The 57,671-nt window shown below is 71.0% G+C and carries 42 protein-coding genes and 1 riboswitch (1 of these 43 cut by a window edge); of the genes, 14 read left to right on the forward strand and 28 right to left on the reverse strand.

Translation table 11 applies throughout. From position 1 onward, the window contains the following. From ABZ953_RS04265 to ABZ953_RS04290, 6 genes are all read right to left on the reverse strand, one after another. Window positions 1-420: the 5' portion of a MerR family transcriptional regulator gene (locus tag ABZ953_RS04265; protein ID WP_361716432.1), read on the reverse strand. It extends 519 nt beyond the left edge of the window; the window shows 420 of its 939 coding nt (coding positions 1-420); its start codon is at window positions 418-420; the stop codon falls past the left edge of the window. 361 nt (window positions 421-781) lie between these two features. Next, window positions 782-1,666 carry a succinate--CoA ligase subunit alpha gene (gene sucD / locus ABZ953_RS04270; protein ID WP_030779547.1) on the reverse strand — a complete coding sequence of 295 codons (885 nt, stop codon included), beginning with the start codon at window positions 1,664-1,666 and terminating at the stop codon, window positions 782-784. Between the two features lie 20 nt (window positions 1,667-1,686). After that, window positions 1,687-2,865 carry an ADP-forming succinate--CoA ligase subunit beta gene (gene sucC, locus ABZ953_RS04275; RefSeq protein WP_361716435.1) on the reverse strand — a complete coding sequence of 393 codons (1,179 nt, stop codon included), beginning with the start codon at window positions 2,863-2,865 and terminating at the stop codon, window positions 1,687-1,689. A 325-nt stretch (window positions 2,866-3,190) separates the two neighbouring features. Beyond that, complete coding sequence (locus ABZ953_RS04280) at window positions 3,191-4,357, reverse strand: VWA domain-containing protein (RefSeq protein WP_361716438.1); 1,167 nt, start codon at window positions 4,355-4,357, stop codon at window positions 3,191-3,193. Continuing rightward, complete coding sequence (locus ABZ953_RS04285; protein ID WP_361716441.1) at window positions 4,354-6,945, reverse strand: DUF5682 family protein; 2,592 nt, start codon at window positions 6,943-6,945, stop codon at window positions 4,354-4,356. Before ABZ953_RS04285 ends, ABZ953_RS04280 begins: the two co-directional genes overlap by 4 nt. After that, the gene (locus tag ABZ953_RS04290) at window positions 6,942-8,096 is read right to left on the reverse strand and encodes an AAA family ATPase (RefSeq protein ID WP_361716444.1); all 1,155 of its coding nucleotides are present in this window, start codon (window positions 8,094-8,096) and stop codon (window positions 6,942-6,944) included. The genes ABZ953_RS04285 and ABZ953_RS04290 overlap by 4 nt, the downstream gene beginning before the upstream one ends. 153 nt (window positions 8,097-8,249) lie before the next feature. On the opposite strand from ABZ953_RS04290, the gene ABZ953_RS04295 reads away from it, so the two are divergent. Continuing rightward, a complete protein-coding gene (locus ABZ953_RS04295; protein ID WP_361716447.1) occupies window positions 8,250-9,656 on the forward strand; it encodes an SWIM zinc finger family protein in 1,407 nt (468 codons plus the stop codon). A gap of 23 nt (window positions 9,657-9,679) precedes the next feature. Further along, window positions 9,680-11,347, forward strand: a complete 1,668-nt coding sequence (locus ABZ953_RS04300; RefSeq protein WP_361716450.1) for a DUF5691 domain-containing protein — start codon at window positions 9,680-9,682, stop codon at window positions 11,345-11,347. A gap of 27 nt (window positions 11,348-11,374) precedes the next feature. Here ABZ953_RS04300 and ABZ953_RS04305 read toward each other — a convergent pair whose 3' ends face one another. Further along, complete coding sequence (locus ABZ953_RS04305; protein WP_361716453.1) at window positions 11,375-12,280, reverse strand: helix-turn-helix transcriptional regulator; 906 nt, start codon at window positions 12,278-12,280, stop codon at window positions 11,375-11,377. 147 nt (window positions 12,281-12,427) lie between these two features. On the opposite strand from ABZ953_RS04305, the gene ABZ953_RS04310 reads away from it, so the two are divergent. After that, on the forward strand, window positions 12,428-13,492 hold the full coding sequence (locus ABZ953_RS04310) for an aldo/keto reductase (protein ID WP_361716456.1): 1,065 nt from the start codon (window positions 12,428-12,430) through the stop codon (window positions 13,490-13,492). 83 nt (window positions 13,493-13,575) lie between these two features. On the opposite strand, the gene ABZ953_RS04315 is transcribed toward ABZ953_RS04310, so the two are convergent. After that, window positions 13,576-13,992 carry a cobalamin B12-binding domain-containing protein gene (locus ABZ953_RS04315; protein ID WP_361716459.1) on the reverse strand — a complete coding sequence of 139 codons (417 nt, stop codon included), beginning with the start codon at window positions 13,990-13,992 and terminating at the stop codon, window positions 13,576-13,578. 606 nt (window positions 13,993-14,598) lie between these two features. On the opposite strand from ABZ953_RS04315, the gene ABZ953_RS04320 reads away from it, so the two are divergent. Both ABZ953_RS04320 and ABZ953_RS04325 read left to right on the forward strand, forming a co-directional pair. Next, a complete protein-coding gene (locus ABZ953_RS04320) occupies window positions 14,599-15,444 on the forward strand; it encodes an alpha/beta fold hydrolase (protein WP_361717065.1) in 846 nt (281 codons plus the stop codon). A 182-nt stretch (window positions 15,445-15,626) separates the two neighbouring features. Further along, entirely contained in the window at window positions 15,627-17,141 is a 1,515-nt protein-coding gene (locus tag ABZ953_RS04325) for a M23 family metallopeptidase (RefSeq protein ID WP_361716462.1), read from the forward strand. A 48-nt stretch (window positions 17,142-17,189) separates the two neighbouring features. On the opposite strand, the gene pcrA is transcribed toward ABZ953_RS04325, so the two are convergent. Beyond that, a complete protein-coding gene (gene pcrA / locus ABZ953_RS04330; RefSeq protein ID WP_361716465.1) occupies window positions 17,190-19,751 on the reverse strand; it encodes a DNA helicase PcrA in 2,562 nt (853 codons plus the stop codon). 297 nt (window positions 19,752-20,048) lie between these two features. Next, a riboswitch (cyclic di-AMP (ydaO/yuaA leader) is annotated at window positions 20,049-20,205 on the forward strand. Between the two features lie 7 nt (window positions 20,206-20,212). On the opposite strand from pcrA, the gene ABZ953_RS04335 reads away from it, so the two are divergent. After that, complete coding sequence (locus ABZ953_RS04335) at window positions 20,213-21,421, forward strand: NlpC/P60 family protein (protein WP_361716468.1); 1,209 nt, start codon at window positions 20,213-20,215, stop codon at window positions 21,419-21,421. A 149-nt stretch (window positions 21,422-21,570) separates the two neighbouring features. Here ABZ953_RS04335 and ABZ953_RS04340 read toward each other — a convergent pair whose 3' ends face one another. Beyond that, on the reverse strand, window positions 21,571-21,924 hold the full coding sequence (locus ABZ953_RS04340; RefSeq protein WP_361716471.1) for a hypothetical protein: 354 nt from the start codon (window positions 21,922-21,924) through the stop codon (window positions 21,571-21,573). A gap of 344 nt (window positions 21,925-22,268) precedes the next feature. On the opposite strand from ABZ953_RS04340, the gene ABZ953_RS04345 reads away from it, so the two are divergent. Both ABZ953_RS04345 and ABZ953_RS04350 read left to right on the forward strand, forming a co-directional pair. Continuing rightward, the gene (locus ABZ953_RS04345; RefSeq protein ID WP_361716474.1) at window positions 22,269-23,324 is read left to right on the forward strand and encodes a C40 family peptidase; all 1,056 of its coding nucleotides are present in this window, start codon (window positions 22,269-22,271) and stop codon (window positions 23,322-23,324) included. 98 nt (window positions 23,325-23,422) lie between these two features. Beyond that, window positions 23,423-24,061 (forward strand): hypothetical protein, encoded by a 639-nt coding sequence (locus tag ABZ953_RS04350; RefSeq protein ID WP_361716477.1) that lies wholly within the window; start codon window positions 23,423-23,425, stop codon window positions 24,059-24,061. Window positions 24,062-24,105: 44 nt separating this feature from the next. Here ABZ953_RS04350 and ABZ953_RS04355 read toward each other — a convergent pair whose 3' ends face one another. Together ABZ953_RS04355 and ABZ953_RS04360 are read right to left on the reverse strand one after the other, a co-directional pair. Further along, window positions 24,106-24,837 carry a response regulator transcription factor gene (locus tag ABZ953_RS04355; RefSeq protein ID WP_361716480.1) on the reverse strand — a complete coding sequence of 244 codons (732 nt, stop codon included), beginning with the start codon at window positions 24,835-24,837 and terminating at the stop codon, window positions 24,106-24,108. Next, window positions 24,834-26,123, reverse strand: coding sequence for a PspC domain-containing protein (locus tag ABZ953_RS04360; RefSeq protein ID WP_361716483.1), 1,290 nt, complete (start codon window positions 26,121-26,123; stop codon window positions 24,834-24,836). Before ABZ953_RS04360 ends, ABZ953_RS04355 begins: the two co-directional genes overlap by 4 nt. Before the next feature lie 184 nt (window positions 26,124-26,307). Here ABZ953_RS04360 and ABZ953_RS04365 point away from each other — a divergent pair, with 184 nt between their 5' ends. Next, entirely contained in the window at window positions 26,308-27,687 is a 1,380-nt protein-coding gene (locus ABZ953_RS04365; protein ID WP_361716486.1) for a PspC domain-containing protein, read from the forward strand. After that, window positions 27,674-27,913 carry a hypothetical protein gene (locus tag ABZ953_RS04370; protein ID WP_361716489.1) on the forward strand — a complete coding sequence of 80 codons (240 nt, stop codon included), beginning with the start codon at window positions 27,674-27,676 and terminating at the stop codon, window positions 27,911-27,913. The genes ABZ953_RS04365 and ABZ953_RS04370 overlap by 14 nt, the downstream gene beginning before the upstream one ends. A 90-nt stretch (window positions 27,914-28,003) precedes the next feature. Here the strand turns inward: ABZ953_RS04370 and ABZ953_RS04375 are convergent, their stop codons facing one another. From ABZ953_RS04375 to ABZ953_RS04385, 3 genes are all read right to left on the reverse strand, one after another. Beyond that, on the reverse strand, window positions 28,004-28,546 hold the full coding sequence (locus tag ABZ953_RS04375) for a DoxX family protein (RefSeq protein WP_361716492.1): 543 nt from the start codon (window positions 28,544-28,546) through the stop codon (window positions 28,004-28,006). A gap of 237 nt (window positions 28,547-28,783) precedes the next feature. After that, window positions 28,784-30,049, reverse strand: coding sequence for a hypothetical protein (locus ABZ953_RS04380; RefSeq protein ID WP_361717068.1), 1,266 nt, complete (start codon window positions 30,047-30,049; stop codon window positions 28,784-28,786). Between the two features lie 151 nt (window positions 30,050-30,200). Beyond that, a complete protein-coding gene (locus ABZ953_RS04385) occupies window positions 30,201-30,986 on the reverse strand; it encodes a class II aldolase/adducin family protein (RefSeq protein WP_361716499.1) in 786 nt (261 codons plus the stop codon). 187 nt (window positions 30,987-31,173) lie between these two features. Here ABZ953_RS04385 and ABZ953_RS04390 point away from each other — a divergent pair, with 187 nt between their 5' ends. Next, window positions 31,174-31,653, forward strand: coding sequence for a pyridoxamine 5'-phosphate oxidase family protein (locus ABZ953_RS04390; RefSeq protein ID WP_361716502.1), 480 nt, complete (start codon window positions 31,174-31,176; stop codon window positions 31,651-31,653). Window positions 31,654-31,718: 65 nt separating this feature from the next. Here ABZ953_RS04390 and guaA read toward each other — a convergent pair whose 3' ends face one another. Then, window positions 31,719-33,305, reverse strand: coding sequence for a glutamine-hydrolyzing GMP synthase (gene guaA / locus ABZ953_RS04395; protein ID WP_361716505.1), 1,587 nt, complete (start codon window positions 33,303-33,305; stop codon window positions 31,719-31,721). Window positions 33,306-33,753: 448 nt separating this feature from the next. Between guaA and ABZ953_RS04400 the strand changes: the two genes are divergently transcribed. Further along, the gene (locus ABZ953_RS04400) at window positions 33,754-34,113 is read left to right on the forward strand and encodes a chorismate mutase (RefSeq protein ID WP_361716508.1); all 360 of its coding nucleotides are present in this window, start codon (window positions 33,754-33,756) and stop codon (window positions 34,111-34,113) included. A 669-nt stretch (window positions 34,114-34,782) separates the two neighbouring features. Here the strand turns inward: ABZ953_RS04400 and ABZ953_RS04405 are convergent. From ABZ953_RS04405 to ABZ953_RS04415, 3 genes are all read right to left on the reverse strand, one after another. Then, window positions 34,783-35,571, reverse strand: a complete 789-nt coding sequence (locus tag ABZ953_RS04405; protein ID WP_361716511.1) for a hypothetical protein — start codon at window positions 35,569-35,571, stop codon at window positions 34,783-34,785. Between the two features lie 205 nt (window positions 35,572-35,776). Further along, the gene (locus ABZ953_RS04410; RefSeq protein WP_361716514.1) at window positions 35,777-36,598 is read right to left on the reverse strand and encodes a hypothetical protein; all 822 of its coding nucleotides are present in this window, start codon (window positions 36,596-36,598) and stop codon (window positions 35,777-35,779) included. Window positions 36,599-36,714: 116 nt separating this feature from the next. Next, on the reverse strand, window positions 36,715-37,080 hold the full coding sequence (locus ABZ953_RS04415) for a hypothetical protein (protein WP_361716517.1): 366 nt from the start codon (window positions 37,078-37,080) through the stop codon (window positions 36,715-36,717). Window positions 37,081-37,260: 180 nt separating this feature from the next. On the opposite strand from ABZ953_RS04415, the gene ABZ953_RS04420 reads away from it, so the two are divergent. Continuing rightward, window positions 37,261-38,412, forward strand: coding sequence for an LPXTG cell wall anchor domain-containing protein (locus ABZ953_RS04420; protein WP_361716520.1), 1,152 nt, complete (start codon window positions 37,261-37,263; stop codon window positions 38,410-38,412). Between the two features lie 159 nt (window positions 38,413-38,571). Here ABZ953_RS04420 and ABZ953_RS04425 read toward each other — a convergent pair whose 3' ends face one another. The 8 genes from ABZ953_RS04425 to ABZ953_RS04460 form a co-directional block, all read right to left on the reverse strand. Continuing rightward, window positions 38,572-40,389 carry a GMC family oxidoreductase gene (locus ABZ953_RS04425; protein ID WP_361716523.1) on the reverse strand — a complete coding sequence of 606 codons (1,818 nt, stop codon included), beginning with the start codon at window positions 40,387-40,389 and terminating at the stop codon, window positions 38,572-38,574. 143 nt (window positions 40,390-40,532) lie between these two features. Next, complete coding sequence (locus ABZ953_RS04430; protein WP_361716526.1) at window positions 40,533-42,149, reverse strand: succinic semialdehyde dehydrogenase; 1,617 nt, start codon at window positions 42,147-42,149, stop codon at window positions 40,533-40,535. A gap of 236 nt (window positions 42,150-42,385) precedes the next feature. Further along, on the reverse strand, window positions 42,386-44,110 hold the full coding sequence (locus ABZ953_RS04435) for a serine/threonine-protein kinase (RefSeq protein WP_361716529.1): 1,725 nt from the start codon (window positions 44,108-44,110) through the stop codon (window positions 42,386-42,388). Window positions 44,111-44,254: 144 nt separating this feature from the next. After that, entirely contained in the window at window positions 44,255-45,979 is a 1,725-nt protein-coding gene (locus tag ABZ953_RS04440) for a serine/threonine-protein kinase (RefSeq protein WP_361716532.1), read from the reverse strand. Window positions 45,980-46,083: 104 nt separating this feature from the next. Beyond that, the gene (locus ABZ953_RS04445) at window positions 46,084-47,796 is read right to left on the reverse strand and encodes a protein kinase (protein WP_361716535.1); all 1,713 of its coding nucleotides are present in this window, start codon (window positions 47,794-47,796) and stop codon (window positions 46,084-46,086) included. Between the two features lie 132 nt (window positions 47,797-47,928). Further along, complete coding sequence (locus ABZ953_RS04450) at window positions 47,929-50,592, reverse strand: protein kinase (protein WP_361716538.1); 2,664 nt, start codon at window positions 50,590-50,592, stop codon at window positions 47,929-47,931. Between the two features lie 168 nt (window positions 50,593-50,760). Continuing rightward, window positions 50,761-52,800: a protein kinase gene (locus tag ABZ953_RS04455; protein WP_361716541.1), complete on the reverse strand. Its 2,040-nt coding sequence runs from the start codon at window positions 52,798-52,800 to the stop codon at window positions 50,761-50,763. Window positions 52,801-53,232: 432 nt separating this feature from the next. Beyond that, window positions 53,233-54,942 carry a glycerol-3-phosphate dehydrogenase/oxidase gene (locus ABZ953_RS04460; RefSeq protein WP_361716544.1) on the reverse strand — a complete coding sequence of 570 codons (1,710 nt, stop codon included), beginning with the start codon at window positions 54,940-54,942 and terminating at the stop codon, window positions 53,233-53,235. 227 nt (window positions 54,943-55,169) lie between these two features. Here ABZ953_RS04460 and ABZ953_RS04465 point away from each other — a divergent pair, with 227 nt between their 5' ends. Beyond that, window positions 55,170-56,423: a nucleotide sugar dehydrogenase gene (locus ABZ953_RS04465; RefSeq protein ID WP_361716547.1), complete on the forward strand. Its 1,254-nt coding sequence runs from the start codon at window positions 55,170-55,172 to the stop codon at window positions 56,421-56,423. Between the two features lie 52 nt (window positions 56,424-56,475). Here ABZ953_RS04465 and ABZ953_RS04470 read toward each other — a convergent pair whose 3' ends face one another. Then, window positions 56,476-57,600 (reverse strand): GuaB3 family IMP dehydrogenase-related protein, encoded by a 1,125-nt coding sequence (locus ABZ953_RS04470; RefSeq protein WP_355803766.1) that lies wholly within the window; start codon window positions 57,598-57,600, stop codon window positions 56,476-56,478. Window positions 57,601-57,671 lie beyond the last annotated feature (71 nt).

Genomic DNA, 57,671 nt, shown 5'->3' on the forward strand with positions numbered 1-57,671 from the left:
ATCCACGAAATCGTCGATCAAACGTCGGCGTTCCTCGCCGGACAACTGCGTGAGCCTGTGCATGAGCTTGGTCTCCTCGGGACTGGACCCGCGGCTGGCCACGACTCGCAGAACGCTCCGACGCAGTCGCAGCATCCGGATCTGGACGTCCAAGGCGTCGGCGTGCGCCGCGGCGACTTCCGCCACCGAAAGCTCACGGTCCAGTACCCGTTGAATCGTGGCCAGGTCCATGCCCAACTCGCGCAGTGTGCGCAGGAGTTCCAGACGAAGCAGTGCGTCGAGGTCGTAGAGCCGATAACCGGCGGGACTACGGGTGGTCGGCGCTACCACCCCCGAATCGGAATAGAACCGGATGGTCCTCACAGACAGGCCGGTCCGCCGGGAAAGCTCCCCGATCGAGTAGAGGGTCGTAACGTCCATGTCCCCCACTCTGCTGTCTCCAGTCACTGGAGACTCAAGGCCATTCCCCCAGCCGAGCCCCGCCCCAGACGTCCGCCGAGTCGCTGAAGCAGGCGATGGCAGCGACATGCGACACCACTCGCTGGCGGCCTACGACTACGAACCCTTGGACTCAATCATCTAGGGCCGCGGGGAACTACGCAAAAAAGACCCCCGCCGCTCTAGGGGCGCGGAGAACTACGCAAAAAGACCCCGGCCGCTCTAGGGGCGCGGGGAACTGCGCAAAAAGACCCCCGCCCCCACACTCCCGCAGACAAAAACAAAAGCGGACCCGCACCCAGCAAGGGTGCAGGCCCACTTTCACACAACTGCTAAGGCAACCTCAGCCCGCGAGGATCGCTCGGGCAAGCTTCGCCGTCTCAGTCGGCGTCTTGCCGACCTTGACGCCCGCAGCCTCAAGCGCTTCCTTCTTGGCCTGCGCCGTACCGGAGGACCCGGAGACGATGGCACCGGCGTGGCCCATGGTCTTGCCCTCGGGCGCGGTGAAACCGGCGACGTAGCCGACGACCGGCTTCGTCACGTTGGCCTTGATGTAGTCCGCCGCACGCTCTTCCGCGTCGCCGCCGATCTCGCCGATCATGACGATCAGGTCGGTGTCGGGGTCGGCCTCGAACGCCTCGAGGGCGTCGATGTGCGTCGTACCGATGACCGGGTCGCCACCGATGCCGACGGCCGAGGAGAAGCCGATGTCACGGAGCTCGTACATCATCTGGTACGTCAGCGTGCCGGACTTCGAGACCAGGCCGATGCGGCCCGGCTTCGTGATGTCGCCCGGGATGATGCCGGCGTTCGACTGACCCGGGGTGATGAGACCGGGGCAGTTCGGGCCGATGATGCGGGTCTTGTTGCCCTTCGACTTCGCGTACGCCCAGAAGGCGGCGGAGTCGTGGACGGCGATGCCCTCGGTGATGACGACGGCGAGGGGGATCTCGGCGTCGATCGCCTCGACGACGGCGGCCTTGGAGAAGGCCGGCGGCACGAAGAGGACGGACACGTTGGCGCCCGTGGCCTCCATGGCCTCCTTGACCGTGCCGAAGACCGGCACCTCGGTGCCGTCGAAGTCGACCTTCGTGCCCGCCTTGCGCGGGTTCACGCCGCCGACGATGTTGGTGCCGTCACCCAGCATGAGCTTGGTGTGCTTCATGCCCGTGGCACCGGTCATGCCCTGGACGATGACCTTGCTGTCCTTGTTGAGGAAGATAGCCATGGTGGTGGAGTCCCTCGTCCTTACTTCGCAGCCGCGAGCTCGGCGGCCTTGTCGGCCGCACCGTCCATGGTGTCCACGCGCTGCACGAGCGGGTGGTTGGCGTCGCTCAGGATCTTGCGACCCAGCTCCGCGTTGTTGCCGTCGAGGCGCACGACCAGCGGCTTCTCGACCTTCTCGCCCTTCGAGGCGAGCAGCTCCAGGGCCTGCACGATGCCGTTGGCGACCTCGTCGCACGCGGTGATGCCACCGAAGACGTTGACGAACACGGACTTGACGTCCGAGTCGCCGAGGATGATCTCCAGGCCGTTGGCCATGACCTCGGCCGAAGCGCCGCCGCCGATGTCGAGGAAGTTGGCGGGCTTCACGCCGCCGTGGTTCTCACCGGCGTACGCGACGACGTCCAGGGTCGACATGACCAGACCGGCACCGTTACCGATGATGCCGACCTCGCCCTCGAGCTTGACGTAGTTGAGGTTCTTGGCCTTGGCAGCAGCCTCGAGCGGGTTGGCTGCGGCCTTGTCCTCGAGAGCCTCGTGGTCGGCCTGGCGGAAGTCGGCGTTCTCGTCGAGCGAGACCTTGCCGTCCAGGGCCAGGATGCGACCGTCCTTGGTCTTCACCAGCGGGTTGACCTCGACGAGGAGCGCGTCCTCGGCGACGAAGGTGTCCCACAGGGTCACCATGGCCTCGGCGACACCCTCGGCCACCTCGGCCGGGAACTTCGCCTGGGCCACGATCTCGCGGGCCTTCTCGATGTTCACGCCCTCGACGGCGTTGACCGGGACCTTCGCGAGGGCCTCGGGGGTCTTCTCCGCGACCTCCTCGATGTCCATGCCGCCCTGCACCGACGCCATGGCCAGGAAGGTGCGGTTGGTGCGGTCGAGGAGGTACGAGACGTAGTACTCCGCCTCGATCTCCGGAGACAGCTCGGCGATCATCACCTTGTGGACCGTGTGGCCCTTGATGTCCATGCCGAGGATGTCCGTCGCGCGAGCGACGGCCTCGTCCGGGTTCGCCGCCAGCTTCACGCCGCCGGCCTTGCCTCGGCCACCGACCTTCACCTGCGCCTTGACGACCGACTTGCCGCCCAGTCGCTCGGTGGCCTCGCGCGCCGCCTCAGGCGTGTCGATGACTTCACCGGCCAGCACCGGTACACCGTGCTTGGCGAAGAGGTCCCTCGCCTGGTACTCGAACAGGTCCACGCGCGTCCGTCCCTTATCCGTGATCTCGCTGCGATCTCGCTGCTTTGGTGTCAGCTGTCTGCATGGGCGTGCCGCGGAGGGCAACGTGACTGCGCTGTCACAAGGGAGGCGTAGGACGGAGTCCAATACGCGGCATGTCCGTCTCGCAGGTTATCGCCGCGGGCCGTAGGTCCCTAAATCACAGATCACATTTAGGCGGTGATGACGGTCACAGATCACGAGGTCACCGCGGCAAAACGCGTGGCCGCGGCGGTGGCGGTGCGGCCTCTGTGGCGTCGGACACCGTCTGTTTGCTCTGATTGCTCCCGCGACCCCGCGCCCCTTGTCACCGTGCCCCGGTCGTCGTGTCCGGTATGGGAAGCGGTCGCTTCTCGATCGCCGCGGCCATCACCTCCGGGAAGAGGTCCGGGGTACAGGCAAAGGCGGGCGCGTCCAGTGCGGCGAGCGCCGCGGCGTGCTCACGGTCGTACGCGGGCGTCCCCTCGTCGGAGAGCGCGAGCAGCGTCACGAACTGCACTCCGGACGCCTTCATCGCCGCGACCCGCCTCAGCATCTCGTCGCGTATGCCTCCTTCGTAGAGGTCGCTGATGAGGACGACGACCGTGTCGGCGGGGCGGCTGATCTGCGACTGGCAGTACGCGAGGGCGCGGTTGATGTCGGTGCCGCCGCCCAGCTGCGTGCCGAAGAGGACGTCGACCGGGTCGTCGAGCTGATCGGTGAGGTCGACGACGTTCGTATCGAAGACGACGAGCCGCGTGTCGAGCGCGCGCATGGAACCGAGCACGGCGCCGAACACGGAGGCGTAGACGACGGACGCAGCCATCGAACCGGACTGGTCGATGCAGAGGATGACTTCCTTCTTGACCGACCGGGAGGCCCGCCCGTACCCGATGAGGCGCTCGGGGACGATCGTCCGGTGTTCCGGCAGGTAGTTCTTTAGGTTGACCGCGATCGTGCGGTTCCAGTCGATGTCGTGGTGGCGCGGTCTGCTGACACGGGCGCTGCGGTCGAGGGCGCCGGTGAGGGTGGAGCGGGTCCGTGTGGCGAGCCGCTTCTCCAGGTCCTCGACGACCTTGCGCACGACGGCGCGCGCGGTCTCCCTGACCGTCTCCGGCATGGCCTTGTTGAGCGAGAGCAGCGTCCCCACCAGGTGTACGTCCGCCTCGACGGCCTCCAGCATCTCGGGCTCCAGGAGCAGCGCGGAGAGCCCAAGGCGGTCGATCGCGTCGCGCTGCATGACCTGGACGACGGACGACGGGAAGTACGTCCGGATGTCGCCGAGCCAGCGCGCCACGGACGGCGCCGACGCCCCGAGCCCCGCGGAGCGGTCGCGCCCCCGGCTGTCCTTGTCGCGCCCTCCTCCGTAGAGCGCGGTCAGCGCCCCGTCCATCGCGGCGTCCCGCCCGGCGAGCGCGCAGCCCGTCCCGTCGGCGCTGTCGCCGCCCAGCACGAGCCGCCACCGCCGCAGCCGTTCCTCGGCCGAACCGCTCATCCCGCTACCCCCACAAGCCCGTTGTCACCGTTCCCGTCACCGTTCCCGTCACCGGTTCCGTCATCGGTTCCGTCGCCGTTTCCGTCATCGGTTCCGTCGCCGCCGGTCCCCATCCCGGCCTCCGCTATCCCGACCCCCGCTATCCCAGCCCCCGGTACTCCAGCCCCCATTGCCTTCTTCACCCCTGATTCAGGCGCCGTCGAGAGGCCGAGCAGCAGCCGCACCATCGGCACGACGGCGTCAGCGCGCGCGACGTCGATCTCCTCGGCGAAGCCGGGCACACCGGGCCCACCGGGCCCACCGGCCGCACCGCCACTCGCGACGGCCCCCGCCGCGGGCCCGCGCCGCACCAGCTCGCCCAACGTCCGCCGCACCCCCGGCTCGTACGCCGAGAAGGTGCGCCGCAGCAGCGGCAGTACGTCGGTGAAGGCGGCGTCCGACACCCCGCACAGCCACGCGTCGACCAGCCCGAGCAGCCGCTCGTCGTGCACCAGCAGCAGTCCGCCGCCGGTACCGCCCCCGACGAACCCCTCGATCCAGGCGGCCCCTTCGGAGGGCGCGCTTCCCCGGGAGAGCGCGAGACCCATGAGCCGGGCCACGTCCTCGTCCCCCAGTTCCCCGCCGTCCAGCAGCAGCCGCACGCACCGCCCCCGGACGACCCCGGCGATCCCCTCCCGCTGTGCGAGCACGCGCAGCACGGAGACCCACCGGGTCCGGACGCCCCGCGCGGCGGCGGTGCCGGAGTCGCCGGGTGACGGCGGCAGCGGCGACGGAGGCGGAGATGGAGGCGTCAACTCCCCCAACAGCCCCACCGCCTGGTGCACGGCGTCGACGTGCCCCCGCATCTCCAGAGCCGCCTCCGCGTCGAGCCCCGCGCAGGCGGGCGGCAGCCCCACGAAGATCCGCTCGGCGAGCCCGAGGGCCACTTCGCCGAGAGCCTCCGTCCCGGTCCCCCGGACGTCCCCGTACCGGAGGGACCGCACGAGTGCGGGCAGCGCCTGCGCGAGGTGCCCGACATCCGTGTCCAGCGCCGCCCGGTCCGCAAGGACCCGCATCACCACGCGCAACGCGTCCGGCAGCTCCGCCAGCAGACACCGCTCGGCGAGCGCGGTGACCGCGGCGAGGGTCCCTGCCTCGACCGCGTCGGCCGAGGCCTTGCCAGTGGCCGCTCCCAGGACCGTGGTCCCCCAGACCCCCGCCTCCGCGACCCGCACGGACAGCTCGGGATCCCACCGCAGCCGCCAGGTCTCGCGGAAGGTCCCCGTGCTTCCACGGGACACCGCAGGATCGCCCCATCCGATGCCGAGCAGCCGCAGCCGGTGCAGCAGCCTGCTGCGCGCGGCGTCGGTCTCCTTGCGGAGGTCGAGCTCCAGTTCGCGCTCCAGCGCCTCCGGTTTGAGGCGCAGCCTGCGCTGGAGCCGGGTGAGGTCCCGCTGCAGCGGAACCGCGGGCGCCGCCTCGGGCACCTCGCCCAGCACGTCCCCGACGACGAGCCTGTCGTGCACGAGGGCGAGCGGCACGTCGGAGCCCTCGCACATCACCGCCCGGACCGCGTCGGTCGTCTCGGTGAGCCCGGCCAGCGGCCGCCCCCGCATCGCGGCCAGCGTGTCGGCGAGCCGCACCGCTTCGATGACGTGCGCGGACGAGACGAGCCGGTCCTCCTCTCGCAGCAGCCCCGCGACCTTCGTCATCCAGCGTTCGAGGGGCCGGTCGGGGGCGGCGAACAGGTGGCCGTACCACCCGGGGGAGGCGATGCCGGCGCCGTACCCGCTGGCGCGGGAGAGCCGACGGTGGGTCCAGGGCACCCACGTCATCTCGGCCTTCACCTTGGGCAGCCCCTTGAGCAGCGCCCGGTCGGCGGCCACGGTGGTCTTCCGGCGCAGCGCCGGAACGTGCCAGGCCCCGCACACCACGGCGACCCGTCCAGGCCCGAACTCCCGGGCCGCGGCGCGTGTCTGGAGCCGCATGTACGCCTCGCGCACCAGGTCACGGCCGTGCCCGCCGTCCCCGTAGGCCTCACGCAGGGCTGCCATCGCCTCGCCCAGCGCCTCGAACGGCGCGAACGCGTCGCCTGCCGCCCCCCGGTGCTCGACGACGTCCTCCCACCAGCGCTCGGGGTCGTCGTATCCCGCGGTCCCCGCGAGGACGGCGACGGGGTCGATCCGCACGTCATTCCCGGTATCCGGGCTCCCGGTATCCGGGCTCCCGGTATCCGGATCCCCGGCGTCGGGCGGCTGCTCGCTGTCGTCCTCGGTGTGCAGGGCGAGCGAGTGTGCCGCCGGGAGGTCGATGAACCGCACCGGTACCCCCTGGCCGAGGGCCCACCGGATGGCGACCCACTCCGGCGAGAACTCCGCGAGCGGCCAGAACGCCGAGCGGCCCGGCTCGTCCACGACGTGCGCGAGCAGCGCGACGGGTGGCCGCATCCCCTCGTCGGCGGCGAGCCCCACCAGATCGTCCGCCTCCGGAGGGCCCTCGACGAGGACGACGTCGGGCCGTGCCTCGTCGAGCGCGGCCCGCACGGCACGCGCGGAACCCGGCCCGTGGTGCCGTACTCCGAGCAGCAGCGGTTCCTCGGCCCCCGTCATGCGCTCACCTCGCGGCACGCGCGGTAGAAGTCCTTCCAGCCGTCCCGCTCCCGGACGACCGCCTCCAGATACTCTTGCCAGATCACGCGGTCCGCCGCCGGGTCGCGCACGACCGCGCCGAGGATGCCGGCCGCCACGTCGCCGGGGCGCAGCACGCCGTCCCCGAAGTGGGCGGCCAGCGCGAGGCCGTTGGTGACGACGGAGATGGCCTCGGCCGTGGACAGGGTGCCGCTGGGCGACTTCAGTTTCGTACGGCCGTCCGCCGTGACGCCGTCGCGCAGTTCGCGGAAGACGGTGACCACACGGCGTATCTCGTCGATGCCTTCCGGGCCTGTGGGCAGGTCGAGGGAGCGGCCGATCTGGTCGACGCGGCGCGAGACGATGTCGACCTCGGCCTCGGCGCTCTCGGGCAGCGGCAGGACGACGGTGTTGAAACGGCGGCGCAGGGCGCTCGACAGGTCGTTGACACCGCGGTCGCGGTCGTTGGCGGTGGCGATGAGGTTGAAGCCGCCGACGGCCTGGACCTCCTGCCCCAACTCGGGGATCGGCAGCGTCTTTTCCGACAGGATCGTGATCAGCGTGTCCTGCACGTCGGCCGGGATGCGGGTCAGCTCCTCGACGCGTGCGGTCATGCCCTCGGCCATCGCCCGCATGACGGGGCTGGGCACGAGCGCGTCGCGGCTGGGGCCGTGCGCGAGCAGCTGGGCGTAGTCCCAGCCGTACCGGATGGCTTCCTCCGGCGTGCCCGCGGTGCCCTGCACGAGCAGCGTCGAGTCGCCGCTGACCGCGGCGGCGAGGTGCTCGGACACCCAGGTCTTGGCGGTGCCGGGCACGCCGAGGAGCAGCAGGGCGCGGTCGGTGGCGAGCGTGGTGACGGCGACCTCGACGATGCGGCGCGGCCCCACGTACTTCGGGGTGATCACCGTGCCGTCGGGCAGGGTGCCGCCGAGCAGATACGTCGCGACGGCCCACGGCGAGAGCTTCCACCGCTGCGGCCGCGTCCGGTCGTCCTGCGCGGCGAGCGCCGTCAGTTCGGCGGCGAAGGCGTCCTCGGCGTGCGGCCGGAGCACCTGCGGGATGTCGGCGGAACCGGGCGCGGGCACCGTCCGATTCGCGGTCGCGGACGCAGTCGGGTCGACGGAAACGGTCATGGAGCGATCCCCCTCCAGCTCGTCCGGACGCATCTGGCCCGGATGTGTCTCCACCGTGCACCACGCCACTGACAATCGCCCTCAGCACCCCCTTGACCTGCATGAACACCCGGCACCGAACCGATTGTCAGTGGCGGCGCCTACCTTCGAGACATGACTCAGCAGGGGGTGCGCTGGACGGCGGATCAGGTGCTCGCACTGGCTCCTGATGCCCCGTCACGCAAGGCGGGAAGCAAACTCGGTGTCGCGGGACCATGGTCGGAGGCGGGCAGTTCTGGCGAGGGGGCGGTGTGGGGACTGTGCAAGGGCAGTGGCAGCAAGCCGTATCGGACGGTCGTCGACATCGCGGACGCGGCGGGGCCCGCGTACAAGTGCAGTTGTCCGAGCCGCAAGTTCCCGTGCAAGCACGCGCTGGGGCTGCTGCTGGTCTGGGCGGGCGCGGACGGCACGGTTCCGGAGGCCGGCGAGCCGCCGGCGTGGGCCGAGGAGTGGCTGGGCGCGCGCCGCACGAGAGCGGACACGGAGCGGAGTCCGGCCACCGTGCCCGCCGCCCCGGCCGACCCGGAGGCCGCGCGCAGAAGGGCGGAGAAGCGGGCCGAGCGGATCACCGCGGGGGCGACGGAGCTGGAGCAGCGCCTGTCCGACCTGCTCCGTAGCGGCATCGCGACGGCCGAGCAGGCGGGGTACGGACTGTGGGAGGAGACGGCGGCCCGCATGGTCGACGCCCAGGCACCGGGACTTGCCGCACGGGTGCGGGAGTTGGGGGCGATACCTGCGTCCGGGCCCGGCTGGCCGGTGCGCCTCCTGGAGGAGTGCGCGCTGCTCTACCTCCTCGACCAGGGCTGGCTCCACCGCGACCGGCTGCCGGACGAACTGGCCGCGACGGTCCGCTCCCGCATGGGCCTGCCCGCCCAGCCGCAGGGCCCGCCGGTGCGGGACCGCTGGCTGGTCCTCGCGCAGTACGACACGGCGGACAGCAGACTCACCACCCGCCGCATCTGGCTGTACGGCACGGAGTCCCGCCGCTCCGCGCTCCTCCTCTCGTACGGGGCGGCAGGCCGCGCGCCCGCCCTCGCCCTGCCCGTGGGCCTCGTACTCGATGCCGAGGTGACCGCCTATCCGGGTGCGGGACAGCTCCGTGCGGACCTGGGCGAACAGTTCACGGCGCCGGTTCCCGGCACGCACCGCCCCCCGGGCGTACGGACGGACGAGGCCGCCGCCCGCTACGGCGAGGCGCTGCGCGGCGACCCCTGGCTGGAGTCGTGGCCGGTGATCCTCGCCGAGGTCGTACCGGCTCAGGGCGGAGGGTCCAGGCAAGGCGGAGGGTCCTGGCAAGGCGGAGGCTCCTGGCAAGGCGGAGGGTCCTGGCAACTGGCCGACGCCGACGGCGGCTCCGCGCTGCCCCTGGCGCCGTCCGCCCTGTCCAGGCCGGGCCTGTGGCGCCTGATCGCCGTCTCCGGAGGCGCGCCGCTGACCGTGTTCGGGGAGTGCGGCCACCAGGGCTTCACCCCGCTGGCGGCCTGGCCGCAGGACTCAGGAGAGACGGTGTCGCTGTGCTGACCGACGCACGCCAGGAGACGGACATGCCACATCAGGAGAAGGACCTGACACACCAGGAGACGGACCTGCCCGCCACACCCCCTGAGGCCCGCTTTTCGTGGGACGACCTGGTCACCACGGCGCTGCTCGGCACCGACCGGCGTACGCTCCCGCCCGCACTGCGGGCGCCCGGCAAGGAGGCGCCGACCGCCCTCCTGGACGCGGCCGCGGTGCAGACGGTGCGTCGCAGGGCAGGGCTGCGCCCGGCCCCGGCCGTCACCCTGCCCGAACCCGCGGCGGCCGATTCCCGGCCGCCGGTGCCGCCTGCTGCCAGGCATCGGCTGGCGACGCTCCTCACCGACCACCAGCCCGGAACCGGCAGCAGCGGCGGCCGCCGCGGCGCGGCACCCGACCTGATGGAGCTTCTGCCCCAGTGGCTGGCCCTGGCCAACTCCCGGGGCTATGGAGCACCGCCCGAGCTGCTGCCCGCCCTCCTGACCGCGGCGCGCGGCCGCACGGACCTGCGCCCCCAGGCCCTCGCCTTCGCCGGTCCGAGGGCCCTGTGGCTGGCCCGTCTGAACCCCGACTGGAAGTTCGCGCTCCGCGCCACCCCGGGCGGCGGCATGGCGCTCCCCTCCACCGACGACGCCCCCAAGGTCCGGCAGCTCTGGGAGGAAGGCCTCTTCGCCGAGCGCGTCGCCCTCCTCACGGCGCTGCGCGCTCAGAACGCCCGCACCGCCCGTGACCTGCTCACCTCCACCTGGCCGACGGAGCGGGCGGAGGACCGTCTGATGTTCCTGGACTCGTTGCGCACCGGCCTGACCGCCGAGGACGAGCCGTTCCTGGAGCAGGCCCTCGCCGACCGCAGCCGCAACGTCCGGTCCACGGCGGCGGAGCTGCTGTCCGCCCTCCCCGAATCGGCCCTCGCCGGCCGCATGTCGGCACGCGCGGCCTCCTGCGTGGCCGTCGACCACACCTCGCACACTCCGACCCTCACCGTCGAGGCCCCGCACGAGTGCGACGCGGGCATGGAACGGGACGGCGTCGCCCCGAAACCCCCCGCAGGGCGCGGCGAACGCTCCTGGTGGCTCGGCCAGTTGGTGGAGGCGGCCCCGCTCGCCACCTGGCAGCCCCGCCTCGGCAACCGATCCCCGGCCGACATCGTGGCACTCCCGGTGGCCGACGACTGGCGGAGCGAGCTGCACGCCGCGTGGTGCCGTGCGGCGGTACGGCAGCGTGACGCGGTCTGGTCCAGGGCGCTGCTCGGCACCCCGGCGTCGCCCGACGCGGCGGGCCCGGGAGCCGTCTCCCTCGCGGAGCGCGCCAAACTGCTCGCCTCGCTGACCGCCGCCGAACGGGCGGACTGGGTGGCCGGTTTCATCGCGGCACACGGCCTGTCCGAGGCGTTCCAGCTGCTCGGCGTCTGCGCGGTGCCGTGGGCGGAGCCGCTGGGCCGAGCTGTGGTGGACTCCCTGAACATCGCTCGGGACGCGGGTAGTTATCCCTGGAGCTTCAGCGGGGTGATGGGCCTGGCGGAACGCTGCCTGGACCCGGCGGAAGCGGTCCGCCTGGAGGCGCTCACCGCGATACCCGACGAGCCGGAGGACGCGTCACCCGGCGCTGGCAGCTACTGGTCCGAAGCGTTCCAGCGCCTGGTGACCACACTCCGCCTGCGCGCGGCGATCCGCGACGAGCTCCGTCCACCGCGGTGAGCACCTGCCGAATCCGTTGACGACATGTCAGGCGCGCAACCGCTCCATCGCCGACCGGCTCCCGTCGTCCGCCGGGCGGCAGATCATCAGCCGCTGGTCCGAGTCCTGAAGGGGCGTGAGCACTTCGAAGTGCACAGCGATGACACCGGCCTCGGGGTGCCGCAACACCTTGTGGCCGCGCCCGTTGACCCTGACGTCCCGCTCGGCCCACAGTCGCGCGAAATCCTCGTCGCGGGAGATGAAGTGAGTGATGAGTTCGCTCAGCGTCCGGTCCTCCGGATGCGCGGCCCACGCCGCACGTAGGTGCGCGACGCCCTCCCGTACGACCCGTTCGCGGTCCACGTAGAACTCGCGTATGTCCGGATGGATCAGGCACAGCCACATCGCGTTGCGCTGCTCCGGCGGCAGGGTGCCGAAGTCCAGGAGCAGCCGTGCCATGGCGTCGTTCCAGGCCAGGATGTCGTAGCGGTGGTTCATCAGCATGGCCGGGAGCGGCGCCAGGTCGGCGACAAGCCCGGCCAACGGGGGCGCCGCGGAGGTGGCGGGCTTGTCGGTGGCGCGGGGGCGCTGCTGGGTCAGACCGAAGAGGTAGGCGCGTTCGTCGGGGGCCAGCCGCAGCGCCCGGGCCAGCGCCTCCACCACGTCCGCCGAGGGCCGCAGCCCGCGGGCCTGTTCCAGCCGCACGATGTAGTCGACGCTGATCCCGGCCAGTTCGGCGACTTCTTCGCGGCGCAGTCCGGGAGTCCGCCGGGAGTGCCGCCGCGAGGGCAGGCCGAGTGCGTGCGGGTCCAGGCTTTCGCGCCGGGCCCGCAGAAACGCGGCCAGCTCCTGTGTCGCGTCCGGGGCGTGGGTCGCGTCCGGGGCGTGGGTCGCGTCCGGGGCGTGGGTCGCGTCCGGGGCGTGGGTCGCGTCCGGGGCGTGGGTCGCGTCCAAGGCGTGGATCGTCATGCCCGGCCCAACAGCCAGGGTAGGAGCGGTGTTCCCAGGAACGCTGTTCCCAGGAACGGCTCTCCCTTACCTCCGGTCCACGGGGGCCACAGTCTTGTTCTCGACGACGGATGACAAGCACAGGAGGACACGATGTCGCTCACCCTCGACACCTACCGGCTCCTTGGCCGCTCGGGCCTTCGGGTCTCACCGCTGGCCCTGGGCGCGGCGACCTTCGGCACCGAATGGGGCTGGGGCGCCGAACAGGAGGAGGCGCGCAAGCTCTTCGACCTCTACGTAGAACGCGGCGGCAACTTCATCGACACCGCCAGCACCTACACCGACGGCAGCTCCGAGCGCCTCCTTGGCACATTCGCCCGCGACCACCGCGAAAGCCTGGTGCTGGCGACGAAGTACTCGACGCTGCGCCGCCCCGGCGACCCGAACTCCGGGGGCCCCCACCGCAAGAGCCTGTTCGCGTCGGTGGAAGCCAGTCTGCGACAGCTGGGCACGGACTACATCGACCTGATCTACCTGCACGTATGGGACTTCACGACACCGGTCGACGAGGTCCTGCGGGGCATGGACGACCTGGTCCGGCAGGGCAAGGTCCTGTACGTGGCGATCTCCAACGCCCCGGCCTGGCAGGTGTCGCGCATGCAGGCGATCGCCGATCTGCGCGGCTGGTCACCGTTGGTCGCGCTGCAGATCGAGTACAACCTGATCGAGCGCGCAGGGGAACGCGACCTGATCCCCATGGCACGCGAGATGGGCCTAGGAGTGGTCCCGTACTCACCGCTGGCCGGCGGCGTACTCACCGGCAAGTACAGCCGCGACGACCTGACCGGGCCGGACGCCGCAACCGGCGGCAGCACCCGCAAGACCTTCAACTTCGCCCTCGGCACGCTCACCGAACGCAACCTCGCCGTCGCCGATGTGGTGAAGGAGGTCGCCGCTGAGCTCGGCCGCACGCCCGCCCAGATCGGCCTTGCCTGGACCCTGCTGAACCCAGGCGTGACGGCACCGGTCATCGGCGCCCGTACGCCCGCGCAACTGGAGGACAATCTGGGCGCCCTGGAAGTCGACTTCACCGCCGCCCAGCTGGCCCGCCTGGACGAGGTCAGCGCGATCGCGCTCGGCTATCCGCACGACCTGCTCGCCGGTGACCACCTCCGCAAGGCGACGGCGGGCGACCTGAAGATCCAAACCCGCCGCTGACCTCAAGGCACACTCCGCTCAGAACGCACACGGGTCAGAACGCACGCGGGTCACGACTCACACAGGTCAAGACGCACGCGGGCTCACGCCCCCGCGCCCTCCCGTACGTTCCCCCGTACCCACTCCACGATCGACGCGGTCGTCGCGCCCGGGGTGAAGATCGCCGCGACACCCTTCTCCTTCAGCGGCGCGATGTCCGCCTCCGGGATGATGCCGCCACCGAAGACCTTGATGTCCTCCGCGTCCCGCTCCTTCAACAGCTCCAACACCCGCGCGAACAGGGTGTTGTGCGCACCGGACAGGATGGAGAGGCCGATCGCGTCGGCATCCTCCTGGATCGCGGTGTCGACCACCTGCTCGGGCGTCTGGTGCAGCCCGGTGTAGATGACCTCCATACCGGCGTCGCGCAGCGCCCGCGCGATCACCTTGGCCCCGCGATCGTGCCCGTCGAGCCCCGGCTTGGCGACCACCACGCGGATCGGCCCGGCTGCCACACCCATCACTGCCTCCATGTACCGATATCCATTCCGGCGACCGACAACAGTCTGTCCCGGTACAGATACCCCGCACCGCACCGGCCGGGGAAGTGAACGAACGTTATCCCCAGCATCGCGCAAGCGGCAGTTTCACGGTGGAGAGCGAGGGGGAAATCACACGGAGGGACACGTTCGCTGCGCGCTCGTCCGTTACCCGGGGCTCACGCTCCGCATCCGGGCCAGGCGCGAGGGGAGCCACATCGAGATCGCCGGACCACCGCGCCGGCAGCCGCACGGCGTGGTGACACCGCACATCGGCGCGTGCAACGGGGGCACGGAGCCACCACTCCACGGGGGCCCATATCGCCATCGCGCAGCCGTTCGCGCGGCCGACTCCTCGACCATGACTCCCCCTAGGGCACACGGGGGACAGAGCCGTCCTTCCGTGCGCCGGTCGGGAGGTCGACGATGCCGGTCACAGGGGCCCGCCCCTTTCGTCCGTTCAGCGCTCTGCTGCCGAGAATCCTCGGCCGCGGGCCACTCTCGGTCCTTCCACTCCCACGGCTCCCCCACGGCAGACTCCCTCTCGCCAGACTCCCCCTCGCCGCATTACCGCTCCCGGCTCTCCGCCTGCCGAGCCTGCCCGCGCTGCCCGCGCTGCCCGCGCTGCCTACGAAGGTCGCCGGGCTCTCCGTGGCCCTCCTGAAAGCGACCGCCCTGGAGCTGACAATCCTCACGGGTCACCTCCTCCTCTATCCCTCCGGCATCACCCAGGAACGCCGGGCGGCCCCGATCCAGCCGCCCCCGGACGCCCCCCGCCTGCCACCGGACAGCAGGCCACCGGTCCTTCTCCTGCACGGCTTCATCGACAACCGTTCCGTCTTCGTCCTGCTCCGCCGCGCCCTGTCGCAGCACGGCGGCCGCTGCGTGGAGTCCCTCAACTACTCCCCCCTCACGTGCGACATCCGCGTCGCCGCCGAACTGCTCGGCCGCCACATCGAAGAGATCTGCGAACGCACGGGACACGACCGGATCGACATCGTCGGGCACAGCCTCGGCGGCCTGATCGCCCGCTACTACGCGCAGCGGCTCGGCGGTGACGCACGCGTCCGCACCCTGGTCACGCTCGGCACGCCGCACTCCGGCACCCGCGCCGTGCCGTTCGCGGACGCGCACCCGATCGTCCGGCAGATGCGACCGGGCTCCGATGTGATCGAGGAGTTGAAGGAACCCGCACCGGGCTGCCGCACGCAGTTCGTGAGTTTCTGGAGCGACCTGGACCAGATCATGGACCCGCTGGAGACGGCCTGCGTCGACCACCCCGACCTGACCGCGCAGAACGTGCGCGTGACCGGCATCGGCCATCTCGCGCTGCCGGTGCATCCCGCGGTCGCGACCGGCATCCGCCAGGCACTCGATCTGGCGCACCCGGGGGCCGACGCCCGGAGCGCGCCGGGGGGCCTCACGGTCGCCTGACCCGCAGTTTCATCGAACGGCCGTCGAACGCAGGGCCAAGGCTGCGCCCACAGTCCGCCGAAAGACGGCCGAATGCCCGTTTCCTGAAACCACGAAACCTGCCGAAGATTGTCGCGCCCGTATACCGCCGGGTACAGTCGCCGCACTGCTCTGCCCCTGCTGCCGAGGCGAAAGAGAAGTTGGTGAACGACCGTCACCCGTCGGGGAGCTCGACTCCCCCGTCCTCGGCTCCCGGCGCCGACTACGCGCACTACGCGCCGTACGACCAACAGAGCGCCCAGCACGGCGGCTACGGCTACGACCCCTACTCCACCGGCGCCTACGACACCGGTACCTTCGCCGTCGACCCCCTCTTCGGCGACATGCCGGACGGCGGGCACGACACGGGACAGTGGGCGACCACCACAGGGCCCCAGCAGACGCTCACCCACGACGCGTACGCCGCGCAGTACTACGCCGCCACGTACGACACCGGCAGCTACGACACCTCGATGTGGTCGACCGGCGGCCATCAGCAGCTCATCGACATCCCCGCGCAGCAGGGCCCCGACACCACTGGCCAGTGGGACACCGGCGCATGGAACCAGGCGCCGCAGACCGGGCAGTGGGACACGCAGGCCTTCGACACCGGCGCGTACGACGCCACGACGTGGAACTCCGCGGGCGAGACGCACGACGCGCCCCCCGCGTACGAGACCCCGGGGCCCGAAACGCAGCTCTACGAGTCCACGGACACGTACGAGATCTCCCCGGACGCCGCCTACGAAACCGACACCGCGTACGGGGCCGACCCCCTGGATGAGTCCGACCCTCTGTACGGAAACGACGCCCCGTACGAGAACGGCGCCGGATCCGACACCGGAACCTCCTCTCCCGACGGGGCCCCCGGAACTCCGAACCCCTCCCGCCGCGCCTCCCGGGGCAAGGGCGGCAGCGCCTCCGGCGGAGGCGGAAACGGTTCGCGAACCCGCCGCCGCACCCCCGCCAAACGCTCGGCGTTCCTCACGGTCGCGGTGCCCTCGGCCTGCGTGATGGGCGTGGCCGGCGTCGCCGCCGCCTCCGTGGGCGACTTCGGCGGGGACGACACCAAGGACACGACGGCTTCCGCCCCGGACCCCACGTCCGTGCAGCCCTCCGCCGCCAACAACAAGCTGGACACCCAGCTCGCGAACCTCTCCGCGGACGCGGGCGACTTCGCCGACCGCGCGAGCCGCACCCAGGAGCGCATCGACCTCAAGGCCCAGAAGGTGGCCGCCCAGAAGAAGGCGGTCGCCGACGCGGCACGCAAGGAGCGGCTGCGCCCCAAGTTCGCACTGCCGGTGAAGCAGCACGGCCTGAGCGCGTACTACGGACAGGCCGGCGTCAACTGGATGTCCGCGCACTCCGGCATCGACTTCCCGGTGTCGTACGGCACGGAGGTCCTGGCCGCGACCGACGGCACCGTGTCGACGAAGTGGAACAGCGCCTACGGCAACATGGCGATCGTGACCGCCAAGGACGGCACGGAGACGTGGTACTGCCACCTCTCCACGCACAAGATCTCCAGCGGCCCCGTGAAGGCGGGCGAGCCCATCGCCTTCTCCGGGAACTCCGGCAACTCGACCGGCCCGCACCTGCACTTCGAGGTGCGGCCCGGCGGCGGCTCGGCGATCGACCCGCTGCCGTGGCTGCGCAGCCACGACCTCGACCCGACGTAACTCCGGCCGCCGCTTCCGGCGTTACCGCTTGTTACCAGTCCTCCTGCACTACAGCTTCTCGACCGGCGCGTACCGCAGCAGCAGGCGCTTCGGCTTGGGCTCTCCGAAGTCCACCGTCGCCTCTGCGTTCGCCCCTGTGCCCTTCACGCCGACCACCGTGCCGAGGCCGAACTGGTCGTGGGTGACCCGGTCGCCGACGGCCAGTGAGACCACTGGCTTCTCCGAGGCGCGGCGCGTGGCGAAGCCCTGGGCGCCGCCGGAACGCGAGCGCGAGGACGAGAGCGACGCGGCGATGCCTCCGGCCGGTCCCGACCCGCCGGAAGACGACGCCGGTGCGCCGACGGAACCCGTCCGCTTCCAGTCCAGATGGGCGTCCGGGATCTCCTCGAGGAAGCGCGACGGCGGGTTGTACGACGGCTGGCCCCAGGCGCTGCGCATGGAGGACCGCGTCAGGTAGAGGCGCTCACGCGCGCGCGTGATGCCCACGTACGCGAGGCGGCGCTCCTCCTCGAGCTCCTTGACCTGCCCGAGGGAGCGCATGTGCGGGAAGACGCCGTCCTCCATGCCGGTCAGGAACACCACAGGGAACTCAAGGCCCTTGGCGGTGTGGAGGGTCATCAGGGTGATGACTCCGGAGCCGTCGTCCTCCTCGTCAGGGATCTGGTCGGAGTCGGCGACCAGGGCGACCCGCTCCAGGAAGTCGGAGAGCGTACCGGTCGGAGCGGCGCCTTCACCGGCCTCCCCCTCGTCCGCACCGGCCTCGTCCTGAGCGCCGTCCGCTGCCTGGTTGCCGTCCTGACTGTTGTCCTGGTTGCCGTTCTGGCTGTTGTCCTGCTCGAACTCCAGTGCCACGGCGGCGAGTTCCTGGAGGTTCTCGATGCGCGTCTCGTCCTGCGGGTCGGTGGAGGCCTGCAGCTCGGCGAGGTAACCGGTGCGTTCGAGCACGGCCTCCAGGACGACGGCCGGGCCCGCGCCGGACTCGACGACGGTCCGCAGCTCCTCCATGAGCGTGTTGAACCGCTTGACGGCGTTGGTCGACCGGGCCGCCATTCCGTACGCCTCGTCGACACGGCGCAGGGCCTGCGGGAAGGAGATCTTCTCGCGCTGCGAGAGCGCGTCGATCATCGCTTCCGCGCGGTCGCCGATGCCCCTCTTGGGGACGTTGAGGATGCGGCGCAGCGGGACGGCGTCCTCGGGATTGGCGAGGACACGCAGGTACGCGAGGACATCGCGGACCTCCTTGCGCTCGTAGAAGCGGACGCCGCCGACGACCTTGTAGGGCAGGCCCACGCGGATGAAGATCTCTTCGAAGACACGGGACTGGGCGTTCGTCCGGTAGAAGATCGCCACGTCACCGGCCTTGGCGTCACCCGCGTCGGTGAGGCGGTCGATCTCGTCGGCGACGAACTGTGCCTCGTCGTGCTCCGTGTCGGCGACGTACCCGGTGATGCGCGCGCCCGCGCCCTGGTTGGTCCAGAGGTTCTTCGGACGGCGGCTCTCATTGCGCTCGATGACCGCGTTGGCGGCGGTCAGGATCGTCTGCGTGGAGCGGTAATTCTGCTCCAGGAGGATCGTCGTCGCGTCGGTGTAGTCCTCCTCGAACTGGAGGATGTTGCGGATCGTGGCGCCGCGGAAGGCATAGATCGACTGGTCCGCGTCACCCACCACGCACAGCTCGGCGGGGTCGTCGCCCTCGCCTCCGGAGGGGCCGACCAGCTCGCGCACGAGTGCGTACTGTGCGTGGTTGGTGTCCTGGTACTCGTCGACCATGACGTGCCGGAAGCGGCGCCTGTAGTGCTCGGCGACGTCCGGGAAGGCGCGCAGCAGGTGGACCGTCGTCATGATCAGGTCGTCGAAGTCCAGCGCGTTCGCCTCGCGGAGGCGCGACTGGTACATGGCGTAGGCCTGGGCGACGGTCTTCTCGAAGCCGTCGGCGGCCTGACCGGCGAAGTCCTCCTCGTCGATCAGCTCGTTCTTCAGGTTCGAGATCTTGGCGCTGAACGACTTCGGCGGGAACTTCTTCGGGTCGAGGTCCAGGTCGCGGCAGACCAGGGCCATCAGACGCTTGGAGTCCGCGGCGTCGTAGATCGAGAAGGAGGACGTGAAGCCCAGCTTCTTGTACTCGCGGCGCAGGATGCGGACGCAGGCGCTGTGGAACGTCGACACCCACATCGCGTTCGCCCGCGGGCCCACGAGCTGCTCGACGCGCTCCTTCATCTCACCCGCGGCCTTGTTCGTGAAGGTGATCGCGAGGATCTGGCCGGGGTGCGCACCGCGCTCGGCGAGCAGGTACGCGATGCGGTGGGTCAGCACGCGGGTCTTGCCGGAGCCCGCGCCGGCGACGATGAGCAGCGGGGCACCGGCGTGCACCACGGCCGCGCGCTGGTTCTCGTTCAGCCCGTCGAGGAGCGTCGCCGGGTCGATGACCGGGCGGGGGGCACCGTCGCGGTAGTGCGAGTCCCGGGTCATGGGCGCGTCGAACTTCCCGTCGAACAGATCATCCGGAATGGGCTCCGGAGCACTGTCCTCGGGCGGCGGCGGGGGCGCTTCGTCCGTGGCCCGGGAGGGCTGCAGGTCCGCCAGGAAGCTGTCATCAAAGAGGCTGCTCATCGCCTCCCGAGTCTAGGCGGCCCCACTGACAACCCGCTGCGGGTTCCGGTCACCTCACACTTGCCCACGCCATGCCCATGTCTTGCCTACGTCTTGCCTACACCCTGCCTACGCCTTGCCTACACCCTGCCTGCGGACGCTCACGCTCCGCATCCACTCGGCATGATCGCGCCAAGGCCGTGGAAAGTCACGAAAATGTATCGGGCATATCGAACATCAACCTTCACAGGGACCACACGAGTTGGCTAGCGTGCTCCGCGGGCTGCTCGTCCCCCCACCGGCGAACCCGCCGGGAACGAGTGGCCTCCGCCGAGTCCGACATGTTCGGAGCCGGGGACCCACCGAAAACTTGGGGTGAATCGGTCCCGCACGTAGTACGGGACCGTAGGGCAACCTTCCGGACCACCCGCCCGAACCCGACAGCTAACCCGGTAGGCGGTCTACGGAAGGAGTCGCCTCCCTTGGCGTCGCACCGCAAGCCGCGGACCCGGGCAGCCGGAATTCGCACGACCCCCGCCATCGGCATCACGACAGCGGCCCTCACCTCCGTCGCCCTCCTGTCCCAGAGCGCGCAGGCAGCGCCCGCCGCGCCGACGAAACCCAGCCTCGAAGAGGTCCAGAAGAAGGTCGACGAGCTCTACCAGCAGGCCGGTGTGGCCACGCAGAAGTACAACGCGGCCAAGGAGCGCACCGACAAGCAGCGCAAGAAGGTCGACCGCCTGCTCGACGACGTGGCCGAGCGCACCGACGAGCTGAACGACGCGCGCAAGGAGCTCGGCTCGTTCGCCGCCGCGCAGTACCGCACCGGCGCCGTCTCCGAGACGGCCACGATGATGCTCGCCAACGACCCGCAGGGCTACTTCGACCAGAACCACCTGGCGGACCGGCTGACCACGCGCCAGAAGAAGGCGGTCGACGCCTACACGACGCAGCAGGCGTCGGCGACCAAGCAGCGCACGGAGGCCGCAAAGAGCCTGGAGACCCTGAACGATTCGCGGGACGACCTCAGGACGAGCAAGCAGACCGTCCAGAAGAAGCTGGGTGACGCGCGCGAGGTCCTTTCCAAGCTGACGGCCCAGGAGAAGGCGCGGCTCGCGGAGATCGAGCGGAAGAAGAAGCAGGAGGCCAAGCGCAAGGCCGAGAAGCTGGCCCGCGAGCAGGCCGCCGAGGCGGAGCGCAAGCGGAAGGCGGAGGAGGAGGCCCAGCGGGAGAAGGACCGGGAGCAGGGTCAGGGCTCCGGCTCCGGCTCCGGCTCTGATGCGGGCTCGGGCTCGGGGTCGGGTTCCGGTTCGGGCTCCGGGAGCACGGAGGGCGACTACGCCACCAAGGCCGCGAAGGTCATCGCCTTCGCTCAGGCCCAGATCGGCAAGCCGTACGTGTGGGGTGCCACCGGCCCCGACTCGTACGACTGCTCAGGGCTCACCCAGGACGCGTGGAAGGCGGCTGGGATCTCCCTGCCGCGCACCACGTGGGACCAGGTGAAGGTCGGCACGACCGTGAAGACCGCCGACGCCAAACCGGGTGACCTGGTGTTCTTCTACGACGACATCAGCCACGTGGGCATCTACATCGGCAACGGCAAGATGATCCACGCCCCGAAGCCGGGCGCGAACGTCCGCGTCGAGTCGATCTACTACATGCCGATCCACAGCGTGGTGCGCCCCGCGTAACCGTCACACCTCAAAACCCCTCATGACACCTCATAAAAGTGGCCCTCCACACGCGCGTGGAGGGCCACTTTCGTGACGGTCGCCTTCATGAGAGCGGGTTCATGACGGTCGCCTTCATGAGGGCGGGTTCCTACGTCCGGGTCAGGTCCTCAGGTCCACAGCACCGCGATGAAGATGTTCGCGACGGTCAGCAGGCCGACCGCGCCGAACAGGCCCTTGTCGACCTTCTCCTCGTCCCGCTTCACGTAGACCAGCGCGAGGATCACGATCAGCAAGGCCAGCTTGATGCCGATCTTGAGGTTGTTGACCGTGTTGTCGTCCGCCTGGTTGAGGCCCACCAGGACCACACCCGTGACGAGCATGGTCAGCGCGCCGTGCAGCATCGCGGGGTTGAAGCGGGCCGTGCCCTGGCCCATCTGCTTCATCTGGGTCAGGAAACCGCCCAGGAGAGAGCCGATGCCGATGATGTGGAGGCCGACGAAGAGATGGATGAGTAGGTCCATGAGGCCGGAGCCTAGCCGGGGTGCCCGCCCGCCCCGGCCACCGCCCCCGTACCACCACTCCCCGCCAGGCACATCGCAATCGAGCCATCGGTCACGGCCCTACGTGAAGCAGCCGCCGCCTCGTGATCGAGACGGTCGGAGCCGGTCGATGAGCGCCCACTTCCGCCAGTTGCGCACAATCCGTCACTCACCCGTGACGGCCAGGTTTAGCGTCCTCCACCAGGTGACCGACTCCCCACCGCCGCCCGATCAGGGGCGGCCGTCGGACACCACCGCCGAGAAACCCGGCGGTGGCCCGTTCCCCCTGTGCGGGCCGCCGCCGGACACCTAAGGAGCCCCTCTTCGTGGCAGCGCACCGCAAGCCGAAACAGCGCTCGCTCAGCGGCAACACGGTCCGCACGGCCGCCACCCTCGCCCTCGCGGGAGCCGCGTCGGCGACCGCCTTCGACGGCACGGGGCACGCGGACCCACAGCTCGGCCCCGCCGAGGTGAAGTCCAGGGTCGACGCGCTCTACCGCGAGGCGGAGACGGCCACCGAGAAGTACAACGGCGCGAAGGAGAAGGCCGAGAAGGCCGAAAAATCACTCGGTGAGCTGCGCGACGAGGCGGCCCGCAAGACGGACAAGCTCAACTCCGCCCGCAACAGCCTGGGTTCGTACGCTGCCGCGCAGTACCGCGCGGGCGGCATCGACCCCTCCGTGCAGCTCATGCTCTCCTCCGACCCCGGGCAGTTCCTGGACCGCGCGGCGCGCGCCGACCGGGCCGGGAGCCGCCAGGCCGTGGCCCTGCACGACGTACGCGAGCAGCTCCGGGAGATGGACCAGCTGCGCGGAGCGGCCGATGACCGTCTGGCCGCCCTGCACGCCCGCCAGACGGAGCTGAAGAAGCACAAGAAGACGGTCACCACGAAACTCGGCGAGGCCAAGCGCCTGTTGTCCCGGCTCACCGCCGCCCAGCGCGCGGAGGTCGCCACCCCCGACCGCGGCGACGGCGACCGCGCGACCCGCTCAAGCACCCGCGTCGCCCCTCTGGGCACCGCCAAGGCCCCCAACGCCCGTGCCGCGTCCGCCGTCTCCTACGCGTACCAGGCGATCGGCAGCCCGTACGTCTGGGGCGCCACCGGACCGCACGCCTTCGACTGCTCCGGCCTGACCCAGGCCGCGTACCGCTCCGCGGGCGTCTCCCTGCCCCGCACCACCTACGCCCAGATCGCCACGGGCAAGCGGGTCTCCCGATCCGAACTGCGCCCCGGCGACCTGGTGTTCTTCTACTCCGGTATCAGCCACGTCGGCCTCTACATCGGCAACGGCCAGATGATCCACGCCCCCAACCCGAGTGCCCCGGTGCGGCTCGCACCGATCGATCAGATGCCGTTCGCGGGGGCCACCCGCGTGACGTGAGCCGACGCGCACCGCCCCGCACAAGATCCATATCGTCCCCGGCCGTTCCGCACCGGCCCCGACAAGCTCCGTACCAGCACCCCAGTAATGTCACGTGCATGCCTAGCCGTACGCTGCCGCCGCCCCCGCCACCTGTGTATCTGCGCACCTGGCCGGACCGTCAGACGCTACTCGTCGACCGCGGCACGGCCCTCGTGGAGCTGCACCGGCGACACCTCGGGGTGGGCCGGCTCCTGTTGCTGTGGCTCTGCGGCCTCGGCGGCGCGATCGGCTGGGCGCTCCTTGTCCAGCCGTTCCGGATGCTCGCGGACGAGGACGTCACGGGCTTCATCCTCGGCCCGGTCCTCGCGATCCTCGGCCTGGCGGCGCTGGCCCCCGCGGTGACCGGCGTCGTCCTCGGCATCCGCCACGACCGGCGCATCCGGCAACTCACCGACGCCTGGCTCGCCTTGGACACCCACCCGGTGTCCGACGCCCGGTTGCGCTCCCCCGCCCTCAGCCTCCTCTGGCTCCTGTCGTCCCTCGCCGTGTGCGCGCTCGGCCTGTGGGCGTCATTCGCGGCCGCCGCGCACGCCGAACCAGGCCACGAGACATACACCGACGTCGTCCTCGGCATGGGCGTCGGCCTGATCGTGTGGCTGACGGGCCTCCTCGGAGCCACGAAGGCCGTCGGCCACTACCGCTGGGCGCTGCGGAACCTGGGCCCGGCGGCGCCCCCAGCCCCCGCCCACCGCTGACGCCCCACCCGGCACCCGGCACCCGGCACCCGGCACCCGGCAGATCAGACCAGGCGCCGCGCCGTCGCCCACCGCGTCAGCTCGTGCCGGTTGGAGAGCTGAAGCTTCCGCAGCACCGCCGACACATGCGACTCGACCGTCTTCACGGAGATGAAGAGCTGCTTGGCGATCTCCTTGTACGCATACCCGCGCGCGATGAGCCGCAGCACCTCCCGCTCGCGCTGGGTGAGGCGGTCCAGGTCCTCGTCCACCGGGGGCGCGTCGGTGGAGGCGAAGGCGTCCAGGACGAACCCGGCCAGGCGCGGCGAGAACACCGCGTCGCCGTCCTGCACACGGAAGACGGAGTCCACCAGGTCGGTGCCGGTGATGGTCTTGGTGACATAGCCGCGAGCACCGCCCCGGATGACACCGATGACGTCCTCGGCGGCGTCGGAGACCGACAGCGCGAGGAACCGCACCGGGTTCTCCGCGTCGGCCATCAACGGCGAGCAGCGGCGCAGGACTTCCACCCCACCGCCGCCCGGGAGGTGCACGTCCAGGAGGACGACCTCGGGCCGGGTGGCCGTGATGACCGTGACCGCCTGGTCGACGTCGGCGGCCTCGCCGACCACCTCGACGCCGGTGACATCGGTCCGCCCGATCTCGGCCTGCACCCCGGTGCGGAACATCCGGTGGTCGTCGACCAGGACGACTCGCACACGACGCCCGTCCGCACCGCCGCCCTCGTCCGATCCGGTCGGCTCCGTGGGCCCGTTCGCCCCGGTCGCGTCGCTCATGTCGTCGCCGTCCTCTCCATCTCCAGCTCGACTTCCGTACCGCCGCCCGGCACCGCGCGCAGCCGCGCCGTGCCGCCGTTACGCTGCATGCGGCCGATGATCGATTCTCGTACGCCCATGCGGTCGTCGGGCACGGAGTCCAGGTCGAAACCGGGACCGCGGTCCCGGACGGACACGAACACCGTCTCCCCCTCGACTTCGGCGAAGACCTGCACCGCGCCGCCCTCGCCACCGTACTTGGCGGCGTTCACCATCGCTTCCCTCGCGGCCTGCATCTGTGCGGTCAGCCGGTCGTCGAGCGGGCAGTCGCCGACCACGACGACCTCGATGGGGACGCCGTGCTTGTCCTCGACCTCGGCGGCGCTGCGGCGGACCGCCTCGGCGAGGGTGTCGGGCTCCTCGTCCTCGTCCTTGCCCGTGCCCTCCGGTTTGTAGAGCCAGGCCCGCAGGTCACGCTCCTGGGCCCGGGCGAGGCGTCGCACCTCGCTCGCGCTCTCCGCGTTGCGCTGGATCAGGGTCAGCGTGTGCAGCACGGAGTCGTGCACATGGGCTGCCACCTCGGCCCGCTCCTGAGCGCGGATCCGCATCAGCCGCTCCTCGGAGAGGTCCTGCATCATGCGGACGAGATACGGGCCGGCGAGCAGCGCGACGCCGACGAGCACGGCGAGCGAGGCCTGCAGAACGGCGCCCAGGTGCGCGGCGGAGCCCTGCAGCACGAAGATGCCGGACACTCCGGCGCCGACCAGGAGCACTCCGGCCGCCGACCGGGCGAGTGTCAGGGTGCGCCTGCGGCGGCCGACAGCCATCCAGCGGGCCCTGCGGGCGTTGTCGGCCTGTCGCCAGACGAGGGCGACACCGGCGGCGACGAGCAGGGTCGGGACGACATACGCCTTGGTCGAACCGTCGAGGTCCACATTGCTGACGAAGACCATGGCGACGACGACCATCGCGAGGAGCGCGACGAGCTGCCCCTTGTCGGGCTTGCGGGCCACGAGTCTTCGTCGGCCGTCGGGCGCCGTCTCGGTCGTGACGGCCGCGGGCGGGCGCTCGGCTTCGACGCCGCCCACACCGAGCGGGACGAAGAACCAGAACGCCGCGTACAGCAGACCGCCGAGGCCGTCCGCCATGCAGAGGCCGACGAAGATCAGCCGGACCCAGATCACGGGCAGTCCGAGGTGTCCGGCCAGACCGCGCGCCACGCCACCCAGCCAGCGGCCGTCACCGCTGCGGTAGAGCTTGCGCAGCGGTCGGACGTCGTCGAGGGGTGATGCAGCGGCTTCCGGCATGTCATCGATATTCACACGCGAGCGCGAGCGAGGGCATCAGGGTCGGCCCCCGAGACATCCCTGATCTCGGCCCCTGTGCCGGCCCTGTCAGGGGTACGACCCGAGGAGTCTCAGGGGCGATATCAGGGTTCGTCCAGGGTCGTCCCGACTGCCGCGGCGGCCTCGCGGCGGTCACCATGGACGCATGACAGATCAGCAGCCCGCCGAGACGCCGACCGAGGCCGCCCTCCGCGATGTCGTGCGTGCCGCGTACGGCGAGCGGGGCGGTCACGTGGGCAGCCACCCGGCGGGCCCTCCCGCGGAGTATCGGAAGTTCCGCCGCGACCGTCGGCAGAAGAAGATCGGCGGGGTGTGCGCCGGACTCGGCCGGCACTGTGACATGGACCCGGTGATCTTCCGCATCGGCCTCGCCGTCCTCGCCATAACAAGCGGCGTCGGCCTGGTGGTCTACGGCTTCGCCTGGCTCCTCGTGCCGTACGAGGACGAGGAGGAGAACGAAGGGCGCAGGCTCCTCTCCGGCCGGGTCGACGGACAGGCCCTGACCGCCGTGCTCTTCGCGCTCGTCGGCTGCGGCGTCTTCCTCACCTTGCTGCACAACGGCGGGGCGCTCACCTTCGCCGCCGTCCTCGCCCTGCTCCTCGCGGGTGCGGGGTACTGGTCGCGGCAGCGCGACACCCACGACACCGATCCGGTGGCGGCGCAGGCCGCGGCGGACGCCCCGCCCGAGGCGAAGGCGCCGCCCGTCGTACTGCACCCTTCGTGGTGGCGCGACCCGATCGTCAAGGACGGCACGCACGTCGGGATCTCGGGCTACTTCTGGGGCCCCGAAGGCCTGGACATCGGCTATGAGCCGACGGAGCACCGGGGCGTGCCCCGCAGGGCCACCGAGGCCGCTCCCAGGCCCGCGGCCGCGCCCGTGCCCAAGCCCCGCGGACCACGCTGGATCGGCGGCGTGGTGTTCCTGTTCGCACTGCTCGCGGGCGGCCTCGGCACCGGCTTGACCTGGGAGGATCAGCCGCTCGGCACGACGTTGCAGACAGGGCTCGCCTGTGCGCTCGCGGTGTTCGGCCTCGGCATCGCCATCAGCGCCTTCACCGGGCGCACCGGAGCCGGGTCGATCGTGCTCGCGGTGCTCACCGCCGGCCTGCTCGCCGGCGCGGCGGCCCTGCCGAAGAACATCTCCACGCATTACTCCCGCACGGACTGGATACCGGCAACGGCGACGGACGTCCGGCCCCGGTACGAGGTGGGGCTCGGCAAGGGCACCCTCGATCTGAGCAAGGTCGAGATCGGCAAGGGGAAGACGCTGACCACCGGCGCCGAGATCGGCGCGGGTGACCTCAAGGTGATCGTGCCAAAGGACGTCACGGTGCGGCTGGATGCGGAAGTGGGCCTCGGCGACATCGTGTTGCCCGACGACAGCAACAAGGACCTGGACATCGCTCCGGGCCGTGAAAAGAAGGTGACGCTGCAGCCGCCCTCGGGCAGCAAGGACGGCGGCACGATCGATCTGCGCCTCGAAGTCGGCGTCGGACAAGCGAAGGTGACCCGTGCTACGTCATGAATTCCAACCCGGCAAGCTGATGGCAGGGCTCTTCCTGCTGGCGGTCGCCGTCGTGTACGCGGGCGACGCGGGCGGCGCCTGGGACGCACCATGGTTCGTCGCACTGCCGCTCGTGATGGCCGGTCTGTTCCTCGCGGGCGTGGCGGCGGCGGTCCATGGAATACGCCACAGAGGCACGGTTCGCGCGGGCGAGCCGTCGCGGGGCACCAGGACGTCGCAGGACTAGGGCTCCTGCTGATGCTCCGTAAAGGGCCAGCGCAGGGCGGCCTGTATAGGGGCCAGCACAGGGCGGCCTGTATGGGGACCACCCGGCGGATCATGGCGCGGGGCGCGGGGCGTTCCTCTTCTCGCGGCGGGCGGCACGGAGCGCGTCGGCGGAGAAGACCGAGGCACCGGCGAGCACCAGCGGCAGCCACGCCATCAGGTAGGCCAGGTCGTTGCCGTAGTAGTAGGGGCTCTCGTGCCAGCTCATGGTCAGCCAGAGGCTGAGCGAGATGAGCGCACCGCCGAGCGCGGCGACCCGGGCGAACAGACCGATCAGTGTGCCGATACCGACGGCCAGTTCACCGAGGGCGATGGCGTAGCCGAAGCCGACGGGGCTCTTGAGGGACAGGTCGACGAGAGCGGGGATCGCGGAGAGGTCGCGGACGCCCTCCATCGTGGCGCCGATCGAGCCGGAGCCGCTCGCCTGCATGAAGGTGCTGTCGGTGAGCTTGTCCAGGCCGGCGTAGATGAAGGTGACGCCCAGGAAGATCCGCAGGGGGAGCAGGGCGTAGCGGGTGGCGGAGTCCCGCCACTCGTCGCGCCTGACGTGGCGGGTGTGGCCGGGGTGGCTGTCCGTCCGTATGCCGTGCGCCATGGCACTCCGCCTCTCGCGTGGTCCCGTCTCTGACGATACGTACGAAGCGGGGCCGCTGCTCACCGGCGTGCGGCGGTTTTTCAAAGATCGGTCCGGAAGCTCGGTCCGGAAGCGACAGGGGGAGGCTTTTGTGTCAGCTGAAGCAGGTCGGGGGAGGCGCGCGAGGGAAGGGCTGCGCGGAGGTCTGCGCAGGGTGCTGCTCAGGTGGGGTGGCGGCCGGGTCTGGGCGTCGGTGGGTCAGTCCGTGACGTCGATCGTGACGCGGTTGGTCTCGACGCCCGCGGCCGTGATGACCTGGACCTCGACGCTGCCGGGTTCGACGTCGACCGGGACGGGCACGGTCAGCACCGCGTCGCTCGGATTGGCGAAGCCGCCGGGTACGGGCACGAGCGGCACGTGGACGTGTACCGCGCCGATGCGGACGACCGTGCGGGCGAGCCGGTCGGCCTCCCCGGCGCCGGGCGGGACGAAGCCCGCGCCGCGGATCTCGATGTCGTCGCCCGTGCGGATGGGGGCGTCGAGGTCACCGGCCTCCCGGGCGCGGACCACGGAGAGGATCACAGGACGGCCGCCTTCGGCGTACTTCCCCGCCAGATACGTCGCGGCGGAGACCAGCACGAGCACGGCGAGCCCCCATGGCAGGTCGGGCAGCTGCTCGGGCCGCCGCGCGAGGCGTACCGCCGCGAAGACCACGGCGACGGCGCTGACCAGGACGTACTGCGTGTCGGTGAAGCTCCCTCGACCTGCGTCGTCGGTGAGCGGGTCGGCAGCCCGCGGCCGGTCCGCGCGCACCTTCTGCAGGCGCTGGCCGAGCACGCGCAGGCCGACGATCCTGCGCACGAGGACGGCCACCGCGCACACCACGGCGAGGACGGTCAGCGTCCCGGCGGCGCGGGCGAGCTCGAGGCCTGCGATCAGCTCGTCGCGCTCCCGGTGCCCCGAGGCCGCGGCCAGTTCGCCCGCGAGGACGAGCACCGCGAAGACGACGAGGAGCACCCAGCAGGCGGACACGGTGCGCGAGGTGGAGAGCCGGTTGTCCTCGCCGAGCACCGGCGCCAGGACCCCGCCCCGTGCCCGGTGCGCGTATGCCGCGCCGGTCAGCAGCCCGCCCACGACCAGGGCCGCAAGGAGCCCGGCCGTGCGCGCGGACGTCCAGCCGGTGCCGATCGCGGTGAGCGCCTGGACCAGGAGCAGCACGGCGAAGGAGACCCAGACGACGGCGAGGGTGCGTGTCCACAGACGGCGCAGCCAGGCCTCGCCCTCGGCCCGGCCGCGTTCGGCGACATCGCGTGCGGACTGGGTCAGTTCGTCCGACACCCACTGCCGGGAGGCGCCCGCCGAGTGCGCGACGGCCGCGGGGAGTCCCTCTCCGGCCGCGTATTCATCACGCTTGGCGAGGAATACGGCGACAGCGCGCCGGTGCCCCTCGCGCGCCCCGTGCGGGCAGCCGCCGCACGTGCAGCTGCCCCCGTGCGCGTCCTGCCTCGCCTCCTGCACCGCCACCGCGTACGCCGCCTTCCCCACCCTCGAAGCCCCTGGAGGCCCTCGCGAACTTCCCTGCAGAGAAGGGGAATTGTGCCGTACTGAGAGGCGAACAAATCCCCGGGGTCAGGTCAGCGGGGGTGAAAGGCGCGGCACGGCATTGACGTCCAGGTCAGGCCAGCAGATCCGGCTCGCTCCGGCTGATGTCCTGCCACAGCGACTGGTAGTTGATCCACGCCACCAGGTCGCTGCCGAGTTGCTCGCGCGTCTGCACCGCCTGCTTGTGGCCGATCATCACGGGCCTGCCCGCGGCCCGTGCGCTCAGCTGGACCTGACAGGAGCGTTCCATGGAGATGAACCACCAGGCGGCCGCGTCGACGGAGTCCCCGACCGTGAGCAGGCCGTGGTTGCGCAGGACGACCGCCTTGTGGCCGCCGAGCGCGGACGCGATCCTGCGGCCCTCCTCGGCGTCCACGACGACGCCGGTGTAGCCGTCGTACAACGCATGGCTCTCGTAGAAGGCGCAGGCCTCCTGGGTGATCGGGTCCAGGAGTTCGCCGAGCGTGGAGAGTGCGCGGCCGTGCAGCGAGTGGCAGTGCGCGACGGCGACCACGTCGGGCCGCGCAAGATGAGCCTGGGCGTGGACGGTGAACGCGGCCTGGTTGACGTGGTGGCGCCCCTCGACCACCTGCCCCTCGGCATTGGCGAGGACGAGGTCGCCGACGGTGACGTGCTTGAAGGGCATCCCGAAGGGGTTCACCCAGAAGCAGTCGGTGTGCTCCGGGTCGCGCGCGGTGATGTGGCCGGAGACCCCGTCCTCGTACCCGAGCCTGCCGAAGACGCGCAGCGCGCCGGCGAGCCGCTCCTTGCGGTGCTGCCGTTCGTCGGCCACGGACTCGTGGACGGGCGGCATCGCGAACTGCAACCGCTCGACGGGTATCGGTGTGGGCGCCTGCATGTGTCCTCCATCTCTGGCTGTACGAGGCGGAAGGTACCGGTGGTGCGTACAGGAGAACAGAGGGGTGGTGAACAGAGGGGTGGTGAACAGAGGGGTTGTGGACAGAGGGGTCGTGGACAGAGGGGTGCCGAGGAGGTCCACGTCAAAGACGACAGAAGGTGTCGGGTATCGGCGCCAGACTCGACGTATGCCGTTCAACTGGGAAGCCTTCGCCGCAGCAGAGCCGGATCTCGCCCGCACCGTCGAGGGGCGGTTCGCCGCGTTCACCCATCATGTCCTCGCGACGCTCCGCAAGGACGGCTCTCCGCGCACCACCGGGATCGAAGTCCGTTTCCTGCACGGAGAGTTGTGGCTCGGCATGATGCCGAACTCGTTCAAGGCGCTCGACCTGCGCCGCGACCCGCGCTGCACGTTGCAGGCGAACCCTGGGCCCGGCACCGAGATGGCGGGTGGCGACGTCCGGATCGCGGGCCGGGCGATCGAGGTGCGGGACCGGGAGACCGTCGCGCGGTATGCGGAGGCGGTCGAGCCACCGGACCCGGACGCGTTCCACCTCTTCCGCGTCGAGCTGACGGAGGTGGTCCGCACGTATATCGAGGACGGGAAGTACCTGGCGGTGCAGCTGTGGAAGCCGGGAGCAGGGACGCGGGTGACCCGGCGGACCTGACCGGGCAAGCGGAACGGCGCCGCCCACAGGTCTGTGGACGGCGCCGTCTCAGGCGTACGGGGAGGTCACTCCCACTCGATGGTCCCCGGCGGCTTCGACGTCACGTCGAGCACCACGCGGTTGACGTCGGCGACCTCGTTGGTGATGCGCGTCGAGATCTTCGCGAGGACGTCGTACGGCATGCGGGTCCAGTCGGCCGTCATGGCGTCCTCGGACGAGACGGGGCGCAGGACGATGGGGTGGCCGTAGGTGCGGCCGTCGCCCTGGACACCGACGCTGCGGACGTCGGCGAGCAGCACGACCGGGCACTGCCAGATCTCCCGGTCGAGACCCGCGGCCGTCAGCTCCTCGCGGGCGATGGCGTCGGCCTCGCGCAGCAGGTCGAGGCGGTCCTTGGTGACCTCACCGACGATGCGGATGCCGAGACCGGGGCCGGGGAAGGGCTGGCGCTGGACGATCTCGTCCGGCAGGCCGAGCTCCGCGCCGACCATCCGGACCTCGTCCTTGAACAGCTTGCGCAGCGGCTCGATGAGCTGGAACTCGAGGTCCTCGGGGAGGCCGCCCACGTTGTGGTGGGACTTGATGTTCGCGGTGCCGGAGCCGCCACCGGACTCGACCACGTCGGGGTAGAGGGTGCCCTGGACCAGGAACTCCACCGGCTGGTCGCCGGGGGCGTCGGCGATGATCTCCGCCTGGGCCTGCTCGAAGACGCGGATGAACTCGCGCCCGATGATCTTCCGCTTCTCCTCGGGGTCGGAGACCCCGGCGAGCGCGGCAAGGAACCGCTCCTGGGCGTCGACGACCTTCAGCTGCACGCCGGTCGCGGCGACGAAGTCCTTCTCGACCTGCTCGGTCTCGTTCTTGCGCATCAGACCGTGGTCGACGTACACGCAGGTCAGCTGCGAGCCGATGGCCTTCTGGACGAGGGCGGCGGCGACAGCGGAGTCCACGCCGCCGGACAGACCGCAGATCGCGCGCTTGGTGCCGACCTGCTCACGGATCGCGGCGACCTGCTCGTCGATGACGTTGTCGGTCGTCCAGTTCGGCGTGAGGCCGGCGCCGCGGTAGAGGAAGTGCTCAAGGACCTGCTGGCCGTGCGTGGAGTGCATCACCTCGGGGTGGTACTGCACGCCGTACAGCTTCTTCTCGTCGTCCTCGAAGGCCGCGACCGGCACGACGTCCGTGGACGCCGTGACCGAGAAGCCCTCGGGCGCCGCGCTGCACGCGTCGCCGTGCGACATCCACACGGACTGCTCGGTCGGGGTGCCCTCGAAGAGGGTGGATCCGGCCTTGGAGACGGCCAGCGGCGTGCGGCCGTACTCCCGGGCGCCGGTGTTGTCGACCGTGCCGCCGAGGGTGATGGCCATCAGCTGGAAGCCGTAGCACATGCCGAAGACGGGGACGCCGGCCTCGAAGAGCTGACGGTCGACGGTCGGCGCTTTCTCCGCGTACACCGACGAGGGGCCGCCGGACAGGATGATCGCCGCGGGCTTCTTGGCGAGCATCTCGGAGACGGGCATCGTGCTCGGCACGATCTCGCTGTAGACGCGGGCCTCACGCACGCGACGGGCGATGAGCTGGGCGTACTGCGCTCCGAAGTCGACGACCAGAACGGTGTCGGGAGCGGCGGCAGCGGGGGGCGCTGATGGCACGGCGGCGGCCTTCCGGCGTTGAGCTTGAGCGGTGCGTGAGCAGAGGCTCGTGCGTGAGCAGGGGGTCTGTGTTTGTCGATTCTACCGGGCGCGGCAGGGGCCCTCTCGTCGTATCCGACAGGGCCCTCGTCGGATACATCCGACGGCCGTCCAGGCGCCGCGGGCACGGCGCCTGGACGGCCGTCTCAGCATCCGAGCCGTACGGGGACCGGATTGACCCGCCGCGCGCGCGTGGGGGCATACTGACCTCGTGACCAAGCACCTCAGCTTCCTCTTTACCTATGGCAACCGGCCTGCCGGCTGCCATGGTCGAGCTGCTTGATCCACTGACAAGCGACTTACCGGGCGCCCCGGGCCGACAAGGCCCGGGGCGCTCTGTCGTACGCGGGCTTCGCCGCTCCGGTGCACCTCGGCCCCCTCGGCCACCACGGACCACAAGGAGCCCCGCATGACCGCCACGACCACCGCCTCCCCGAGCACCGCCACTCCGAGCACCACCGCCACCGCCCCGAGTACCACCGCCGTCGCCAAGAGCGCCGACGCGACCGGTGCCCGTACCGCCGAGGCCGCGGGCGTCATCGAGAACGCCAGGGAGCGGATCGACACGCTCGACGACCGGATCATCGGCCTCATCCAGGAACGGATGGCCGTCTCGGCCGTCATCCAGGAAGCGCGCATCACCTCCGGCGGCCGCCGCGTGAACCTCTCCCGCGAGATGGAGATTCTCGGCCACTACAGCGACGCGCTCGGCAAGCCCGGCACGGCGCTCGCGATGACGCTCCTCGAGCTGTGCCGGGGCCGGGTCTGACCCCACGGCCGCAGGGCTCATGGGAGCCTGCGGAACTGAGTTCGGGTCCGTTCTCACCCGTACGGCGCGTGACCGGGGCGGGGCGGACTTCGTTGGTCCCGATGTCCGTGTCAGCCAGGGGCGGGCCCGCAAGAACCACGCGTGGCTCCGCTGGGGCGATGAGGCGTAAGGACCGAGTCCGGACGCCGTGGGACCTCGCTCCAGTGATGTGACCGGACGGCAGGGGACAGCAGCCCGGTCACCCAAGAGAACGGTCGGCTCCGGGGACGCCCGGAGCCGACCGGCCTCCGTCCCGACACCCCGACCCTCCCCTGCAGGGGTGGCTGAAACAGTGTGGTCGAAACGGTTGCGCCGCCGACGACACATCCAGCACGATGCCTAGAAGGGCGGGCGCCCAGCCCCCCGCACAGTTTCATTGCCAGTGGTCGATACCACGTGAGCGCCCCCAGTGCGCCGGGTCGGCCACCGGCGCCTCGACCAAAGCGGCGCACTCCCCCCGGCGCCGTTCCGAGGCACCGACGCCGCCCTGACGTCGGTGCTGACAGCCAAGGGCCCCGCGGATCCGTCCCGCGGGGCCCTTCGCTCTGCTGCTGTCCCGTTGACCCGCTGCCGGTCGCCGGTCGCCGGTCGCCGCCTGCCCGCTACCGGCTACCGGCTACCGGCTACCGGCTACCGGCTCAGACTCTTCAACTTGTCCACCTGCGCCTCGACGATCTCCTTCGCCACGCCGAACTTCTTCTGCTGGAGCAGGTTGATCGAGTAGAAGGCCGTGAGCGTCGAACCGCTGCGTACGACGGTGAAGCTCATCGGCGTCTTCTGGCCCTCGATGACGCCCACGACCTTGTACGCGACACTCTCGTCGCCCGCCTTCGGGGCGGGCAGGGCGGCGACGTCGCGGTACTTGGAGTCCGCGTGCTCGTAAGCGGTGCACTTCTTCGTGGCCGTCCGCAGGCCGTCCATGATCTTCTCGGCATCGGGCTGCTCGTGCGCGAGCAGGGCGAGCGAGACGACGGTGGCGTCCAGTTCGTCGGAGGCGGTCAGGGTCCGGCCGAGGCGGGACTTCGCCGCCGGCTCACTGGCGAACATGAACATGTCGGCGAACGGCTGACAGGCGGCCGGGTCCGCGGGCACGGTCTGCGACGGCATGTCCGCCGCGGACATCTTCTCGAACTTGTAGCCCTTGAGGTCGCCCTTGGCGAGCACGGCCTTCTCGAGGTCGGCGGCGGACAGCGCGCCCGCCTTCCGGCCGCCCGCCTTCTCCCCGCCCTGCTTCCCCTCGTCCGGCTTCTCCTCGCCCTGCTTCTCGTCGTTCTTCGAAGCCGCCGATCCCTGCGGGGACTTGGCCGGACCCGACGGCTTCTTGCCGTCATCGCCGTTGTCGCCGCCGCATGCTGCGGTCAGGCCCAGCGCGACCGCGACGGACGCGGCCACGACGGCCCGAGACACAGTTGACTTCACGTTTCCTACCTTCAGCTCACACCGCGCGGACGACGGCCCGCGTCGAGGCGCAATGAAAACGCCAAACTCGCGGCTCTGACCAGCGATTTCCGTAACGATCGGAAACCGCCGGAAAGGTTGTACGCGGTACGTGTGAGCTTGTACGGGTGAACCTGTGCGTGTGAGCTTGTGCGCGGCGGGTGAGCTTGTGCGGGGCGCGGGTGCGTCAGGTCGTGAGCTTGGCTAGCTGGGCGTCGATGATCTTGGGGGCCACCGTCGGGTCCTCGTCCGCCGTGGGTGAGCGGATGCCCTCCGTACCGTCCTTCGCGGCTTCCCTGTCGTTCTGGACGCTTTCGGGGTCGTACAGGTTCGACGCGTCGAAGACCACGAGCGTCGAGCCGCTGCGCACGACCGTGACGCTCTCCCGCGTCACGTAATCGCCCTTGCGGTGGGCGGCCTTGTACGAGACGGCCTCGTCGCCCTTGTCCGGTGCGGGCAGCGGTTCGAGGCCGACGTAGCGGTCGTCGCCGATGCGGAACGCGGTGCACTTCTTCGACTTCGAGGCCGCGCGCAGGTCGGCCATGGCGTGCTCGGCCCCGGCTTTGGTGCGGCCGGACAGGTCGACCCCGGTCGTCGTCAGTTCCTTGCCGTCGGCGGGGGTCAGAACGCGGCCGACGTGGGCCTTCGTCCTCCCCGGGGCCGCGCCGGCACCGAGCGCGGCGGCCAGCGGGCCGCACTCGGCGGCCGACGGCTTCCCGGCGGGCGGGGCGGCGGCCCCAGCCCCCGACTCGCCTGACCCGCCTGACCCGCCTGACCTGCCAGACTCGCCCGATGCATTCGGGTCCTCGACGTCGTAGCCCTTGATGTCCCCCGCGGTGAGGGCCGCCCGCTCCAACGTCGAGGCACTGGCGTGCCTCTTGGCCGGATTCCTGTCGCCACCGCCACCGCCACCGCCATCGCCAGCGCCGCTGCTGCTGCAAGCGGCGCTCGCCCCAAGGACGGCCGCTACCGAGACGGCCACCACGGCCCGCGACACAGCTGACTTCACGTTCTGTTCCCTCGTTTGCCATGACCTGCAACTGCTTGACCTGCAACTGCCTGATCTAGAACTGCCATGGCCTACGACGGAGGGAGATCAATTCTGGTTCCGCTGCGGCGCGAACCTCACCAGCCCCACATCCAGAAGCGGAACGGGCTGAGCAGGGCGATCGCGAGGGCCATGCCACCGACGACGATCACCACGCTCCACACCCGGCGGCTGCGTTCGGACCGTTGGCTGCGGCGCGGCCCCGTCGGCGCCGCGCGCCACTCCTCGGGGCTCCACCGCGCGGACTCGGCCGCGCGCTTCGCGCGCCTGCGGCGGAACCGCCCTGCCTGCTCGACCTGTTGGCGCGCGGCCTCCTCGTCGAGCCGCCGCAGCCTTTCGGCCACCATGCGGGCCCGCGCGGACGGTTCCTTCGGCGCGGACGAGCGGATCTCCCGCTCGCTGTCGTTCTCGAATCTCTCCCACACCTCGTCGGGTATGGCCACGCTGTCCCCTCCCCTAGGTATGCCCCTGGGTATGCCCTTGGGTCTGCCCCTGGGCCTGCTTGCCCTGTGGGCGGGGGCAGTTCTACGGCACCTCGTCACGGCGGCACAAGTGATGTGAGTCACGACACATAAGCGTTCTGTGCATGCGGGACAACCATTCACAGAGATCACGGGTCATGCATGCGTAACACCGGCCACACCCGCGTCCCCACCGCGGAGGCCTCCACCTCCGTGCTGCCGACCGGGCAGTGCACCGGACTTCCTGAGGTCTTCATGAAGCTTCGTCGTGCCATGGCTGCCGCGGCCGCTACGGCTGCCATAGCCCCGATCGCGCTCCTTTCGGCTCCGGCCGCCCTCGCGACCGAGGGCACCGCCCCGACTCCGGCCGCCTCGGATTCCCTGACGCCCACGCAGACTCCGCCCGTGACGCCTCCGGCGGACGCCACCCCGCCCAGCACGCCGGACCCGGCCGCGACCCCCGCGCCGCCCGCGACTCCGGCGAAGCCCGCGAAGCCCACGCCGACCAAGAAGACCAAGAAGTCGGACGAGCTCCCCGATGTGCCGGATGTGGAAGACCCTGCCGAGCCCGCTCCGGACGACTGCCCGGTGGACGAGGACGGCGTGGACGTCGACTCGGAGCTCGAGGTCGAGCTCGTCGACCTGCCCACGAAGCTCGTGCCGGGCAGCGGCTGGCACAAGTTCGAGCTCACCGTCACCAACCCCACCTACGAGCCGCTCGGTGAGGTCAGGTGGACCACGTTCGTGGACAACTTCCCCGGCAGCAAGGACAAGAAGGACTGGCTGCGGACCTACGCCGAGCTGCAGTTCCTCGACCCCGAGACCGACGAGTGGACGACGATCGACAGTAAGCTGGACGACGGTCTCGCCTACGGCACCACCGAGCTCGACGCCGAGGACGAGGCCACGATCAAGCTGCGGGTCAAGATCGGCGCCAAGGCTCCGCTCGGCAAGGGCTACGCGATCGGCATGGGCAAGTACGTCGACTCCGACGAGGACTGCGTACACAACTCGGACGCCTACCAGCAGCTCTGGATCGCCAAGGCGGACAGCGACGGCGACAACGGAAGCGACAACGAGAACCCGGCCCCGGCCACACCGGCGGCGTCGCCGACCCCGTCCAAGTCGCCGTCGGCCTCGGTGAAGAAGCCGCAGGGCGGCGCCCAGGACGCCCCGGTCACCGACGGCAGCCTCGCCGAGACCGGCTCCGGCTCGATGCTGCCGACCGTCGGTCTCGTCGGCGGTCTCGCCGTCGTCGCCGGTGCGGGCGTGGTCTTCGCCGTGCGCCGCCGCAAGGCCGACTCGGCCGTCTGAGGCCGTCTGAGGCCGTCTGAGCCCGTCCACCGGACGGCACCTGATCACGCGGAAGGACCTGCGCTCGGAGGGGGGTGCAGGTCCTTACGTGTGTCCGGGCCCGTCTTGTGTGTCCGGGCCCGTCTTGTGTGTCCGGGCCCGTCTTGTGGTCCGGGCCCGTCAGCCCTTGGGCGGCACCACCGGCAGCCCCAGGAACGGCAGCTTCAGCGCGCCGAAGGCGTCCGCGGGGACCGCCGGGGTCTTCGGCTCGACGGCCGCGAGTCGCACGTACTGCCCGCCCTGTGCCGGACGCTGGTCCTCGCTGCCCTTGTTGGGCCAGAACGACATCGCCCGCTCGGCCTGTGCGGTGATCGTCAGGGACGGGTTCACGCCCAGGTTCGCGGAGACCGCGGCACCGTCGACGACGGAGATGCCGGGGTGGCCGTAGAGCCGGTGGTAGGGGTCGATGACGCCCGTCTCCGCCGAGTCGCCGATCGGGCAGCCGCCGAGGAAGTGCGCGGTCAGCGGAGTGCCCATGAGCTCACCGATGTTCGAGCCGGGGAAGCCGTTGATCTCCTGGGAGAGGATCGTCGCCGCGCGGGTGGCCTCGGGGATCTGGTTCGGGTTGGGGGCGCCGTGGCCCTGCCGGGCGGTGAGCAGCCCCTTCCCGATCCCCTTCTCCTTGCGGTACGTGGTCAAGGAGTTGTCGAGCGACTGCATGACGAGGCCGATGATGGTCCGCTCGGACCAGCGCCTGTTGGAGAGCGAGCGCACCGCGAGCACCGGGTGGCGCGCCATGCTGCCGAGCCATCCCGCGACGCGGTCCTTGCCGCCCTTCACGCTGTACGGGACCTGGAGCAGCGTCATGCCGCCCATCGCGTTGGACTTCTTGCCGTAGCGGACGGGCTCGATGTGCGTGTTGGCGTCCGGGTGGATCGACGAGGTGATCGCGACGCCCTTGGTGAAGTCGACCTTCTCGCCGCCGTGCCGCTTGCGGTAGCGGCGGTCGGTGGTCTGGGCGCCGACCAGGGCCTCGGAGTTGGTGCGGGTGAGGGTGCCGAGCCGCTTCGAGATCTGCGGGAGCAGTCCGGTGTCCCGCATCCGGTGCAGGAGGGTCTGCGTGCCGTACGTACCGGCGGCTATGACGACCTTGCGGGCCTTGAACGTCCGGCCGCTGCCCTTCCGCTTGTTGTCGGTGGGCAGGGTCCCGACGGCGAAGCCGCCCCGCGAGTCCTCGGTGACGGCGACGACCGACGTCATCGGGTGGACGACGGCACCGGCCTTCTCCGCGAGGTACAGGTAGTTCTCGTTCAGGGTGTTCTTCGCGCCGTGCCGGCAGCCGGTCATGCATTCGCCGCATTCGGTGCAGGCCTTGCGGGACGGGCCCGCGCCGCCGAAGTAGGGGTCGGGAACTTCCCGGCCGGGGCCGGTCGTTGAAGAACCGTCCGCGTCCTTCTCGTCGCCGAAGAAGACACCGACGGGCGCCATGTGGAAGCTGTCACCGACCCCCAGCTCCTGCGCGGCGGCCTTCAGGTGGACGTCCGAGGGCGTCATCGTCGGGTTGAGCCGCACCCCGAGCATGCGCTTGGCCTGCTCGTAATAGGGGCGCAGCTCGTCCCGCCAGTCCGTGATGTCCTTCCACTGCGGATCTTCGAAGAACGGCGCGGGCGGTACGTAGAGGGTGTTGGCGTAGTTCAGCGAGCCGCCGCCGACCCCGGCGCCCGCGAGGACCATCACGTTGCCGAGCAGGTGGATGCGCTGGATGCCGAACAGGCCGAGCGCGGGTGCCCAGAGGTAGTTCTTCAGGTCCCAGGAATTCTTGGGCAGCGTCTCGCGCGTGAAGCGCCGGCCTGCCTCGAGCACGCCGACGCGGTAGCCCTTCTCCGTGAGGCGCAGCGCGGATACGGCGCCGCCGAATCCGGAGCCCACGACGATGACGTCGTAGTCGTACGTGACGTCGTCGCTCACCTGGTTCCGGGCAGAGCTCTCCTGTGACATGGACTCTCCTCGTTGCAAACTCTGCGGGTACGTCGTATACGTCGTAGACATCGCGTACGCCACGTACGCCACGTACGCCATGTACGCCACGTACGCCACGTACGTCGTGGTGGCTCGCGCAGTTCCCCGCGCCCCTTCAAGCCCTAGCGCAGGCGGAACGCCTTCATGACCTTCAGGCTCGTGCTCATGAACGCCGCGTACTTCTCGTCGTCCAGACCGAAGGACGGCGCGAGCGGCATGATCCGCTGGGTGGCGACGGTCTGCGCCTCGGTGAACTTGAGGATGCCCTCGGAACCGTGCCGGCGGCCGAGGCCGGAGTCCTTCATGCCGCCCATCGGGGACTGCACGCTGCCGTAGGCGGGCGCGAAGCCTTCGTTGACGTTGACGGTGCCGGTGCGCAGGCGGGCGGCGACCTTGCGGCCGCGGCTGCTGTCCTTCGTCCAGACCGAGGAGTTCAGGCCGTAGGGCGTGGCGTTGGCGAGCTCGACCGCTTCGTTCTCGTCGGTGAAGCGGTAGATGGAGACGACGGGACCGAAGGTCTCCTCGGTGCAGACCGCCATCGGGGCCTCGACGCCGTCCAGGATGGTCGGTTCGAAGAAGTAGGGGCCGATGTCCGGGCGGGCGACGCCGCCCGCGACGAGCGTGGCGCCCTTGGCGACGGCCTCCTCGACGTGCCGGGTCACGGTCTCCAGCTGCCGCTCGCCGACGAGGGAGCCCATGTCGGCGCCGTATGCGAGGGACTTGCCGAGCCGCATCGCCTTCGCCCGCTCCGCGAAGCGCTCCACGAACCGGTCGGCGACGGCCTCGTGGACGTACAGCCGCTCGATGGAGATGCACAGCTGGCCCGCGGACGAGAAGCAGGCGCGCACCGCGCCCGCGGCGGCCTTGTCGATGTCGGCGTCGTGCAGCACCAGCATGGCGTTCTTGCCGCCGAGTTCGAGGGAGACGCCGACCAGGCGGGCCGCCGCGCCCTGGGCGACCTCGCGGCCGGTGCGGGTGGAGCCGGTGAAGGAGACGTAGTCGGCGTGCTTGACGAGTTCGGGGCCGACGACCGGGCCTTCGCCGAGGACGACCTGGAAGACCTCGGAAGGCAGGCCCGCCTCGATGATCAGGTCACGGGCCCACAGGGCGGTGAGGCAGGTCTCCGTGTCGGGCTTCATCACGAGAGCGTTGCCCGCGACGAGGGCGGGCAGCGCGTCACCGATGGACAGCTCGAAGGGGTAGTTCCAGGGGGCTATCTGCCCGATGACGCCACGCGGCTGGCGGTTCTCGGTGACCTTGGTGAGGACCGGGACGACGCCGGTGTGCCGCTTGGGGCCCAGGTACGCGGGGGCCTTGCGGCCGTAGTGCCGGGCGGCGACGGCGACGGCCTGGATCTCCTCGTGGGCGTGCAGGCGGGCCTTGCCCGTCTCCAGCTGGATCAGGTCGAGGACCTCGGCCTGGCGCTGGAGCACCAGGTCGTGGAAGCGCAGCAGGACGGCGGCGCGCTGCTTAACGGGGGTCCTGGCCCAGGCGACCTGGGCGGTGCGGGCCCGCTCGAAGGCGGTGGCCACGTCTTCGGGGGTGGACTCGGGCAGGTCGGCCAGCTTCTCGCCGGTGAGCGGCGTGTGGTTGGCCGTGCGTCCCGCCCCGACGACGTCACGGGTGAGCTGGGCGATCAGCTCGGGCGTGACCACGTCGGCGGCGGTGCGCGCGCCTTCGGGGGCCGGTGCGGTCGGGTTCGTTCCGAGGGGCGCTGCGGTGGCCTGCGAGTCCGTCATGCTCGTGAGAGTAGGCCTACGTCAGGGATTTGGGTACCCATCGGTAATGGGCTTCACCGACCACTCACACGACGCCAGTGATTGCTGGCGACAAAGCCGCTGATCAGGGCGTTGTTACGGGTGACGCCCCTCGGTACGTGTTTTTGGAGGCCGCGCCCCGCAGCCGCAGCCGCAGCCGCGTCACAGCGACAGCGACAGCCACAGCCACAGCCGCTCAGAGCTTGAGCCAGAGCCGCTCAGAGCTTGTCGAGCTCCAGGTCCGCGATGGCGGTCTTCGCGACCTCGCGGCCGCGGGCGGTGAAGTCGCCCTTGCCCGGATAGCTGATGACCATCCGGTACATGTCGCCGCCCTTGGTCTTGTAGTAGAGGGCCTTGAGCTCGCGGGGCCGCGGGTTCTGGGTGTCGGTCGTGGAGTACGTGACGGTGTTCTCGGCCGCCTTCTCCCCCTGGAACGTGGTGTCCTCCGGCGCGGTCTTGGGAGCCGGGTCGGAGTCCATGTTCAGGTCGTACTTGCCCGACTCCTTGAATTCGGCGTCGTCCTCGTACATCTCCGCGGCGGCGGTCCCGGCGATGTCGTCGCTCTCGGACTTCTTCTTGAGCAAGAGGTGGATCCAGACGCTGCCGCTCGCGTCGGTGTACTGGACCCAGTGCTCGTTCTTCTCCGAGTTGTCGTCCTCGGACTTCTTGTAGCCCTCGGGCGCGGAGACGGTCGCCGCCAGCTCCTTCGTCCGTTGCTTCTGCCAGCCCCCGGAGTCCGAGCCCGCAAAGGGGTTCAGGGCCACCAGGACGCCCGCGGCCACCGCCACGACGACCACACCGGCGACGACGGCCAGCGCCTTGCGGCTCAGGAAGACGCCCTTGCCGTTCCCGCCGTCGCCGTCGCGCGCGACCGTGACGACCTGCGTCGGCGCGGGCTGCGGCGGCCTCGCCGCCTCCTCCAGGAGCGCGCGGACCTGCGCCGCGTTCGGACGCTGGGCCGGGTCCTTGACGAGGAGCCGGTTGATCGCCTCCGCGAGCGGGCCCGAGGCCGACGCGGGCGCGGCCGGTGTCGCGTTGAGGACCGACTGGAGCGTCGCAGGGGTGTTGTTGCGGCGGAACGGCGAGACGCCCTCGGTCGCCGCGTACAGGACGACGCCCAGGGACCACAGGTCGGAGGCCGGACCCGGCCGCTGCCCCAGCACCCGCTCCGGAGCGATGAATTCCGGCGATCCGACGAAGCCGCCCGTGTCCGTCAGGTTCGTCTCGCCCTCGATCTGGGCGATGCCGAAGTCGGTGAGGATGACGCGGTCGTGGCGGCCGAGCATGACGTTGTCCGGCTTCACGTCGCGGTGCAGGATGCCCGCCTGGTGCGCGGCGTCCAGGGCGTTCAGGACGTCGAGGCCGATCCGCGCGGCCTCGCGGGCGCTCAGCGTGCCCTCCTGGAGCGCGGCGCCCAGGGAACGGCCCTGGACGAGCTCCATCACGATCCACGGCTGGCCGTCCTCCACCGCCACGTCGTGGACGTTGACCACGGCCGGGTGGTCGAGGCGGGCCGCGGCACGCGCCTCCCGGCGCATCCGCTCGAAGACGTTGGCCCGCTCACGCTCGGGGAGGTGGTCGGGGATGCGCGGCTCCTTCACCGCGACCTCGCGGTCCACCGTCTCGTCCTTGGCGCGCCACACCGTGCCCATGCCGCCGTGGCCGAGCTTGGCGAGCAGCCGGTAGCGGCTCGCGATCAACCGGCCTGCGCCCGGGTCGGGCTCGGACGCCTGGTTCGGCACGACCTGGGTGGGCTGGTGCGACTGCGGCTGCGGCTGCGGCTGCGGCTGCGGCTGCGCGTACGGGTTGTCGGGGTGAGCGCCGGCATGGTGGCCGGGTTGCCCCGGTGCGGATTGCCCCGGTATGCCCGGCTGTTGTGGTGGCTGAAGGCCGAAGCTGGTGGGTTCGTACGGCCCGTAGGAGGCTCCCCCGTCATTACTCATGCCCCATTGCTATCGTGCCGGGCCCCCCGGTTTCCAGCCAGGTCCGCTCCTTGTGACCTGGGTGATGCACGCAACAGCCCGGCATGACGTACGAGATGAGAACTCGCCCGCACCTCAACGGCGTACGAAGCAACGGCGTACGAATCAACGCCGTACGAACGTGTCGACCGCCGCGTCGAAGTACCGCCGCGCCTGCGCCGTGTCCCCGACCGGAGCCGACACCCAGACGTCGAACGTCCGGCCGCCCTCCGCCCAGCACAGGTCGAACGAGTGCCGGGCGCCCTCGTCCTCGCCGAAGCCGTCCCAGGTGAACTCCCACAGGGCGGCGGGCCTGCCGTTGCGCGTGGTCTCCGTGACGCGGCCGTCGCGGTAGCCGGGGTTGGTCCGCGGGCCTGCGGCATCGGCGCGGCGCTGCATGGCGAGCGGCCCACCGCGCTCGCCTGCCGACTCCCTGATGCCGATGCGGTAGGTGCCGCCGGGCGAGACGTAGAAGACGCGGGGCCCGTCCACCTCACGACGGAAGCCCTCGGGAACGGCGAGCGCGAAGCCCTCGGGGTCCCTCGCTATGCGGTACCCCTTGGGCGCCTGGGGCGAGGACGGCTTCGGCGAAGGGGACGTCACGGTGACCGTCGGCTCCGCCGTGCCCTGCGACGCGGAGGGCGACGAGGGCGGTGTGCCGCCGCCGTCACCGTCCCTGCTCAGCAGGAGCGCCGCGGAGACACCGGCTCCCGCGATGGCGGCCACCAGCGCGGCGGCGATCAGGACGACCCGTCCGTGCCTGCCGTACGGCTTCGCGGGCTTCACCGGGGGCGGGCCCGCGGGGAGCTCCCTCTGGGCCGGTGGGCGACCGCCCCACCACCGTCTCTCCGGCCTCCCTGACCTCCCTGACCTCCCTGGCCACCCTGACCTCCCTGGCCGCCCCGGCCTCCCCGGTCTCCGTGGCCTCCTCGGCAGCACGGCGCCTGGCCTCTCCCGCGCCACCACCGGCATCCGCCCCGTCTCGACATACGCCTGCAGCAGCACCGCGGCCCCGGCCGCGTCGAGTCGGCGCTCCGGGTCGCGGTCCAGGAGGCCGAGCACCACGGGCAGCAGCGGCGCGGCGGCCGCCGGCGGGCGTATCTCGTCGTAGACGACCGCGTGCAGGACACCGCCGATCGAGTCGCGGCGGAACGGCGACTCACCGGCCAGCGCGGTGACCAGGAGCGCGCCGAGCGACCACAGGTCGGACTCGGGCCCCGTCCGATCCCCCGCCATCCGCTCGGGCGCGGTGAACTCCGGCGACCCCACGAACGACCCGACCTCCGTGAGCGTCGTCGCCCCGCTGAGCTGCGCGATCCCGAAGTCGGTGAGCACGACGCGGCCGGTCGTGTGCTCCATGAGCACGTTGGCGGGCTTGAGGTCGCGGTGCAGGATGCCCGCCTCGTGCGCGGTGCCCAGGGCGCCGAGCAGGTCGATGCCCATCCGCGCGACGGTGGCCGCGTCCAGCGGGCCGCCGCGCGCGATACGCCCGGCCAGCGAACTGCCCTCGATCAACTCCATGACGATGTAGGGCTGTTCGTCCTGTACGACGACGTCATGGACGACGATGACGTGCGGATGCCGCAGTTGCGCCACTGCCCGCGCCTCACGCAGGGTCCGCTCGCGCTGCTGCTCCGCCTCGGCGTCGGAGAGGGTCTCGTCCCGCGCCAGTTCCTTGACCGCGACCTGCCGCCCCAGGAGCAGATCGGTGGCGCGCCACACAACCCCCATGCCGCCCCGGCCGAGCCGCGACTCCAGGCGGTAACGGCCCGCGATCACACGGGGGTTGCCCCCACCGGCGCCGGCCCCGCCGGCACCCGCCGCACCGGCGTGGTCTCCCAGGCTCCCCATGCGGCCATCATGCCCCACACGTGCGGGAACGGAATGGGTCCGAGCACGGCCGCGGGCCGGTTCCGGCCGCTGCTCCCAGCCTCCTCAGAGGTGGGCGCGGGCGCTCAGCGTTCCCGCCACCCCCGCAGCATCGCGTCGAACTGCTCCCGGGTGGCGCCCCAGTCCTTGGCCGGCGCCGACATGTAGATCGCGTACTCCACGCCGTCACGGCTGATATAGGCCTGGTCGATGGCGCGGCGCGGCCCCGCGGTCGTGTCGTTCGCGCCCGCCTTCCAGCTGAACTCCCAGAGGGCGCCCTGCTGGTCGCGGAACATGTTGGAGTCCAGATGCAGCCGCTGGTACCCCGGCAGCTTCACCCGCAGGTTCTTCTCCAGGGAGAGCTGGTGGGTGTAGGAGCTCTCGTACTGCGGGTTCTTGTCGACGGATATGCGCAGGAAACGGCGGCCGCCGTCGGGTGTGTAGTCGACCTGGTTGCCGTCCGTCTCGCGCTTCCAGTTCTTGGGCAGCATGAGGCTGAAGCCCTCGGGATCGTTCACGCGCTGCCAGTCGTCGGGGATGCCGCCCACCGCCCTGCCAGGACCGCCGTCGTCCGTCTGCTCCTGCGTGCCGTCGGCGAAGTGCAGATAGCCGAAGACACCGCCGCCGCCCAGCAGCGCGGCCACGACGACGAGGGCGACGATCGCGGGCCAGCGCCGCCGTTCGCGCGGGAGGTCGTGTCCTTGGCTGACGACGGTGTGGAGGTCGGGGCCGGTGCCGGTGCCGGGGACGGGGGTGTGGGCTTGGCCGCCGGGGGTGGGGGTCTGGGGGTGCGTGTAGGGCGAGGGGGTCTGGGGGTGCGTGTACGGGGCGGCGGTGGCGGGGTATGCCTGGCCCTGCGGGTTCGTGTGCGCCTGGCCCTGAGCGCCCGGGTGCGATCCGGTGGCCGTAGGCGATCCGGTGGCCGTAGGCGATCCGGTGGCCGGGTGCACCTGTGTCGGGACGTACGCCTGCGCCTGCTGCGGCCTGCGCCCCTCCGCGGCCTGGGCCAGCATCAGCTCGGCCTCCTCCGCGGTCGGCCGGGCCTGCGGGTCCTTGCTCAGCAGCGCGCTGATGACCGGCGCGAGGACGCCCGCGTGCCCGGGCAGCGCGGGCTCGTCCGTCACCACGGCCTGCATCGTGCCGAGCGGCGAAGTACGCCGGAAGGGCGAGAATCCCTCCACCGCCGTGTACAGCGTGGCGCCGAGCGCCCACAGGTCGGAGGCGGGTCCGGGATTGCCGCCGCTGACCCGCTCCGGCGCCAGATAGTCGACGGAACCGACCACCTCACCGGTCCGGGTGATGGTCGAGTCCCCCTCGATCGCGGCGATCCCGAAGTCGGTGAGCAGTATCCGCCGGTCGTCGGAGAGGAGGACGTTGCCGGGCTTGACGTCACGGTGCAGGACACCGGCGGCGTGCGCCGCGCGCAGGGCTTTGAGGGTCCACAGGCCGATGCGAGCGGCCTCCAGGGGCTCGATGCGGCCGTCGTCCTTGACGGCGTCGGCCAGCGAGCGGCCCTCGACCAGCTCCATCACGATCCAGGGCCGCTCGTCGTACTCGAGGACGTCGTGGACGGTGACGACAGCGGGATGGTTGATGCGGGCGGCGGCGCGCGCCTCCGTCTGCGTACGCGCGAACAGGACGGCCCGGTCGGCCTCCTGCACGAACTGGGCAGCCGTCAGCTCCTTGACGGCTACGGCGCGGTGCAGCACCTCGTCCTGCGCGCGCCACACCCGTCCCATGCCACCGCGGCCGATGGACTCAGCGAGTCGGTAGCGGCCCGCGAGGAGCAGTCCCTGCATCTGATTCACGTTCCCCCGCAATGGTCTTGACACGCCCAGGTTAAGGAGCGGGCACCGTGCAGGGAACCACAGGGGGGCTTAGGAGACCGCACTGTGACGCATGCCGTGCATGTCCCAAGTGCCGGAAACGACTCATTCGGTGACCTGATAGGTGGCCGAAGCCTGGTCGTACAGGCGCGTCACCTCGTCCCGTTCGGCCTCGGGACCACGCACCTGCACCACGTGGTACTTCCCGCCGACGACCATCGCGAGATTACGCACGAAGACCTCGCGCCCCCCGGCGTCCTGCCAGGTGAACTGGCCTTCCGCCATGGCCCGTCCCCCCACGTCGATGCGCCGCATCCCGCTGGAGGTCGCCCAGGACGAGTCGCGGAACGGCTGGAGCTCACGCTCGTGTTCGCGCTGGTACTTCATGGGGTCGCTGCCATAGCCGTCCGTGGTGTCGCGGCCGGGAACGAGGAGCAGCTCGAAGCCGCCGTGCGTGTAACGGACCTGGCCCCGGCCGTTCTTGGACTGCCTGTCCCAGCCACCGGCGACGGCGACGCGGAAGCCTTCGGGGTCCTTGCGCAGGGTGAAGCCGCGCGGGAGGTCGGGGTCGGCGGTCTGCGGTTCCTGCGAACCGGGGCTCTTGCCGGGCTTGTTCTTGTCTTCCTTTCCTCTGCCCTCCTTTCCTCTGCCTTCTTTTCCTCTGTCGCCCTTTTCCCTGTCGTCTTCTTTGTTTCCTTCTTTGCCCTTTTTCTTGCCCGGATCGGCCGCGCCCGGGGCCGAACTGACCTCGCCCGCTGCCCCCGCGCCGTCGCCCGCCCCTCGGTCGTCCCCCTTGGGCATGAACACCATGGCGTACGCGATGGCCGCGGCGAGCCCGAGAAGGATGGCGATCAGCAGCAGCCGCCCCAGCGAACGGGGGCGCCCGGAAGCACGGGGCTCACGCGGCAGCTCCGCCTCGTGGGACAGCCGGGGTTCCCGCACCGGCCTCGGCTCGCTCGTGGCCGCCTGCATCGGCGAGGCGAGCCGCACGTCCCCGCCCCTGCCCTTGCGCCCCGTGCCGCCGCCTCGTCCCTTGCCCTTGCCTCGCTTGTGCCGCCCGTGCCCATACCCCGGCCCGCTGCCCGCCCCACCGGCCGCCTCGGCCCCGCGCCGCCTGCGGACGACCTCACCCCGCCGTCGTACGACGGGGAGCCGCCCGGCGTCGTACGACGGCACCGGCACGACGTGCGCCCCGGCCTCCGGCTCGGGCGCCGACCGCACCAGCGAGCGCAGCCAGCCGCTCAGCTCCTCGAAGTCGAGCCGTTCGGTGGGGTCCTGACGCAGCAGCGACTCGACTACGGGGCGCAGCGGCCCGCACTCCTCGGCGAAGGCGGGCGGCTCGGCGCAGACGAGCTGTACGAGTTCGGCCGAGCTGTCCTCCGGGTACGGGGCGTGTCCCTGCACGGCGCGGAAGAGCAGGGCGCCCAGGGCCCACAGGTCGGTGGCGGGGCCGATCGGCGCGGCGAGCTGCCAGTTCTCGTGCACGGGTCCGGCCTGCTCGGGCGCCCACCGCTCGGTGACGGCCCCGACGACCACCATGCGCGCGTGGCGGGCCCGCTCGGCGGCGAGGGCGGTGACGGGTCCGCGCGGGGCGGCCCCGTCGGCGGGACCCTCGTCCCAGGTGTCATGCGTGTCGTGGGTGTCGTGCGTGCCGGGGGTGTCGTGCGTGTCGAGGGTGCCGGGGGTGTCGCGGGTGCCGGGCGCGCTGCCCGCCGTGTCCGCGCTCCGTGCCGCCGGAGCCCCTGCCCTCGGCACCGCCCCGTGCCAGGGCTTCGTCTCCGCCACGCCGTAGGGGTCCGAGATCTGCCCGGCCGTCCCTGACGCGCTGTCACCGGAGTCCTCGGTCACCCGCGCGGCGGCCCGTGTCCTCGCGCGATACGCCGCCACGGCACCTGAACGCCCGGCCCGCACGCCTGTTCCGGCGGACTCCGGCGCGGGTTCGAGCGCGACATCCCTGCTCATGTCCCTGCCTGCGTTCCCGCCTGCTTCTGCGTACCGGGAACCCCCCGCGTACCGGGTACCCCCCGCGTACCGGGAATCCGTCGCCACGTTCCCGACCGACCCCGCCGAGCCCGCCGGCTCACCCGCCTCCACCGGCCGCGGGTCGTACCCGCAGAGCGCCTCCTCGGCCGCGCCGGCCGCGAGGCCCGTCAGCATCACGCGCCCGTCATCGCATATCAACACCGTCCGCGCGGTGATGTTCCGGTGCACCCAGCCGTACGCGTGCAGCACCCGCAGCGCCGCGAGGACGTCCGCGGCGACCTCGGCCGCGCGGTACGGGCTCAGCGGCCGGTCCGCGAGGAGCGCCGCAAGCGGCCGTGCCGCCACCAACTCGCTCACTATCCACAGCGAGCCACCCTCGGCGAACACGTCGAAGACCTGGTCGAGCCGTGGGTGGTCGGGGATCTGCGCGGCGGTCTGCGCCGCCTCGATCGCACGCCGCACCGCCGGATCCGTGGGCCTGCGCGTCGTCCGTGACGCGGCCCGCCTGACCCCGGCCCCGCCCGACCTCGCCCGTGGCACGAAGCCCGCGGGCAGGCCGTCCACGTCCAGCTCCGACTCGACCGGCTCGCCCTCGCCGATCCCCTCACCGACCGCCTCGCCGACTACTTCGGCGTCGACGATCTCGGGTAACGGCACCTGCCTGACGAGGACTTCCTGCCCGCTGTACGTGTCGAAGGCGCGGGACTCGGCGAGCTCGTACTCGTCCGAGGGGGGCAGCGGCAGGCGGTAGCGGTCGGCGAGCACCCGTCCCGCATAGTCGTCCACGACGCCTCCCCCGTCTGCCCGGTGGTCAAATCCGTTCGTCTTGTGACTCATTGCGGCTCCGTACGGTCCGCAAGCACTCACGATACGTGCCGGAGGCGAACCGCAATGAGGTGATACGAGATCTCAGGCCCCGAACTCGGAACCGGGCGCTCCCGTGCCGCCCCCGGCTCAGGACTTCGGCTCGAACGTCTTCGTGAACGTCTGCCACGCCGTGCGCCGCTTCTCGCTCCCCCAGTCGTCGGCCTTGGCCGTGTACATCATTCCGTAGCCGAGCTTGCCGTTGACGACGAAGCCGCGGTCTACCGACCGGTACTTGGTCCCGCCGTCCTCGTAGGTGAACTCCCAGTCGGCCGTGTTCCAGCCGCGGAAACCGACCTTCTCTATCCGGATCCGGTGGTACTGCGACCGGACCATGTAGTTCTCCTGGTTCTTCCAGTCGCTCACCGGGTCGTCCTTGGGCGTGCCCGTCCAGCCGATCAGCAGCTTCTGCCCGTCGGGCCCGCCGAACCGGGCGCCCGCACGCCCCGTTGACTGGAACTTCCACCCCTTCGGCAGCCCGATCTTGAAGCCCTGGCCGTGCTTGTACGTCGAGGCAGCGTCAGTGCCCGGCTTCTTGCCGTCGTCGTCCTTGCCCGGGTCGTTCCCATCGCCCTCGTCGGGGCCGGAACTCTTGTCCTCGTCGGGGTCCTTGCTCGTGTCGGCCCCCGTACCCGCGCCGTTGCCCGTGTCCTTGCCGGTGTCCTTGCCCTTGTCCGTGTCGTCCTTGCCCTGGCCACCGCCGGCGGTGGCCCCGCTGGACGCGGCCTTGTCGCCGCCCTTGTTGTCCTCGGTGCCGCTGCCGTCGTCCCCGAGCGCGAGGGCGAGCACCGTGCCGAGCACGGCGAGCACGACCACCACGGAGAGGATCACCAGCGTCCGCCGCGGCACCACATCGGTGATCGACGCCTTCACGGGCGGCCGCGAAGGCGAACCGGTGGGCGAGCCCGCGCGCGACGACGTGGACGTGGCCGCCCCCGCACCGCGTGCGGCGGCCGCCTTGCGCACCGCCTGCAGGGCGCTCTTCATGCGGTCGGTGGCCTCTGCCGCCTTGCGACCGGCAGCGGCTCCGACGGCTGACGCGCCGGTAGCACCCGCGGGCCTCTCACCGGCACCAGCGGTACCGGCAGCCCCACCGGCGACACCCGTGGCCTTCGGAGACTTCGGGGCGCGCGCGGGCCTCGGGGCTCGCGAAGGCTTCTGCGCCTTCGGTGTCTTCGGTGTCTTCGGGGGCTTCTGTGTCTTCGGTGCGGCGGGCGGGACCGGCGGCAACGGCACGACCTTGGTCGCCTCCACCGGCTCCGGCTCCTCCTTGAGCTCCGGAGCGTGGATCACGTCGATGAGGAGCGCCCGCGCGCCCGCGTCGTCGAGCCGCTGCTCCGGATCCTTGGCGAGCAGGCCGTAGATGACCTTCTCCAACGGTCCGGCGTTCGTAGGCTGTTCGACGTCCTCGGTCATCACCGCGGTGAGGGTCGCGATGGCCGACCCCTTGTCGTACGGAGGTACGCCTTCCACGGCCGCGTACAGCAGGCCGCCCAGCGACCACAGGTCGGCCGCGGGGCCCGGCTTGTGGCCGCGGGCGCGCTCCGGGGAGATGTACGACGGCGCGCCGACGAGCATGCCGGTGGAGGTGATCGAGGGGTCGCCTTCGACCTGCGCGATGCCGAAGTCCGTCAGGACGACCCGGCCGTCCTCGGCGATCAGCACGTTCGACGGCTTCACGTCGCGGTGCAGGATCCCCTCGCGGTGCGCAGAGCGCAGCACGTCGAGCACGGCGAGGCCGACCTCGGCCGCCCGCCGCGGCGTGAGCAGTCCGTCCTCACGGATCGCCTCCGCGAGCGACTTGCCCTCGACCAGCTCCATCACGATCCACGGCCGGTCGTCCTCGTCGACCACGTCGTAGACGGTCACGGCGCTGGTGTTGCGGATCCGCGCGATCGCCTTCGCCTCGCGCAACGTCCGCGTGATGAGGCGTCGCTTCTCCTCGTCGTCGATGCTCGAGGGGAACCGCAGCTCCTTCACCGCGACCGTACGGCCAAGTGTCTCGTCCTTGGCGCGCCAGACGGTGCCCATGCCGCCGCGGCCGAGCACCTCTCCCAGCCGGTACCGGCCGGCGAGGAGACGTTCGCTCTTGTCCCGACGGGCCTCACCCGTCTGCTCCGCGTCCGACATGCGTCCCCTCTGCTGCTACCGCTGCTACCCGAGCAACCCGCCCTGACAGAGCCTTCATTGTCCCTTACTCAGGGACCGGCCAACGCCCAGGGTCCATGGGCCCTCTTCTCGTCCCTCATGATGGACCGCGCACGAGGGGGGACCGCCTGCCAACACCGCCTTCACGGACGGCCATCCTCCTGGCGTTGACCCTCATCAGCGTGCCGGCAGGTCGGCCGCAATTCGCGGCACCGACCCCGGACCTCACTCTTCCGCCGCTCCCCGCCTTGGGCAAGGCCTCACCCAGGGCGCACGGGCGCGAGAGGCTCAACACCCGCACCGCAAAGGGCCTCTACGACACGTTCCGCGTCCACACTGCTGCGACTCACGACAACCGACGTGTCGTCACCTTCCGCACGAACACGGACAAGTGGGGTCAGCGGACACGTGGGGTCAGCTGAGGGGCACGATGTCCGGCGCCCCCAGACGTGCCGCGTCCGCCGTCAGGTCGTCCGGCTGCCGCTGCGACTCCCGCTCGGCCTCCACCCGCTTTTCGTAGTGCTGCACCTCGCGATCGATCTGGTCCTTGTCCCAGCCGAGGACGGGCGCCATCAGCTCGGCGCACTCCCTGGCGCTGCGCGTGCCCCGGTCGAACGTCTCGATCGAGATGCGCGTGCGCCGGGTCAGTACGTCGTCGAGGTGCCTGGCGCCCTCGTGCGACGCGGCATAGACGACCTCGGCCCGCAGATAGTCGTCGGCCCCCGGCAGCGGCTCGCCCAGCTTGGGGTCGGCGGTGATCAGTTCGAGCACTTCCTCGGCCATGGAGCCATACCGGTTCAACAGGTGCTCGACGCGCACCACATGGAGGCCCGTCCGCGCGGCGATCCTCGCGCGGGCGTTCCACAGCGCCTTGTACCCCTCGGCGCCGACGAGCGGGATGTCCTCCGTGACGCAGTCGGCGACGCGCTGATCCAGGCCGTGCACCGCCTCGTCGACGGCGTCCTTGGCCATCACGCGGTACGTCGTGTACTTGCCGCCCGCGACGACCACCAGGCCGGGCGCCGGGTGCGCGACCGTGTGCTCGCGGGACAGCTTGCTCGTGGCGTCCGACTCCCCGGCCAGCAGCGGGCGGAGCCCCGCATACACCCCCTGGACGTCGTCCCGGGAGAGCGGGACCGCGAGCACCGAATTCACGTGTTCCAGGAGATAGTCGATGTCGGCGCTGGAGGCGGCCGGGTGCGCCTTGTCCAGGTCCCAGTCCGTGTCGGTGGTCCCCACGATCCAGTGCCGGCCCCACGGGATGACGAAGAGGACGCTCTTCTCGGTCCGCAGGATCAGCCCGGTCGTGGCGTTGATCCGGTCCTTCGGTACGACCAGATGGATGCCCTTGGACGCCCTGACGTGGAACTGACCGCGCTCGCCCACCATCGCCTGGGTGTCGTCCGTCCATACGCCGGTCGCGTTCACGATCTGCTTGGCGCGGACCTCGTACTCCCCGCCTCCCTCGACGTCCTGCACCCGGGCGCCGACCACTCGCTCGCCCTCGCGCAGGAAGCCGGTGACCTTGGCGCGGTTGGCGACCTTCGCGCCATACGCCGATGCGGTGCGCACCAGGGTGGCCACATAGCGGGCGTCGTCCATCTGGGCGTCGTAGTACTGCATGGCGCCGACCAGTGCGTCCTTCTTCAGGCACGGGGCGACGCGCAGGGCGTGGCGGCGCGTCAGGTGGCGGTGCATGGGCAGGCCTCGGCCGTGGCCGCGGGACATCGACATGGCATCGTAGAGCGCGACGCCCGATCCGGCGTACAACCTCTCCCAGCCCTTGTGCTGTAGGGGGTAGAGGAACGGCACCGGCTTCACGAGGTGCGGGGCGAGCCGCTCGAGGAGCAGGCCGCGCTCCTTCAACGCCTCCCGCACGAGCGCGAAGTCGAGCATCTCCAGATAGCGGAGCCCGCCGTGGATCAGCTTGCTGGACCGGCTCGACGTGCCCGAGGCCCAGTCCCGCGCCTCGACCAGGCCGGTGGACAGGCCGCGGGTCACCGCGTCGAGGGCCGTGCCCGCACCGACCACGCCCGCGCCCACCACCAGGATGTCCAGCTCCCGGTCGGCCATTCCCGCAAGTGACTCGGCACGCTCCGCCGGCCCCAGTGTCGCTGTCCTCACCGCTGCCTCCCGTTGAGCTCGGGTGTGGTCGGACTCACATCATGCCCAGATTTCTCCGCCGCCCGCTGATCGCGGCCCCGGCCTGTGGACAACACTCCGGAACCCCACGCAACGCAATACCGCAAATCGGTCATATTTACTCCTAGTCTGACATTGCGCTGGTCCGCCTTGTCCACAGGGCTTGCGCACTCGTCCCACTCCGGCTATTGGGAGGACGGCCCACCGCCATGCCCGCAGATCTCGCCGTCATCGGTCTCGGCCACCTCGGCCTGCCCCTCGCCCAGGCCGCCGTCGCACGCGGCATCGCCACCATCGGCTACGACCCCGCCCGCGCCGCCGACCTGGCCGGCGGGCGGCTGCCGTGCGACGGCGCCGAGGGCACTCTTACCGCCGCCGACGTCCGCAGGATGCTCTCGGGGGGCTTCAGGCCGACCGCCAATCCGGCCGAACTCGGCCGGGTCCGCACCGCTGTCATCTGCGCCCCCACTCCACCGGCCGCCGACCGCTCGCTCGACCTGAGCCAGGTGGCCGAGGCCGCCCGGGCCCTGGCCGCGCGGCTGCGTCCGCACACTACCGTGATCCTGGAGTCACCCGCGTACCCGGGGACCACGGAGGAATTCCTCCGTCCGATCCTCGAATCGGGTTCGGGCCTGCGCGCCGGACGCGACTTCCACCTCGCGTACTCCCCCGGCCGCCTCGACCCCGGCAACCGCAGCCACGGCTACGCCGGCACCCCCAAGGTCATCGGCGGCCTCACCCCTGCCTGCACCGAGTCGGCCGCCACCTTCTACGGCCGCCTCACCGACAAGGTCGTCCGCGCCCGCGGCCCCCGCGAGGCCGAGACCGTGCACCTCCTGGAGACCAACTACCGGCACGTGAACATGGCCCTGGTCAACGAGATGGCGGTGCTCTGCCACGACCTCGGCATCGACCTGTGGGACGTCATCCGCTGCGCCGAGACCAAGCCCTTCGGCTTCCAGGCCTTCCGCCCAGGCCCCGGCGTCGGCGGCCACGGCGTCCCCCTGGACGTCCCGGGCCCCTCCCGCGGCGCCCGCCCCCTGCGCATGGTCGAACTGGCCCAGCAGGTCAACGACCGCATGCCCCAGTACGTGATCCAGCGCTCGGCGACCCTCCTCAACGAACACGGCAAGTCCGCCCGCGGCGCCCGCGTCCTGCTCCTCGGCGTCACCTACAAGCCCGACCTCGCCGACCAGCAGGGCGCCCCCGCACAGGAGGTGGCCACCCGCCTCATGGAGCTCGGCGCCGCGGTCAGCTACCACGACCCCTACGTGCCCAACTGGAGCGTGCTCGGCCGCCCCGTCCCGCGCGCGGACTCCCTCTACGAGGCGGCGGCCGACGCCGACCTCACGATCCTGCTCCAGCACCACCGCACGTACGACCTGCAAGGTCTCGCGGTGAAGGCCCAGCTGCTCCTGGACACCAGGGGCGCGACTCCGGCGGGCGCGGCCCATCGCCTGTGACGACGGAAAGGGCCCCGGTAGGAAGTACCGGGGCCCTTCTGCGCACGATCCGTCAGCGCTTGTGCTGCGAGTCCGCGACCGTCACCTCGACGCGCTGGAACTCCTTGAGCTCGCTGTAGCCCGTCGTCGCCATCGCGCGGCGCAGCGCACCGAAGAAGTTCATCGAGCCGTCCGGGATGTGCGAAGGACCGGCGAGGATCTCCTCGGTGGTGCCGACCGTGCCGAGGTCGACCTTCTTGCCGCGCGGCACGTCCTCGTGGACGGCCTCCATGCCCCAGTGGTGGCCCTTGCCGGGCGCGTCCGTGGCGCGGGCCAGCGGGGAGCCCATCATCACGGAGTCCGCGCCGCACGCGATGGCCTTGGGCAGGTCGCCGGACCAGCCCACGCCGCCGTCGGCGATGACGTGGACGTACCGGCCGCCGGACTCGTCCATGTAGTCACGGCGGGCGGCCGCGACGTCGGCGACGGCGGTGGCCATCGGCACCTGGATGCCGAGCACGTTGCGCGTGGTGTGCGCGGCGCCGCCGCCGAAGCCGACCAGGACACCCGCGGCGCCGGTGCGCATCAGGTGCAGGGCCGCGGTGTACGTGGCGCAGCCGCCGACGATGACCGGGACGTCCAGCTCGTAGATGAACTGCTTCAGGTTCAGCGGCTCGGCGGCGCCGGAGACGTGCTCGGCGGAGACGGTGGTGCCGCGGATCACGAAGATGTCGACCCCGGCGTCCACGACGGCCTTGGAGAACTCGGCGGTGCGCTGCGGCGAGAGCGCGGCGGCGGTGACCACACCCGCGTCACGCACCTCCTTGATGCGCTGTCCGATCAGGTCGGCCTTGATTGGGGCCGCGTAGATCTCCTGGAGGCGCCGGGTCGCGGTCTCCGCGTCCAGCTCGGCGATCTCGTCGAGCAGCGGCTGCGGGTCCTCGTACCGCGTCCAGAGGCCCTCCAGGTTCAGTACGCCGAGGCCGCCCAGCTCACCGATCCGGATGGCGGTCTGCGGCGAGACCACCGAGTCCATCGGAGCGGCCAGGAAGGGCAGCTCGAAGCGGTAGGCATCGATCTGCCACGCGATCGAGACCTCCTTCGGGTCGCGGGTGCGCCGGCTCGGTACGACGGCGATGTCGTCGAAGGCGTACGCGCGGCGGCCGCGCTTGCCGCGCCCGATCTCGATCTCAGTCACGTTGTGGGGCCTTTCCCTCTTGGTCTGCCTGTCCAGTATCCCCGACGCACACGGAAGGGGCGGCCCCGGTG

It is taken from the genome of Streptomyces sp. NPDC046465 (genome assembly GCF_040646035.1).
Taxonomy (GTDB): domain Bacteria; phylum Actinomycetota; class Actinomycetes; order Streptomycetales; family Streptomycetaceae; genus Streptomyces.

Bases quoted from the DNA above. Each gene is read 5' to 3' on its own strand.
- ABZ953_RS04295 (WP_361716447.1), top strand. From the start codon at position 8,250: ATGACTCAGCAGGGGGTGCGCTGGACGGCGGATCAGGTGCTCGCACTG.
- ABZ953_RS04445 (WP_361716535.1), bottom strand. From the start codon at position 47,796: ATGCAGGGACTGCTCCTCGCGGGCCGCTACCGACTCGCTGAGTCCATC.
- ABZ953_RS04285 (WP_361716441.1), bottom strand. From the start codon at position 6,945: ATGACGGGGGCCGAGGAACCGCTGCTGCTCGGAGTACGGCACCACGGG.
- ABZ953_RS04310 (WP_361716456.1), top strand. From the start codon at position 12,428: ATGTCGCTCACCCTCGACACCTACCGGCTCCTTGGCCGCTCGGGCCTT.
- ABZ953_RS04355 (WP_361716480.1), bottom strand. From the start codon at position 24,837: ATGAGCGACGCGACCGGGGCGAACGGGCCCACGGAGCCGACCGGATCG.
- sucD (WP_030779547.1), bottom strand. From the start codon at position 1,666: ATGGCTATCTTCCTCAACAAGGACAGCAAGGTCATCGTCCAGGGCATG.
- ABZ953_RS04420 (WP_361716520.1), top strand. From the start codon at position 37,261: ATGCGTAACACCGGCCACACCCGCGTCCCCACCGCGGAGGCCTCCACC.
- ABZ953_RS04375 (WP_361716492.1), bottom strand. From the start codon at position 28,546: ATGGCGCACGGCATACGGACGGACAGCCACCCCGGCCACACCCGCCAC.
- ABZ953_RS04440 (WP_361716532.1), bottom strand. From the start codon at position 45,979: ATGGGGAGCCTGGGAGACCACGCCGGTGCGGCGGGTGCCGGCGGGGCC.
- ABZ953_RS04290 (WP_361716444.1), bottom strand. From the start codon at position 8,096: ATGACCGTTTCCGTCGACCCGACTGCGTCCGCGACCGCGAATCGGACG.
- ABZ953_RS04350 (WP_361716477.1), top strand. From the start codon at position 23,423: ATGCCTAGCCGTACGCTGCCGCCGCCCCCGCCACCTGTGTATCTGCGC.
- ABZ953_RS04465 (WP_361716547.1), top strand. From the start codon at position 55,170: ATGCCCGCAGATCTCGCCGTCATCGGTCTCGGCCACCTCGGCCTGCCC.
- ABZ953_RS04365 (WP_361716486.1), top strand. From the start codon at position 26,308: ATGACAGATCAGCAGCCCGCCGAGACGCCGACCGAGGCCGCCCTCCGC.
- ABZ953_RS04430 (WP_361716526.1), bottom strand. From the start codon at position 42,149: ATGACGGACTCGCAGGCCACCGCAGCGCCCCTCGGAACGAACCCGACC.
- ABZ953_RS04390 (WP_361716502.1), top strand. From the start codon at position 31,174: ATGCCGTTCAACTGGGAAGCCTTCGCCGCAGCAGAGCCGGATCTCGCC.
- ABZ953_RS04340 (WP_361716471.1), bottom strand. From the start codon at position 21,924: ATGGACCTACTCATCCATCTCTTCGTCGGCCTCCACATCATCGGCATC.
- ABZ953_RS04425 (WP_361716523.1), bottom strand. From the start codon at position 40,389: ATGTCACAGGAGAGCTCTGCCCGGAACCAGGTGAGCGACGACGTCACG.
- ABZ953_RS04300 (WP_361716450.1), top strand. From the start codon at position 9,680: ATGCCACATCAGGAGAAGGACCTGACACACCAGGAGACGGACCTGCCC.
- ABZ953_RS04280 (WP_361716438.1), bottom strand. From the start codon at position 4,357: ATGAGCGGTTCGGCCGAGGAACGGCTGCGGCGGTGGCGGCTCGTGCTG.
- ABZ953_RS04315 (WP_361716459.1), bottom strand. From the start codon at position 13,992: ATGGGTGTGGCAGCCGGGCCGATCCGCGTGGTGGTCGCCAAGCCGGGG.
- ABZ953_RS04360 (WP_361716483.1), bottom strand. From the start codon at position 26,123: ATGCCGGAAGCCGCTGCATCACCCCTCGACGACGTCCGACCGCTGCGC.
- ABZ953_RS04385 (WP_361716499.1), bottom strand. From the start codon at position 30,986: ATGCAGGCGCCCACACCGATACCCGTCGAGCGGTTGCAGTTCGCGATG.
- pcrA (WP_361716465.1), bottom strand. From the start codon at position 19,751: ATGAGCAGCCTCTTTGATGACAGCTTCCTGGCGGACCTGCAGCCCTCC.
- ABZ953_RS04455 (WP_361716541.1), bottom strand. From the start codon at position 52,800: ATGTCGGACGCGGAGCAGACGGGTGAGGCCCGTCGGGACAAGAGCGAA.
- ABZ953_RS04400 (WP_361716508.1), top strand. From the start codon at position 33,754: ATGACCGCCACGACCACCGCCTCCCCGAGCACCGCCACTCCGAGCACC.
- ABZ953_RS04435 (WP_361716529.1), bottom strand. From the start codon at position 44,110: ATGAGTAATGACGGGGGAGCCTCCTACGGGCCGTACGAACCCACCAGC.